The organism is Blautia sp. RTP21359st1_E11_RTP21359_211015 (assembly GCF_040910705.1).
Taxonomy (GTDB): Bacteria; Bacillota; Clostridia; order Lachnospirales; family Lachnospiraceae; genus Blautia_A; species Blautia_A fusiformis.
Genome location: NZ_JBDGAB010000019.1, coordinates 1 through 57,671 on the forward strand (window position 1 = coordinate 1; position 57,671 = coordinate 57,671).

The window sequence follows — 57,671 nt, forward strand, 5'->3', positions numbered from 1 at the left end:
AACTATAAGCAGACTACTGTTACTTGGACAAAATCCATCAATGCTACGAACTACCTGGTTTATTACCGCTCCGCTGATACCACAAAGTGGACCAGAATTGCAAACGTCAGTTCAAAGACCCTGAAATACGTTCACAAGTCCAGCCGTAAGTACCCGGTTGAAGCCGGAAGAACTTACTACTATATGGTAAGGGGATATAATAAGACGTTTAAGACTTACGGCAGTTACAACAAAGCAGGACTGCGGGTTGTCATCCAAGAGAAACCGGCTGCAACGCCTACTGCCACTCCGACAGTTGCACCGACAGCAACGCCGAAGCCGACACAGAAACCGAAGCCTACGGCAACACCAAAGCCGACACAGAAGCCAAAGCCAACCGCTACACCAAAGCCAACAGAAACCCCGCTCAATACAGAGAAATTCATTAAGGAAGTCATACGATTGACGAACATTGAAAGACAAAAAGCCGGGAAAAATCCGGTGCAGGAGAACGCAGCGCTTGATAAAGGAGCGGCGGTAAGAGCGAAAGAATGTGCACTTGTTAAATATAGCCACACCAGGCCAGATGGAACGAATGCAAACACAGCTTATCATGAAGCTGGTGCTGGAAATATTCGTGGGGAAAATATCGCTGTAGGCTTTAGAACTCCAAAAGAATTTGTCAATGGCGTCGTAAATAGCCCTGGACATTATGTTACTATGGCAGACAGCGGTGCTACTCATATTGGAGTAGGCTGCTACAAAAAAGATGGAGTCATTTACTGGGTGCAGATTTTCGCCAAAGACCCGGACCAGAAGTTTACGTTGACTGTTGACGCAAACGGCGGTACATTCCCAGATAAAGGTGGAGTTGAAAAATATACGATGCAGATTCCGGCGGGGATGACGCTATCAATTGATAATATCTCAAAGCCAGAGAATGACGGCAGCAGATTCGATAAGTGGACAACTGTTTACGATGATGGCTATGAAACGAAACAAACAACGGAAATTCATATGTCAGAAACAAAAACTCTAAAAGCCAATTGGATAGAAAATCCATCTTAACTAGTTTATATCGCACAAACGCACCACCGCGAGGTGGTGCGTTATTTTTTTTGCAAACCATATATATTTGTTGTAAAATATATATAAAAAAACAAGTAGGGAGAATTATTTGTGACATCGCGAACTACGCTCGCGTGTAGCAGACACGGATGGAAATTTCTCTACCCATCGGTGATAAAAAAAGTAAATTTATATTAAAAACTCTTCAAAATTGACCATTTCTTTGCGTTTTCTTGATTTTTTATTTCTATCCTGATATACTATGTTGCATAGGGAGCCGAGAATAACGGCAGGCGGTTTATCTCCTCGTAACTGTTAATATAGTTTACTGGGGAGGTGCAGATAAATGCCCCTTCTCTAGTTTTTACAAGGAGGGGATGCGACATGTATAAGTTTGTAGTCGCGATAAGTGGTCTCACTTTCGTGCTAGAATGCTGGAAATTTATCTGGCAAGTAGAACTCGACAAACGGAACAAAAGCAAGAAGCCGCCGACTACTGGAACTAGACGACGGCTTAAGTTAAACTTGAAAATTAATTTCTGGAGATAAACCGTTTGCAACGGCTCCCTGTGTTTCTTATATTATAACATTCTTGTTCCAACAAAGCAAGCATTCATTTGTCAGAGTAACAGCTGCTCCAACGATTATTACACATACTTTTGAAGGATATTCTACATGTGAACTACCCGCATCTAAAGAAACAGGCTTCCGAAGAAGACAGTCTAGACACAGGCTTCGAACCCGCAGGTTCTCTTTTTCCTGTCTATCCGGGTGACATATTACGCCACGTCTGTAAGCGTGACCCCGTAGCTCGGCAGGCTACTCCGGTGTTCCACCGGTAAGGTTATCGGGTTACCAAAAGACTGCATGTCTGATATGGCACTTTTAGCAATCGTATTCAATTTGTTATATGTAATACAAGATTTTGCAAAATCAACCCGTATGGATTTTTTCTTTGCCATATCAAAACCTCCTGTCTTTTTTCTTACATAGTTAATATGCCGAAAAAATCTCAAACGGGACGATTTTTTTGCGAAAAATTTTTGCAGAAAATAAAAATTTCTCTACGCCGAAGCGTAGAGAAATCAATAAATCGCAAGCGATATTTTTGTTTATTTGTATATCTAGGCGTTTCCATCTCGGCAATTAAATCTCCGAGAATTCCCACTTATTTCTTAAATCCCGCCATTCTCGGAGATTACACATACTACTGAGTAATATTCTACGTTTAAGTCCCGTTACTCCCAGAGACTATACGTACATAAGAGAATTCGTCCTCTCTATATATAGTAGATACAAATTCGTAAAAGAAGTCAATAATTTAATAAAATAGTGTAGTTATTTCACTGTCCGCCAGTTATCTTGACTAAATCAAGAAGGATGATTTAGCACCTGTCCTGTCAGGTCGTTCCAGCCCCTACGTCTGTATGATGTTCCACGGATTATTTTACTTCGGCTACACACGAATGCATCCACTACATCAGTCATGACATTCTCCGAAGGCGAACGCTCCTTATTCGCATAACAGAATCTTTCCCATTCTGGGCAAATGAATAAGTGATTGACCGACGGACGACCATAGGTTGATAACTCCCCGGCTTTGCCGGAGTCGTTACCAGATTCCGTTTCACTCCAATGACCGCGGCTTCTTTGCGAGGCCGAAAAGCGCCTCGCAGGACTAACACTATCCCTCTATCCCCTGTTACGGGGATTACCTTTAAAAAATATACTATGCAACAATTTTTTGCTGTTGCTGACACCTCCCCGCCTTTTCTATCGGGTACACGGCCTTAAACATTTTACACATACAAGGTCTTTTGTATACAACGGCATATGTTTTTAAGTTTTATTCTGGCAAATGCCAAGTACAAGATTGTTCTTATCTTGTTACATATATAGTATGCCGAAAAAATATAGTTTTTGACGAAAAAAAGAAAAAAATATTTTTTAATTCTTTACGCTTACATCCGACGGACAACTAAATATGTAAATCTAAGCGATGCATATTTAGGTTGGCCGCGGTTTTACGCGTAATTATGATAATATGCCAAAAACTCTATTTTGTCAACTAATATTTTGAGAAATATTTTAATTTAGTCTTTGTGTGTGATTGACCGTCGACTGCTCGCAAAAGCCAACAAAAAATAATATTACAGCAAAAATGTTATAATGTCGTTTGCTGGGTTTATTGTAAAACCATTTTTTGAATAGAATGAAATAAGCTTATCCATTTCATTCTTATTAATAACATTTGTTACTTGTGCTTTACCTTGAATTTTTTCACAATTTAATTGAACTGCTAGATTCTTTATGCAGCTCATTCCGGCTGAACCGATGCCTTTATTTTTCATATTCGGACTTGTAATGTAATTATCCTGTATCCACAATATATTCGTGTCGTTGTAGTGTGTTAAATCAGCATAATAAATTTTAGGTTTCCTGATATTTGAAGTATAACTCAAATAGCCGCATATTTCATATCGTGTTCTAATTGCGTTTAATTGTATACTATTAGTTAGGAAAAATGCAACATAATCATTACCTTGCTCTACTTGTGCTATCTTACAGAATCTCGCATCTCCTGTTAAGCATTTGTTATTAATCCAGTCAAAAAATTTTATTAATATCTGCTTATCCCAATCATTTTTTATCGACTTTAATATTTTATGTGTTTCAGTATCGTCTATATTTTTATAAAAAAATTCGTTATGAATCATCTTGCATTGTTATCAGAAATACCCCTCGTCCGCACACATTAGAAATAGACTTCGCAAATCTCGTATTCTGTCTTCTGTCCTATATTCAGGATATTCAGAGGATAAATCCGAACCTTTCTCTTTATATTTTTTACATACTATTATATCACCCATCAACTGTTCTGCAAGTAATCTTTTTTCTTTTTTTCTGCATTCCCCTTTTAAATCTCCCAGTCGTATTGCCTTCCGAGCAAGAACATATGCTAATCCATCACGATATTCAAATGGTACTTCGTATATTCTTATCTTTCCTTCTTCCAAGTCGCATTGACATTTTGTGTTTTGACTGTATTTATCGTACGATTTTGTATAATAATCTTTGTCTTTCATTTTTTTTACTCCTTTTCTTACCTTTTGTATTTAGTATGCGAAAAAAATGCAACAAAATGCTTTTATACCACATCTCCTCCTCATACTTACACAAGAAGCGCACGTTTCCGTGCGCTTCTCTTCTTATCTTTTATTTCTTTTCCTCACCACTTCATATTTTTTGTGGTTATCCATTTTCAGTTACTTCCTGCGTTTCTTCTGTTTCCGAGGATTCATCATCAGGATTAATCCAGTTCCAAGAACCGCAAGTGTGCCAAAGCCGATAATACCATACTTCCAATTTCCTGTTCCTCCAGTCATCGGCATCTTAAATGTTGCTGAGTTGGTTACTTCAAAAGTACAGTCGTAGAACTGCCACTTGTTCGTATAGGCATCCCACGTCGCCTTTGATGTATCAGCCTTATTCTTGATAGCCTCCTCTTTCGTCATTGTGATTGGAAGGGTAACAGTAATCGGGTCTTTTAAAAGCGTATGTCCTTCAGTCGTTTTTGTTTCTGTTATCTGGTATTGTCCCCTGTCAAGGTTATCAAATACAAGATTTCCATTTGCATCAGTTTCTCCTTTTGTGCTCTCACCAACTTTCAAAAGTCTATTTGGAGCAGACTGTACCGAAGCAGACTGGAGGAACTTCAGCTCAAACTGAACTCCTTTTAAAGGTGTTTTTCCATCTGTATCAAATTTCCTGATACTTATTTTGCATGGCTTTGAAGTATTGATAACATCCAGTTTCATTTTTTCATCTTTACCTGTCGTCAGATATTTAGGTGTACTGTCAATTGTATATTCAGCAGGTGCTTTTACTTCCGTAATTTTTAGCGTTCCCCCAATAGGAATAACTACTTTATTATTATGTTTATAAAAACCATCACTCTTATAACCAGCCTCTTTTGAGGTGTATGACGTATCCATTTTTACGAGTCCTTTTTCATCGGAAACGAGATACCATGTTTTCTTTGTTATGTCATTGTCCATGAACTCAACTTTGAAGACTACACCCTTGATTGGATTCTTATTTTCATCGGTTTTTGTAATCTGGAATCCGTCTGAAACAAATATCGGCTCATCAGTGAACTCAAGTGCAACCTTCTTACCGTTGTCTTGGGGCATATTGATTTTTATCGTCTGCGTTCTGCTGTCTAATGTATGACCAAGCGGCGCCTTGACCTCTGTGACCTGGTACTCCCCGGATGTGGTTGGAAGCGACAGCTCTTCTGTTGTTCCATCCTCCGCTGTTATCAGCCTTCCAGTGAATCCATTTCCTGTTATCTCAAACTCAGCACCTTTCAGTGAATATCCGCTTAATTCCAATATTTCATTTGACACAGTAGACTTTTTCTGTATCTTTACAGTCGGTGGGGTTATCTCATCATCTATGAATCCTTCGCCTGCAAATGTCTTCAATGGCCCTTCTGTGCTACCCTGTGCCAGAAGTGTCTTGTACTCTGATTTATCAAATGTAAGCGATGCGATTTCTTTTGATATCAGATATCCCTTAGGGGCTTTTGTCTCCTTGCACCATAACGTGATAGACGTTGTTGCTGAATCAACAGCGAATGAGATAGTATTGCTCATACCATCCTGTCCCGTTGTCAATGTGCCAATGAACTCTGAAGAACTACAATTTTTATCACCATAAACCTCAAACTGTGCTCCAGCCAAAGGTTCTTTTTTCTTATTTATCTTTTTAACGTTCATCCTTACACGCCATGAAAGATGGTTCACGATACCATCAACCGGGCCAAACATTTTAAGTTTTCCATTTTCCTGTTCCTCTGCACTTAATGCTTTATATTCATCATGAGTCCATGTCTGACTATAGACTTTGTCATCAATATCATATCCATCTGGAGCATCCGTTTCTTTACAGTATAACGTGATTGAGTCATTCGCTGCGTCAGCTTCATATGTAAATTCATCCGTAAGGCCGTCTTCACCTGACGTGAGCTCTGCTACCTGTGAATCTTCGTCGCATGTCTCGTTTGTATATATTCCAAACACAGCATCAGCAAGAGGTTTATTGTCGTCGTCAACTTTCTTAATTTGTGCCCTCAGGTTCCATCCCGAAGGATTGGATTCGTGTTCATTTACAATTCCATTTTCTGAGCCAAACCACTGAAGTTTTCCATTCTTCTTATCCGTATCAGACAGTTTATCGTAATCCGCCTTTTTCCATGTCAGGGTAAACACTTCGTCATTAAGTATATATCCATCAGGAGCGGCTGTCTCACGACAATACAGCGTTATCTCTGATACATCGTTCGTGAGCCTCATTGTTTCCAAAGGCGTCAGACCGTCTTCGTCAGTTACGTATGAATCCAGCTCATTTTCGCCAGCCTCTGCATCATCCTGGCTCTTATAGATACTAAATTCAGCCCCTTTTAAAGGTTTATTTTTTTCATCTATTTTTTTTATCCTGAACGAATAAGCCCAGCCTTCAGGGGTATTTATCACTCCTTTACCACCAAACGGTTTCCGCTCGCCGGTGGAATCCTGCTCTTTCTTTGTGAGTTTTTTATAATCACTAAGACTGAAAGTAAGTGACAACGGTTCGTTGTTTGCGGGAAGGGCAAATCCATCAGGAGCCTTTAGTTCTTTACAGTATAGTGTACATGTTTTTTCTGTAGACTGGTCTAAATCAGGATACGTATAATCCGGGGTCAGCCCGTCCGAGCCGGTGGTAAGACGAGCTAAAGCATCGTCTTCCTTTTCGGCTTTTTCCTTAGTGTTATAAATTCCAAACATAGCCCCGGCCAGCGGATTTCCGTTTTGGTCGATTTTTTTAGCATAGACCGTAAGTCTCCATCTTTCATCAATATGCGGGTCTATCTGCTCATACTTCTCAGAAGTTACCGCATTGTAATCAACCCATGTGTCCAGTTTTGAGTCTTTCGGCTTTGTTACGATACTAATTGTCTTAGTAGTCTTCACAACCTGATATCCTTCCGGCGCCTTGACCTCTGTTATCTTTAATGAGCATACAGGCAGGAAATAGGTTTTTGTATTGTCTGCATTCGTCACATAGAACAGTGCACTGCTCTTATACCCTGAAGCAAGATGGCTTCCATCTACTTTAACCTGTCCATTGCTGTCAGATTTCAAGTACCATGTCCTCTTTGCTTTAAAAGCTGTGCCACCCTGCTCACTGTACTGCACTTTGTATATCGCTCCTGCCAGTGGCTTTTTCGTGTCCCCGGCCTTTTTGGTAAGTATCGCGCCTTTGAACCTGAACGGATAGTTTACAACATATCCTGTCGACGTCATGCTCTTTTTGCTTCTGTCTGCCGTTTTGACAAAATCTCTGAGTTTATAGCTCTTTCCCGCTGCTATCTTACACGGACCATACACATTTGTATTCTGAATCGTACCGGATATTCGGCCTGTTTCCTTCACGTAATATGTTCCTGGTTTTAATACAACAGTAGCGTACGCTTTTGATTTTACGGTTTTTTTGGTCTTTGAATCTGTCATGTATGACAGTGGAACGTTTCCGCCCTTACCAATGACAGCCTTTTTGCCATTTGACATCGTAGCGATATGTGAAGCAGCGCAGTCCTTGTTTGTATAGATAGTGAACGTTGTATCAACAACCTCTCCTACACGGCTTGTGTTCTTTGCCAGCTGGTCATACAGGCTCATACATTTATAAACCGAAAACTTTGAAGTCGTTGGTGGCGGAGTCGTAATAGATGCACAGAAAAAGCCAACCATTGTCTGCGCGGTCTGTCCACTTGGTCCCGAACATTTTGCACGGAAGAAGAAGGTTCTTGCTGTTGCAGAATCATTTTTGATACACTCAATGTAAAAATCCGTTACAACAGGGTCTCCGTCAAAGTTATTGCTCACATCACTGACACATCCACCAAACAGCCAGTTGAGTCCATCAGCACCTTTTCCGCCAATGTTATTAAAGATACTATCGCTGCAACCGTGAATATTAAAAATCTGTCCGGCCCCGAAGCCATTATGGTATACGTCCATTCCAGATACCCAGTTAAACGAAACACCACCATTTCCAACATTATGTGTTGTTGCGCTGGCCTGCCAGCTCTTTCCTACGGTGTATTTACTGATATCTCCTTTCAGATATACCATATTACATCCTTTTGCTATAAAGTATGCGGGATATGTTCCATCTGGAAAATAGCTTGAAAAAGTTGCCACTGAAACTTTTCCAGTCTGGTCTTCTTCAGGTTTTATCTCATCTGGCATAAGGTTTTTATAGAATGCTGACTCCGTGTCTTGCCATACAGTGACAGTTACATCTTTGTCTGCATATTCTGCCGGGATGTCGATATAGCCGGTCTGCTCATCATATGTACATTCATCAGTGATAGGCTGCTGCCGTCCGCCATGTGCTCCACGGTCTACATCAACCGCCAGTGATGTTCCGTCAGCACCGTTAAGATTATAGTTGTATTTTGAAGCATCTGGATTTATTAAACAATGAAGGCTTCCATCTGACATCTTTTCATATGGATACTTCAAAATGATATTTGTTACAACATTTTTTGTATGCTCATCAATATCTGGCTTACTTGCATCGTAAAACAGGTAATATACTTTCAATCCGTCACCCTGCGATACTTCATCACTCCTGTAAGATGCGTCAAAAAAATCTTTTTTGTCTGCTTTTACATTTTTGATTCCACACTTAGAAGCATAACCACTGAACATGGCCGCAGCCTCCGATGTTGAATTGGCTACCGCGTTATAATCAACAGTATCTCCATAATTTGATGTTGTAAGTCTCACGCCTTCTTTATTGCATGCGCCAATAATGTACGCAGAATCAACAGATGCAGGCATGTATCCGGAAGCATCATCGCCATTATTTCCTGCAGCACCAACAACGGTGATTCCGTCTCCTACGGCTTTATCAATTTCTGTTTCCAGTATTTTGTTTATGGAGTCTTTTCTTGTTGATATTGAAAGATTGATGATACCTACATTTTGCTTTATAGCATATTCCATTGCAGCAATAACATCAGAAATGCTACCCTGGCCGTTGTCTCCAAGCGCCCTGATAGACAAGATTTTTGCTTCATTGTTCTGATTTACGATATTTTTTACCATGGTATCACCATGGCTGTTTTTACCGGTCAGGTCATCATCAATCAGCGAAATTCTGTCTACGATATTTTCAGACTCAGACACGCCTGTGTCAATCAGTGCGATTACATTATCTTCACTCTTTGCTGCCACAGAATCCTCGGCGGTATTCAGTGCTGCAATAGCGTTACTTTCTGTTTCTGACGGGATGCTGTCGCATGCATTTTCTGAAGCATTTTCAGTAGCAGCTTCAACGATTGCATCCGGTTCTACTGCCTCTGCATTCTCTTTGTAATACATATAAGCGTTCATTGCCTGTGTTGCGTCTTTGTATTGCAGAAGATAAATATTACCGTAAGAGCCAATCAGATGTTCTTCGTCAACGATTCCAGATTCAGCATCAGTCATAACAATCAGTCTTGCAGAAGCAAATTCATCAGCGTTCAGTTCATCCACGCCGTCTGCTTTTTCCAAAAAATGTTCTTCCACTGTTTCATCCGCACTCTCTCCTGTATCCGTTGTCTCGCTGTCATCCGCAGCTTCCGCGTCTGTAGTCAACTCTTCATCGCCAGCCTCAGTAACGTCATCAGTGTCATTTTCATCTACTGCTGTTTCGACCTCGCTTTCATCCTTGTCCTCTTCAGGGTCTACAACTGATAAGTCATCATCCATACCTGCAGCATCCGCTTTGGATTCAACATCTTCTGTCTCTGCATCAGCTCCTTTGTGCACCGAATCATCAACGCTGATATCCTCGTCTTTCTCTTTGTTATCATTTACATCCGTATCTTCATTTGTACTATTGTCCGCAGTCGCATCATCAGCACAATCATCGCTGACATCTTCATCTGCTGTTTGCGTTGTCTCATCAGTAACACCAGTATCGCCTTCGCTGGACTTCTCAAACTCCACGTCTACAGTTTTGTTTTCATCCATAAAAATTGCCTGCTCATAACTGTCTGAAACATCATCAGCGTTAAGGTCAGCCTTTTTATTTGCATCTCCAGCCTTCACCTCATACTTTTTCAGTACATATCCTTCATCAGCCTCTGCTTTCACATTAGCCACGCTGTCAGATTTTACTTCGTAAGCGTATGTATAATTATTTTTAGCGGCATCCTCACTTGAGACCAGTACGTCATCCTTATCGTAAACATCAATCTTTTCTTCATCCGTCTTTCCGTCTTCGGATTTATGTTTTACGAGTCTGACCGTATGTTCTTCATCCTCGCCTTTGTCTATGACGATTTTTCCGCCAGTGTTTTTCAGCTTCAGAAACAAAAACCTTGTTTCTTCTGCTTCATCTTCACTTGAAACTTCCGTACTATCAGCAGTCTCGTTCCCCTCGCTTGTATTCAGGATAGTCTGAATGCCGTCATCATTCGTAATAGTCTGCGTCTGTGCTGAAGAGTCTGTTTCTGTCAGGTCTGCAGCATAACTTAAAATAGGCGCAGCCACGGTTGTTGCAGCTGTTACTGCTGCCATCACGCTTGACATAATACCTGCTTTAACCGTTTTTATTGTTATTTTTTTTCTTTTTCTCCGGTCTGGCGGGTTAAAATATTGTTTTTTCATATCTTTCTTCCTCCTTGCTTAAGATTTTTTATCTTTTTAAGCTTTATCATTTTAATCTCCTTTCTTCTTTGTCAACTATACGCTACGGTTTGTATTCTCTCATTTTTCATCCTCCCGTTATTTTCTTTATATTTCCTGCCTTTTTTTGTCTCTATGAAAAACCGTTACTGGCATTTTTTTCTTTCTTTTTTAATATGACAAATCAAAAAAAAATTAGAACATTTTTTTCAGCATACTAATTGTTTTACTCGCTGTATCATCGACGGACGGGAGACCGCGGTCATTGAGCGAAGCGAATCTGGTAACGAAGCCGAAGACTGAGTTATCAAACTTGTTTGCCAGTCTGTCTGAAGGTAATCAAGCGGTTTTTGCCGCTGACAAGCGAGCGTAGTTCTCGGTATCATGACGTAAAACAGGAGACTAGAAGTAATTACAAAACGCTTATATTAAACAAACAGCCTGGCTTCGCCAGGCTGTTTTATTTTTGCTTTTATCTTCTTTTATCTTTGTAATCTTATCTTCAGCATCATTTATATTTATATTTAGCAGGCGATATTCCGCCCTAAATTCTACTCTGAGCCAATCCTGCCATTCTTCTCCCAGTCCTTCAGTTCATGTTTTGCTCTTCTCCTGAACCGGTAGATGATGTCCATTGTCCTTGATTCGGAAATATTCTTTTGCCGGCATGCTTTCATGGTCAATTCTCTCCAATTATCTTCCGGCGCATATTTCAGGTAGTTGTCAATAACGAACCTGGCCTCTTCGTTCATGGAGACCAGCATTTTTTCAACAATCTCATGTACCTCGCCCGGCTCTTCTTTCAAAACCTCGTCGACACTGTCGCGTCTTAAGATATCTTGCTTCTTTTCACCAATCCTGTCGGCAAGGGTGTCTCCTTCATTAAAACTGTCAACTGCTGCTAGCGCAACCGGTTCATCCATACTGAGTGTATGGCACTTCAACCGTACATAGCTCTGTACTGTGCTTTTTTTCATATGCATACTTTTCGCGACTTCGTCTTCTGATAGATGCTCGCTATGCATCTTTTCGACTGTCTTTGATGCCTCGCGCATTACATGCGCAGATGCACCCATTGCTCCGGTCTCTTTCCGGTATGCTTCTTTCGCCGCTGACCGGATGCAGACATTGATATATGCCCAAAACGGGACTGCTTTGTCAGTGAGGATGTAATCACTGATGCTTCCCATAATACTTACAGCAGTATTCTGGACCATGTCTTTCAGGCTATCTTCGTTGAGGAAACTTTTTCCGTAGTGGCTGTTGATATATTTCTGTACTTTATATGTGCAGACATTCAGTATTCGGCTACAGTCCTCTTTCACCCCTTCCTTTGTGATTTCTTTATCTGCCAATTCCGAATAATAGACTGGCTCTTCATATAAATTAATGCTCGCCATTTTTGCATTTTCCTTTCTTTGATTTATTTGAGATATTGTTTCTCTTTTACGGTTTCAATATGCAAAAATGTTGAGGATACAAAAAAACGGCTGTATCGTCCAAGATACAGCCGCCGTATATATCAGATAAATCTCAGCACCAGGTTGACGATTGCCATTCCCAGCTGGTCACCTGCTGCAATCAGCATAGCCAGTACAGCGGATGCCACTACAACTGACATAAGCTCTTTCATAACCGTTACGTTGCCTGGCCATTTGATATACTTCATATCCGGAGTCATTTTTTTAGACTCGTCAAGTTCTTCTTTCTTAAATTCGATATCGCCTGGCTCACCGATATTCTCTCCTTTTCTTATCTCCATTTTTAACTCCTTCTTTTTTTATTTTTCTGTATCCTGGCAAAGGATTCCGCAATAATTCCTTCCTGCCATTTCAAGCTGAATCTGCTGCATCGTTTCTGCCACAACACCGATGACGATGATTAATGAGGTTCCGCTGATGGTTGTTGTGATTCCGAGGGAACCGCAAATAGCCATTGGGATTACCGTTACGCAAATCAGCATCACCACACCGATAGAAGTAAGGCGGCGGGAAATACTCTGAATGTAGTTCTCCGTATCCTCTCCTGCTCTTACTCCCGGAATGAAGCCCCCGGCCTTCCTGATATTGTCAGAGATTTCTGCTGCATTAAATGTCACCGGCAGGTAGAAGAACGCGAAAAATACAATCAGTGCCAGATAAATCAGCAGGCCAACCGCATAAATCGGATGGTCGTTATCAAACCAGTTCTTCTGTGTCATCATGTTCAGGAAGATTTTGCTGTATCCGCTGCCATATCCTTTTCCGGCAATCGTTGCAATCAGCTGAGGGATAGCCATGAGTGATGAAGCAAAGATGATTGGCATAACGCCAGAAATTCCTACCTTTACCGGAATCTGTCCTGTTTCGGCATCCTCTCCTGACTGGCTCATCTTCTGGCTATACTGTACATGCAGCGGATGATATCCTTCTGTCATATAAATGATTACGATAATCATCAGCAGCAGTAAAGCGATAAACCCGGTGATAGAGAGCGCAGCCACCATTTTACTCTTTCCGTCAACCACGCTTTTCGCCATAGATGCGAACTGGCCTGGCATCCTGGATACGATGTTCGCCATCAATAGTACAGATACACCGTTTCCGATTGCTTTTTCTGTAATGATGTGCGCAAGATACATCATGATTCCTGTGCCTGCCGTCATAAATACCGTGATAGCAATAGCAGAAAAGACAGCGTTTCCGGTAATCATACCGCTCTTATTGAACCCGATTGCCATACAAAGGCTCTGGATTGCTGCAAGTACGATACCAACGATGTTAGTGATGAACTTTGTGACTTTCTGTCCATGTTCACCCTTTTTCTGTAGTTTTGCCAGTGACGGGATTACGCCTGCCATCAGCTGGATGACAATCTGTGCTGTAATAAGCGGGGTGATGCCTAAAGCAAACATGGAGAAGTTTTCAAATGACCCTCCTGTGAATGCTGAGAAAAGATTGAGCGCATCGTTGGAATTGGACGCCATCCACTGCTTAAAAACAGAAGCGTCCACTCCGGGAACCGGAATCATGGAAATCACACGTGTCAGAAAGATTATTCCGACAATGATTTCCAGTTTCCGTCTGATGTCTCGTGTTGTCAGGGCCTGTTTGATAGAGTTAATCATTTTTTTAAGTCTCCTTTTCTGTATTTAATTTTTGATTTGGTCTTCAATTTTTTTTAATGTTTTTTTATACTCCTTTTCGTCTTTTACCGGAAGGCCTAATATCGTTTCCAGATTCTTTGAAATCTTTCGGCTGATATCCTGGCTTCCGTTTATCTGGACCAGCAGTTCATAATCTGTTTCTTTCTGGTTTAACATTTCATATTCTTTTGCTGCTTCCAGTAGTGGAACCATGTATTTTTCTCTTTCCAGGCAATTAATCGGAAGTCCGTATTGTGAGCATATCTTGTCCACATTCATCGTCTTCTCATCAATCTCATTAGAAAGCGAATCCAGACAGTTTGAAATTTCTTTTAAGTCTTTTCTTGCCTTTCTCTTTTTTGTTACTTCTCTGATAAATGCCGGGACGTACATCGCGGCACCGGCTACGATGATACCGATTCCCGCAGTCATAAATGTTTCCATAAGTGAAACCCCTACTAAAATGACCGGCGTCCCGGTGGCCAAAAGCAATCCTCCCACTCCATCTTTATCTGCATTTTCTTTAATCTCCTGCCTTTCTCTTTTTATCTTTGATGCTGTCAGGTATTCTTTCCGGATTTCTTTTAAGGCCCTTTCGTCCTCAAGTGCATTCTCAATCGGCTCGGCTGGGCGCTGGCATTTAAAAATCTCTTTCAGCTGCATATACCGTCCAGCCTCATACGGTGTGAGCTGAAACTTCTCCTCCTCTTCTCTCCTCACATCCAGTTCGTCAATCAAAAGGCTGGTCCTTTTTAATAATAAGTTTGTTCTTTTTGGATAATGCGCCGTTTTAGCCGGCACGTTTTGTTTGTTTGACATTTTTCTGCATTTCCTTTGCTATATTGATTCTGGCCATAACGTATTGTGCATGATATTTTGAGTAATCAGCATAATAGCCTTCTGCACTTGAATAGCCTGTTGCCTGATTTAAAATTTCCTTGCTTAATGTTTTATCATCAAGCCAAAGACCATATGTTTTTGCAAGGGCAAGGACTTTCATTTCTTTTTCCAGTGCCTCTGTAACTGATTCTTGCATCTTCTTTGTGAAATCATCAATGCTGTCATATCCTATGCTCTTTACATAAGACTTAAAAGCATCACTGTTAATATCTGAAAGCCCAGATTCCTGATATACACGGATAAAAGCCTGCTGTATGTCATAACTGAGCACATCATCCGGATAGCCTGTGATTTTTGCGTTTTTACACAGGGAGTCTACACCGTTTTCGCTTAATTCCTGCGTTTTTTTATACTCTAAAAGTGACTTTATGTACTCACGGTATTCCTTAATCGTCGTCTGCGCCCCGCTAGACAGGCTTACCGCTGTTTCATCTGTCAGTGTCATTCCTTTCACTTTTTTAATTGTGATGTGATAATCAAAAGTCTTTCCTCTATAATTTTTGTCCTTGTAGTCCTTCGGGAATGAATACTCTACATTAATCACATCACCAGCCTTAACCCCAACGAGTTTTTCATCAACTTCGTCAGGGAACAGATTGTCTCCGACGATTCGGTCCTCATCTTTCACATCAACAAAAGCCTTTTGTTGCCCTTCTTCTGTTGCGGTATAGTCAATCGTAACAATATCACCGGATTCCGATTTTTCTTTTTTACTGAAGATATTCTGATTCATCATCTCTTCTTTTACAGCATTATCGATATCCTTTTCGGCAATATCCATATCCTGCGTTTTTGCTGTTTCGGCGATATCGCAGCCGCTTACATCCACATATTTCAATGGGTCGTATTCTGGCCTTTCGCCTGTTTCTGTACCTTCATCTTCAGAAGTACTATCCGCATCCGTTTTGTTGACAGCCGCAGTCAGACGCTTTATGATGTATTCCGCGTTTGATGATTCCACATCCAGTTCATCCTGCACTTTATCGGAAATACTTTCTCCTACTGTCGTGGAATCGGCAATCTTGTCAAGCACATCATATTGTTTGCCACATCCGGTCAAAGCCAGTATGCTGGAAAAACCGACAATGCTTACCGTAAATCCAGGTGGAAACCAATATTTTTTTCTTTTCGTTATCTTTTCCCTCCTTTGTTTTTCTTCCTGTATACATACAATATGCTGAAAAAACTCTGTATCGTTCGTTTTTTGAGGATTTCTTTTTGCGTTTTTTTAGCTGTAAAATTTCACTGCATTTTCACAATTTTTTTTACTCTTTTTTGCATATTGTAAATATAAAGAAAAATAGGAGGTGTTAACTTTGAAAAGATTAAAAAACATTACGGAAAAATCCAAACATAAAGATGCATTGTTTATCGCAAAAACTCTTTTGTTCCTATCCATTCCGCTTATCAGTTCCGCATTGGGGCTGACATATCTGGCTGTACATCATGCACTTTTCGTTTCTTCGGAATCAGCAATCTGTTGCGGAATTGGCACTTTCATCGTGTCTCTTTGGGCTATTGCTGAGTTTTGGTTCGGGCTCTCCTTTTGCAATAAGTAAGGAGGGCTGATGACAAATGATAATCAACCCAAAAGAAGTTAAGAAAGAAGAACTGAAAGGCTTCCATAAACCTACATATGACGAACAGCGCTTCCTTGAGAACAAAAACAAGACCTCCAGGACGTTTACAGTCAGGATACTATGGAATGCATTGCTTCCTATCATATGGGCAACCATTGCTATGGCGATGCTGGCCGTTTACCAGTGGTATCATGGTTATATGCGCGCTGCTTCTTTATGTTGTTTCTTTACCCTTATTTTTGCAGCCTGGGTTTTATCTTATTTTTTCGTAGATTTTTTCTTCCGGGAACGAAGACGTAAGAAAGAGATAATATTTGAAACAATGACATGCCGGGTGTCAAAAATGGATTTGTACAAAAAAGATACTTATGCAGCATATGCAGCAACAGACACAGAAATCTGCACGGAGCCAATCATGGTCGATAGCATAACATTTCAGAAATGGCACAAAGACAATAGCTGTCCATTCCTTCTTGTCAGATACAATACGAAAAAAGACCCGCAGGCAAAATTTTTTCAATTATTCTTGCAGCAGGAAGTCACTGATGCATTTGCTATCGAATGTTTTTAAGCAGTCACACATATGCGGCTGCTTATTTTTTTTGCGTATTATTTCTTCTCTGTTTTCAGTTTCCTTCTTTCCTTTGCCTTCTCGGAGAGAATCAGGCATACTATATATATTAAATCAGAACGGAGGCTATTTATATGTCAGAAAAAGACATTTTATATATCATCATCCCTGCCTATAACGAGGCAGACAACATCTTAAACGTTATCAATGACTGGTATCCAGTTGTTGAAAAGCACAACGGAAACCAGAAATCCCGGCTTGTTATCATTGATGATGGAAGCAAGGACGATACATACAACATTATTTCCGCCGCAGCGGAGACAAGACCGCTGCTTCACCCGGTTAAAAAAACGAACTCCGGGCACGGTGGAACTGTATTATATGGATATCAGCATGCAATCGCAAACAATGCCGATTATGTTTTTCAGACAGATTCTGATGGTCAAACGCTGGCTTCAGAATTTGAAGGATTTTGGCAGAACCGCAGCGACTATGACATGGTCATTGGATGGAGAACAGGAAGGCAGGACGGATTTTCAAGGGTGCTTGTTACAAAGACCTTGAAGTTAGTCTTACGCTTATGCTTCGGTGTTTCACTAAAGGACGCGAACACACCATTCCGCTTAATGAACACTGACACGTTAAAATGCTATATTCAGTTAATCCCAAATGGGTTCAACCTTTCCAATGTTTTGCTGTCAGTTATTTATGCGAAAAAAGGATGCAGCGTTAAATATATTCCTATCACATTTCGGCCACGCCAGGGAGGCGTAAACTCAATCAACATTCCGAAAATCATTAAAATCGGAAAACAGGCCATAAAAGATTTCCGAAAAATAAACAAAACAATTTCCAAAAAATAGCAAAAAAAATAGAGGAGAAAGACCTATCCTCAGGCCTTCTCCTCTATTTTCAATTTCCAAGCAATGCAATTACTTCTTTCCAGTTGTCTTTAAAGAAAATATGTTTTTCCTGGTCCCCGGAAACGTTGACCCAAAAACTCCCGTCGTCCTTCTGTCCGATACATAAACTTTTATTCCTGTATTCAAGCTGCAGATTACCTCCGGAAGTAATCATTGCAGCGCACCTCATATTTCTGGCGATATCTATAGTCTCTTCTGCCGGTCGCTGCCACCATTTATCCTCTGCTGTCATATATCTGGTGATACCGAGCAAATCATCTTTATAATTATGGTTTTTCGTGTTTGCGGACTCATCTACGTACAGACCCTTATCCCCTTCTCCTATAACGAAATTTCGGCTTTGTCCTCTTATATAAAGGATTCCGTTTTCCATATCCGGTTTCATCCGGAACACCGGTCCTGGCAGGTAATTCCATAACCGCTCTTCTTCACATCTTTTTATAAAACCATTCAGCTCTGACAGATTTTTTACTGGAACGCTCCATTCCTGCCCAAAGTCAACAAGGTATTCCTCCCCATCCGCATCAATCTCATTTACGCATGAATCCTGCTGAACGGAAACCAGAAAGCCCCCGCTTCCATCGTCTGCCGCTTCATATGTACCAAACAGTCCACAGATTCGTAATGCATCATCTTTAATATCCAATTTATAGCTCATATTTTTTCCTCCTGCTGCATATATTTTTTTGCATACAGACAATATGAAAAATTTTCCAAAAAGAAAAAATTAAAGCGTTTCATATTTTTTGTTATTCTGCATATTAATTCTGAGAAATTTTGGTTTTATAAAGAAAGGGAGCAATAAAAAATGAAAACAAACGAAAAAGAAAAATTTTATGGAGCACACTTAACCCATATGGAAACTGTCAAAGACAAAGCGGTCATCATTGCGAAATTTGCAGCCGAATTCTCCGGAGCAAAAACATCCAGAATTGTATCCAGGATAAAGTCTCCGGAAAGTATGGAGAAGAAGATTCTGGCAGACAGTTTGCCAGTTAATTATCACTCTATGCTGGTTGAGGAATCTGATGCCATTGGAATCCGTATTATCACAGATTCTATCTCTGATGTGTATAAGATTTCAGATAACCTTGATAAAATCCACGATTTCGGTGATACGAAATGTCAGGTTTTACATATCAAGGATTACATCAAAAACCCAAAGCCCAGTGGATATCGCAGCCTGCACGTCATTTTAGGAATCACATCTGACGACGAAGTCTTTCCAGAAATGAAGGTAGAAGTTCAGATTCGTACTTCAGTTATGGACTGTTGGGCAAGCCTCGAACACTTGGCGCAGTACAAGCAGGTTATCAGCCTGACCCCTGAAGTATTAGATACACTGGATACATACCGCCAGGCAGCAGACAGAGAAATCCAGGCGATGTATGCTTAAACGACTAATTTTATCGAAGAATGCCACAAAATAATGTGGTATTCTTTTTTTTTGCATAAAAAAAGACGGCTTCGCGTTATACGAAGCCCTCCTTCGCCATCCTTCGACCTTCTCTCCGTTTCTGTTTATTGGTCTTCCCGTAAAACACAGTTGGCCTTCCAACCGGCGGACGGTCATGCTGAATCTTTGAGATACCCATCTGCAGTTCCAGTTTCTGAAGTTCTTTCTTGCTTAATTTTTTAGACATATCTTTTTCTCCCTTCTTTGCGCGTCTCTATGTTATATTTACGAGACGAATATTATTTTTTACATATTTAATATGCAAAAAAAAACATGTTAAGAGAAATACTCTGAATCCTTATCAGCGGATTAAAAAACCGTGACCAGGCTTTCCCGCCCGTCGATAAGAAATGCTGGTACAAAAATGGTACAGGAAAATCCTTATTTGGCATATTAAACAATATAAATACACAAAAGGAGAAAATCACCAATGCCAAAAGAAAAAACCGTAAAAGGAGAAATGTACAGAAACGAAGACAAAATCAAAAGAAAAACGCGCGTGGACAATTTAGAAGATTTTTACAATTTTCGTATGCCATACAAGGATGAGGCTATACATGCCAAAAAATCAATGAAAATCTTAAGGGCTGTAACTATTTCTTCCTTTCTTCCATTTTTAGCCGTCGTTTTATTTTTTCTTGTCTGGAATACTATCCATGTTGTCATGGATGGACACTTAGAAAAGGAAACGATGCAGACGTATATCTTTATCTGTATATTTTTTGTATTTTTACTTGTATACAAAAAGAATAACAAACTTCAATTTAGCGCGTTAGACGATTACGACATCCATGTTTTAGATTGTCAGGTTTGGAGCATGCGGAGAGAGCCAATCGAAAACTTCTATTCTTATTACGCTGCCATCTGCACCGATACACAGTTTTGCAATGAATATGTAGCCATCCAAAGTTATACATACAACTGCCTTGTTGATAATCCAGATGAGCAAATGCTTTTAGTTAAAGTTGAGCACACCACTAATGACGACATCAACAACTCAAAACCATTATTTTACTTACAAACAAAGAAAAACCTATCCAAACAAAAAAGACAACTGGAATAATGCCAGTTGCCTTTTTTTTGTTCTGACTGCATATTTATTGCATGCTTTTTTTTATTGCTCTTCCTACGGCTTGCAACTTCCACAAGGCTCATAACCTTCTGAAATCAGTTCTTCCCTGCTGCCGGTATATTCTTTTTTGTTTTTTGTTTTCATCTTTTTTACGCTGTTACAACTCGGTTTATGAAATTTTCCAGTATTTGTATTAATTACATATTCCGTCTGTTCTGTCGCGCCACTAGAATTCCCAGACACACCGCTTGCAGAACTCGTGTCAGCGTTTCCGCCCACATCCGGCTCTCCGTCCACGACTGACTCCTGGTCTACCCAGCTGTCGCCTGTTGCATAATCAATTCCAATACCAGGCTGCACATTATAGCAATACACATTGAATTTGACACCTGCTCCGGAATCTTCCACGGACTCTGCTTCCATCTGCACTCCGGAAGCAACCAGATTATCTCCGTCAAAAACCGGAGTTACACGATAGAGTACATGGTTTCCGGTTTCTTTAACATAATCTGCCACTTCATCTTCAAACGGGAGCATTCCCTCCACATTCAGATATCGTGTTCCGGTTATCAGGTTTTTCTCATTTGCATTCTCCCCGGCCAGCTGAAATCCAATAAGGTGACAGCGGTTGTATAGGTACCGGTCTTTGATGATATCCGGATATTTGACGGTATGCCATCCGGAGGGCTTAACCATACCAATCCTTCCGCGTTTTTCCGTCGGCATTAACTCTTTACAGATGTTTGCATAAGCCACACCGCATCGCCCAAGACTATCCAAATCGCTGTAATTTTCAAAGGCATCTGTTGTAAAATCTGACTCTGCAAAATCCGGCTCGTTATCATTCACTACAGTATATGGGTTTCCTGTGTAGCCAGGAACCTGGCTCAAATCTGCCGCTGCCTGAACTTCTGTTTGCTGCATCCATCCGACATTACTTCCACTGATTACCACAACAGCAGCAATAGCTCCAGCCAGCATCATCCTGAACTTTTTTAACATTTATTTTTCCTCCTCTTTTTTGTATGTTTCCTATACTACACAAATATGCAAAACAAATCCAGATGCAAAATTCTTTGCGAAAAAATAGCCCGAGATATCCTTATCTCGGGCCTCTATGTATTTTTCTTCTTTTTTAAGCCGCGCCGTTATTTGCCGCTGAAGATTTCAGTCTTGAAGAAAACAGTGTGTACACGGAGTCTGTCTTAATCTCATCAGACATCTTATTGAACATGTCAAATGCTTTCAGTTTGTATACAATCGCCGGGTCCTTCTGTCCATATCCCACAAGGGCAATGTTCTGGCGCAGGATTTCCAGGTCATTGATATGCTGCATCCATTTGATGTCAATACATCTCAGGATAATCTGTCGCTCGAATTCTCTGAATACATTAATATCCGGCCACTCTCTTTCCCTGTCAACGTATTTGTCTTTTGCGGCGTTGATATAAAGCTCAGAAAGCCTTTTCTTCTTCATATTTGACTCATATCCCGGGCTTTTAATGCCATGGACCAGAACCTCAATTTCTTTCCGGATTTCTTGATACTGTGCATCTGTCACCTTCTTATCCGGTGCGTGTTTATCAATGACCATATTGATAGAATCTTCAATCATTGTCACCATCGTGCTTCTGGTATCTGCTTTTTCAAGGATAGCATCACGTTCTGCGTAAATCAGCTCACGCTGCTCATTGTTTACCTTATCAAATTTCAGGACATTCTTTCTTGCTCCGAAGTTATTATCCTCAATCACAGTCTGTGCCTTCTTCACAAATTTGTTTACAGTTCCATTTTCAAGACTCTCTTCATTTTTCATACCTGCCAGGCTTAACATATTTTTCATACGCTCTGAACCGTAAAGCCTGAGTACCTCATCATCAAGAGAAAGGAAGAAGATAGATTCGCCAGGGTCGCCCTGTCTTCCGGAACGTCCTTTCAACTGGTTGTCAATCCTTCTTGACTCATGACGCTGTGTGCCGATTACCTTAAGGCCGCCGGCTGCTTTCGCATCATCATCAAGTTTGATATCTGTTCCTCTTCCGGCCATGTTTGTTGCAATGGTGATTGAACCTTTCGTTCCAGCCTTTGCAATGATTTCGGCTTCTTTCTCCAGGAACTTGGCGTTCAGTACGGTATGCGGAAGACCTTCTTCTTTCAGCATCTTATCCAGGATTTCAGAATCCTGAATGGTTGATGTACCTACCAGAATCGGCTGCCCGGTTTCATGTGTTTTCTTAATCTCGTCAACAACCGCTTTAAATTTTGACTGTCTCGTCAAGAACATCTTGTCAGAGTCATCAATCCTCTGTACCGGTTTGTTTGTCGGTATCTTTACAACAGACATATGATAAATGTCTTTAAATTCTTTCCTTTCAGTAGACGCTGTTCCCGTCATTCCACATTTCTTATCGTATTTGTTAAAGAAATTCTGATATGTAACGGTTGCATATGTAGAAGTCTCTTCTTTGACTTCAACCCCTTCTTTTGCCTCAAGTGCCTGATGCAGGCCATCGGAATAACGGCGTCCCGGCTGGATACGTCCCGTGAATGAATCTACAATCAGGACCTCGCCATTCTTAACAACATAATCTTTATCTTTCTTCATCAGGTTATGCGCTTTCAGTGCTGCCAGGATGTTATGGTATAACTCTGTATATTCCCTGTCTGCCAGGTTGTCAATTCCGAAGTATTTTTCGCATTTCTTAATTCCCTGCAGCGTGAGGGTAACGATTCGGTGCTCTTCGTCAACCGTATAATCACCGGTTTCTTCCGGTCTCTCCCCTGCCATCAGGTCCACTTTTGATAATTCTGTTACTTCTCCCTTTTCCAGCTGCTTTGCCAGTTCATTACATGCGATATATAGTTTTGTAGACTTACCGCTGTTTCCGGAAACGATAAGCGGAGTTCTCGCTTCATCAATCAGTACAGAGTCCACCTCATCAATAATGCAGAAATGGAATCCACGCTGCATTTTATCTTCCATCCGCTGCGCCATATTGTCCCTCAGATAGTCAAAACCAAGTTCCGTGTTTGTAATGTACGTGATATCTTTTGCATATTCTTTTTTCTTTTCTTCCGGCGATGTCGTCTTTAAGATGCAGCCGACGGTAAGACCCATGAAACGATGGATTCTTCCAATATCTTCCGCATCACGTTCTGCGAGGTAATCGTTAACAGTTACAATATGAACCCCTTTGCCTTCAAGGGCATTGAGATATGCTGGAAGCGCAGCAACAAGAGTATTGTGCGTTACAACATAATTTCCACACAGGAACAGATGCTCTTCATTATCTACAGTAAAACATACCATCTCTGTTTCCTCTTCTTTTTTTACAATGTCTTTGATAGCAATTCTGTCATAGTGTTTTCGTTTATTGCCTGCTTTCTCAGCCATCAGCGCGCGTTCCAGTTTAAATGGATAACGGAAGAATTTCTTCTTCATATCATTATCAACATTAACGTTGATTGTATACTGGTCTGATTTTGCAGTTCTGATGCCGGCCTTTCTTGACAACCACCAGGAACATGACATACCAAGGGAATAAATCACTTCGCAGATATCATCACGAAGTTTTGCTGATGTGGTTGAATATGTAAGGTGAAAACGGTCTTTGTCTTCAATGCAACCATCTGTATCAAATAATCCCTGAAGCAACGCCCAGCGCTGTTCAATGGATGCAGTTTTGTAGATATCCGGGATATATTTATCTCCGCATTTTGTCTGTGTCAATAGTAAATCATATTCATCTGGAAATGTTTTACTTAAAAACCTTGAATTGTCATCTTCTTTATAAAAATACCAAGTATGCGCGCTTTTTCTTTTTCGTGTTTTACATTCAATGATTCTAGCTATTTCATTTGGAACAAATTCGTTTCCACTTGATAAGCCAAGAGTATGTTGAGAATCTTTACAACCATTTCCAAGGAAAGCCCCAAGCATATATGGGTCTACTGGTAGCGTAGCGTCAGCATATTCTACTGCATCATTCATCGGAAGTCTAAACCTATAAGCCTTTCCTTTTCGTAATCCTTCATTGTACATATCTACTGTATTTAAAGTCTTTAGTCCTTTTCTTCCAGCCTGATATACACTCCATAAATGTTCATCAGCCACTTCTACCATACGGCCATCGGAGAGATGCACTTCATAAATCTGTTTCTTTCCCTGTGGATATACTCCAAGTACTTTCGTTGGTTTTCCGTTTCTTCCAAACATTACATCTCCAACCTTAATATCGCCAGCCGTTTTCCAGCCTTCTGGGGTCGGAATTGGCGTATCTAATGAACAGCTCTTTCCTTCTCCAGTCTTCATTTCCGCAATCTTCCCCTCATTCAGCGCAATTGCACCCATAATCTGCACTTTGTACGGTCTTAAACCAATGCTTCGGTAAGCCGCCTCTCCCACTGCTGCATACGCATCAGGCATAATCTGGTCCACGGTTTCGCCGTTTTTCAGCCTCAATTTAAACTCGTCTGTTTTGCCTTTCAGCTCACTGTCTGTCAGGCGCTGCATGTTTTCCATCTTTGCATATATTTTATCTGCCATTTTTCTTAATCTCTTAATTTCTGACATTCTTTTCAAAATCTCCTTTTCGCATTTTTTTAAGTTCGTTTCCAAGTCAGATACAATATGCCGGAATTTGAAAAGTTTTTTCGTTTTTAGCGAAATTTTTTATTTTTCTTTTTTGCACACAAAAAAAAGAACCTGACTTTCGCCAGATTCCTTTTTGCAATCTTTACTTACATAGAAACAACGCAGTTCAGGCCGACTTTTTTGTTAGTCTTTTTTCTGAGCCTGATACATACCTGGCCATAGATTGGCCCGAATCTTAAATTGACACATTCCATTTCGCCGTCAAGTACTGCCGTGACCGGGTCGCCCTTCTGCATGGTCTTTGCCTTATCTAGCACATCTTCTTTTTTTGCGCGTATTACTGCAGAGCCAGACCCCTCACGAGCCTCAACAGTGATTACCGCCTGTCCATCTTCTACCGTGATTTCCGATATCCTGCCACAGACAATCTGTATGCGGGATAAATCGTTACCGGGCATTGTATACCCTTCCAACTCTTCAGAACTAAACGGTTCCAGTTCTTTTGCCGATTTTTTTATCTCTTCTTCCTTGACTGCTTTTGCTTCAAGTGCCGCAGAGATATTAACGCCTTTTGTATTCCTTTCCTCTGAAGCATCAATCATCTCAAAAAGGTCAGACTCTCCATATAAAGTCTTGTCATCTTTCATAAAAAAAACTCCTTTCTATCGTGCAGCCGCCCGAAGGTCTGCATACAGATGCATCATCTGCAGCATGTGTTCCGGATGTACGTTGATGATGTTTTCCGCTTTTTTATATGCATCTGCTTCTGACTTGTCAGAAATTCCATCCTGGAATTCCTGATAAAACGAAAAAGCATCTGTCATGAAAGAGCCCTTGCCATTTGCTGCCCTGCAGAGTGCTTCATAAACAGCACTGCCCATCTTCTCCGCAAATTTTCCGCTGAATTTTGTATTAAAATCACTCAATGCTTTCATGCCGCTTGTCTTAAATGACTCTATATCATCAGCAAACGTCTCAAACATCTTCCACGCAGCCTGAAAAACCGTTCCAGCATTTTTATACTCTTTCTGACGGTCAGACGGATTCAATCTTGCCTCTCTCTCCGCTTCAGCGACAACAGCCAGGACAACCGTTTTATAAAATTCAGATGGATATTCAGCATGAATCCTGTTTGCCTCATCCATGCATGCTTTCCATCCGTCATCGGTATCATTCTTTCTGACTGTATTAAACATCTTCCAGACCTCGCCGAAAACCTTATGTGCTTCTTTTTTATCAATTGTTCCCATATATTTTTCCACCTTTCTTTGTAAAGATAATTTCATTTTTAATATGCCAAAACCTTTTTATGTCAAAAAATCCGCCCGTTTTGCATATTAAACATAAAGAGAAAAAACCAGAAAGAAGGTGACACATGATGCCAGAAAATAAAGATGAACTGCTCAAAAAACAAAATGAAGAGATACAAAAACTAAAAAAAGAACTAAAACAAGCATCAAAACCGTCATCCATGTTCTCAGTTTTGAAAAACACGGTAAAGCGAAACGTACACGACTTTTTTATCCGTGAAGACAGAATGAAGAACATGGATTCAAAAATAAAAAACCTGGAAAAAGAACTGGCTAAGAAAGAGGAAGAACTGAACAAAACGTCAGCCGAACTATTTGCTGCTGTCAACCTCGGCGAGTCAGACACTACGAGAGACCGCAGCGATGAAAATAGCGGTGACAATCCAGAAAGTGAGCCAGACTCCCCAATACAGGACGGACCAGTCTTCCCGCAGACTGCAGAGGATGCAGTCAAAGAGTATTTTGGCCCGATTGACCTAGCGCAGCTGGCTAGATACTATTACCCGGAGGCATCAAAGCCTAAAACGTCAGAAGGCTTAGAGAGCCCGGACGAAGAACCAAACGCGGAGAAAGAAGAACCATCTTCTCAAATCAGCACGGAGCCTGAAAATATGGGCAATTCAGTCCCAGCCGATGCAAAATCAAAAAGCCAGGAGCAGGCACCGCTTGTATTAAATAATAAAGAAGAAGCCGAAAAGGAACTTCCAAAAACAGAGCCCAGACCCGAACCCGTTTTAAAAGAAATAAAGAAACCAGAAAAAATCGAAAAAAAAGAAAAAGATAATCAGGTTTCCGAAAGAAAAACCGCAGCCACAACGACTGTACTTAGTCAAACAAAAGCCGTTGTCGACGCGGAGGATGCGCCTAAAGAAAAGACTCATGAACCTCAGACTTCAACGAAGAACGCTGGTCTGAATTCCCGTTCGAAGTCAGGCAACGAGTCCAGCTTCGCTGGCGAGCTATCGATGAAATCTGGTAACGAGACCGGCAAAGCCGGTGAGTTATCAATATCCGTCAAAAAAGCTGAAAAAAACGACGCAACTTCACCCGGTCGGGCAAAAACAGATACCCCGAAAATCAATAAGAAAAACACATCTACACAAAATAAAGAGGAAAAGGGCTCAAAGCCGACACAACAGGAAAAACAGCCTGAGGTAAAACAGTCAGAAACAGACGAACAGGTCAAGGGTTCCTCCGCTGTTACTACCACCGCCACTGTCGTTGACAAAAACGGAAAGAAAAAATCCAGAAAGGACCGAAGAAAGCAGAAAAAGAATACACAAAATCCAGAAGCACAATCTGCTGCAAAAACGGAAAACAATAATACAGTTGCAAATCCAGGACAGGAGAAACCGCTCTCAGAGCCGGATTTTACAGAATCTGCAGAACCGGATATTGACCTGCCTGATGATTTTGGAATTGTCATGGAGCCCGAAGAGCCGTTGCCTTCCGATTTGCCGGATATCAATAGCGGCAGCGGAAATATTTTTGATGATTTATTTAACAGTGACAGTGATAATTGGGATGATTCGAATATTTAACGAAGAACGTTGAATGTGCTCACGGCACCTCAATATCGATGTTCAAAAAAAGAAGCGGAATTCATTTTTGCTTCTTTTTTTTGTGTTGTTTTTGTACACTTATTCTGCATATTGATATAAACCCTGCCCGTGTTCTACACCCCGACTTCGTCGTCGTTTGTCATCCTTTGCGGGCTTTATACACACGAGCGTAGCTCGCGGTATCATGGTAGCGATATCCATCAGGTCTTTCTGACATAGTTTTGGCGTTGTTATACAAATCTTTATATATGGATTCTTGAATATTGTCAGCGTCTTGGACCGAATAGTACTGTTGTTTGATGCATCGCTATTACTTTTTGCTTCTTCATTTTTATCACCTTCCCTCACCTTACCGTCTTTTCTTATTTCTTTTTCTTACGGCTATCGCTGCCACAACCATGCCAATCAGACCAATTTCAACATACATGAGTTCATTTGTTTCAACACCAGTTTTTACCGTTGGTGCGTCAGAGCTACTACCTTTCTGCGTTGCTAAACCTCCATTTGATGATGAACCACCGCTTGGATTCCCATTTCCTTTTTGTTCTGTCTCTTTTGTGATTTTGTTTATAAATTCACATTCCGCTGACTTCTCGCTGCTTCCGTTTGTAAAAACAACCGTATCTGCGTTTAACTTCCCATCTTCACCTTCCGTGACAAAAACCTCTGCATAATATATATTACTGTCATATTCTGTATTCTTTTCTGTTCCTTTTTCCTGATAGATTTTATATTTATAATCTCCAGGGAGGTTGATGGATATGGTAAAGTCTTTGCTCTCTCCATTTTTTAGTTCTAATCTTTCCGGAGAAGCCTTAAACCCGCTATCTCCTTGAATCGATACGGCAAAACTTTCCGTGCTACCTTCTGCAGTGCATGATACCGGTACGATTGCATCAACTGGCTCTGCTGCATAGACCGGAGTCGTCATCACACACATAGACGCAAAAATCAACGGCAAGATATATTTTCTCATCCTTTTATCTCCTCCTTTAAAAAAGGCGCCCTGGTCTTTCACAGGACGCCTTGCCTTTTGGCTTCTTATTTTCTTTTTTCTGGCACCATAGCGCCAAAAATCAATGTTCTTTCAACTGTATCAGGGTATTTACATGTAGATAATCCAAGAAGTTTTTCATTTTCTTTTGGCAGGTTGCTATCGTCCAGAAATAGCGCATGCTGCTTGATGTAGTCCAAAGTTTCATCATCATTTTCTGTTGGGGCAAATATTGCAGGTTCCGTTGCCTCACATTCGAGCACTGCGAAAAAACGAAGTTTATATTTTTTCTCACCAACCGTGAGGGTTCCGCTGCTGTGTGAATCAAGATAGCCTTCTTTAAGATAATCATCAAGTGCTCCGAACATCATACCCTGTTCCATATGGTGTCCATACACCAACGAATAATAATCATCAAAATCCGGGTTATTTCTACTGTCAAGGAAGATACTTCCTGATAAAGAGTAATCACCGAATGGGTCTTTGTTTAGATATTCATTGTTATCTTTACCCTGCATGACCGGATAATCAATATTTGTGTTATCAACGGTCAGCCAGGCCACCATATTTTCTTTTATTTTTTTATTTGTTGCGTCATCGGTCTCATATCCCGGCTTATACTTCAAGATACTGTCGTCTGTCGCCTGCTGATATACCATATAACTGTCGTAAAGTCCATAAGACCCGAGCAGGAACAAGACCAGGCAAACAAGAAAAACAGTCTTATCAATCATATTGTCAATAAACCGGATTATCTTTCTTACCATCAGAAGCCTCTCCTTCTTATAAGGAATAAGAGTTTTCCGTATATCTTGGATTCCTTAATGCTGCCAATTTGGCGGCTGTCATCCGTATCAGAACGGAAATCGTTCATAACAAAGAACTCATTCTTTCCAACTTCAGTCGGATACTTTACTCCATCAGCACCAAATGTCTGATAAGTGATTTCTTCTGCCGGCTGATAGCCATCAACCGTATATCCGCCATCTTTTGGGAAATTAACCTCCTGACCTCCGACTGCAACAATCCTTCCAATCTTGGTTTTGCCGTTTTTGTTTTTATACGCCACGACATCACCAGTTGTATACTCATCAAGTTTATAGACGATGCATAAATCCCCATCTTTTACAAAAGGAAACATATTATTTCCTGTCATCCGATAAAATCCAAGAACATATGTAAGGACTAAAAAAATAATCACGCCAAGAACTGCTATTTTTATAAGAAGTTTTATTAACGGATGTAACCGCTTCTTCTTCTTTTTTTTAGCTTCGCTTTTTTCGTTTTCCGGGGTTACTTTTTCGTCTTTTTTGGGTTCTTTTTTTGGAATTTTTGACACCGCCTTTCTTAAAACATTCTTAGATTGCCTGCCGACAGTTTCCCGCGGGCAGATGCGTTGGCTGTAGAGGCGAGACGAAGGCTCGCCGGAGCCGTAAAGTTAAAATTAATCAGAAAAGATTATTCCTCTTCTTTCTTATTCTTTTTCATTACCAGCGTCTGACGGAAAATCCGTCAGCGCCCGACGCTTCTTTGGAAGCGCCGTAGTCACAATACCGGCACCACCAAGGAGTGTAACGACTGCGAACGGAGCGACAGCCAAGTCACCGCGAGCAAAACTCGCGTGTGACTGAGCCGGTTGCACCGAGTGGTGCCGCTGAAAAACTCAATCAGAACGGATTACTCATCCTCTTTCTTGTTTTTCTTCATTACCATAGTTACAACGCCGGCACCACCAAGAATAGTTACGACTGCGAACGGAGCGACAGCCATAATAACACCAGTTGGGATAACACCATCACGTGTATTCAGGTAACCAGTTGTAAGGTCTTTGGAAGCAATTGTTCCGTTAACTTCTGCGGAGATTGTATCTGCTTTAACATCTACAACCGGAGCGGCTGCTGTATTTGCTGTGGATTTGTAATCTTCTGTATTCTCTGTTACAGCGTATGTTGTATCTTTTGCAAGACCCTGGACTGTAATCTGCTGGCCATGCTGCAGATAGAATTTCTGTGTTGCTTTACCAGCACCGTCTGTTGTGATAGATGTAACGTTAGCCTGTCCAGCATTTGCATCAATTGTAGCAGCATTTGCTTTAGATGTAGCATCTGCATCATCAATAACAACATCGTATTTTGTATTCGGCTGAGCCTTGTCAATATTCAGAGTAAACTCGAAGTACTTATCACGGGAAGCCTGGTTACCAGTAACCTGTTTTCTCAGTGTCAGGTCAGATGTATCATAGCTGTTTGTGAAGCCCTGGGATTTTGTTGCTACATAAGCACCTGCGGAACCGAAATCTGCACCTGCTGCAACATCTGGCTCGTCGTTCTCATTAGAATGAAGGACATATCCTGCGATTGTCAGTTTCTTTGTAAGTGCGCCATCTGTATCTGTAGAAGCATCGTTTACATACACATCAAGGACTCTTGTAAGGTCAGCGTCATTTGTGATAGCCTGGTTTGTACCGGACTCTGTGATAACATAACGGTAAACACCTGGTTCTGTAAACTGTACTTTAGAAAAGTCAAGTGTAGCAGTTTTCAGTGCATATTTCTTTCCAGCTGCAAGGTCTTTTACATAATTATCTTTTGTTGTGTCGTGTGTATCGGAGCCATCGCCCTGCTTGAACACGATTTTATTTGCTTCTGCGCCTTCACCAACACCTGCCATTGTGATTTTGTCTGCATCAACACCAGCGAGAACCTGGAATTTCTTTCCAGCAACATCGTAAGCTTTTGCATTACCTGCTGTTACTGCATAAGAGAATGTAGCATTCGGCACGTTTGCCTGACTGTCCATAAGCAGGAATTTATCGAATGTAGTTGTCTTTGTTCCTTCAATTGTTGTACCATAGTTTGTACCTGCTGCAGCGAAAACCGGAGTTCCCATGCCTGCGAATGCGGTAGCAGCCATAAGTGCTGTCATACCTACCTTTGGTAAAATGTGTCTAATCTTTCTATTCTTATTCATATGTTTTTCTCTCCTTTTTCTTTATTATATTTTTGGGGCCTTTGACCTTTCCATATGAAATTACATGCCACCAGCTGGACAGCTTTCGCTCTGGCGACTGACGACTGATTTGGTTTTATTTTTTTTGCCGTCTTTTTTTGCGGAGTGCTTTTCTCCTTTTAGGTTTTGATAACTCGCCAGCAAAGCCGGACTCGTAACCTGACTTCGAACGGGGATGCAGACCCGCGTGCGAAGTTAAAACCGGAGCCTTTGACCCGCGGACGACTTTTGGTCGGCCGGGGATTCCCCGTTCTCCGTTGAGCATTTTCTTGTTTGCTTTTAGCTCCTTTTTTTTGCTCTACATGTGAACTACCCGCATCTAAAGAAACAGGCTTCCGAAGAAGACAGTCTAAAGACACAGGCTTTGAGCCCGCATGCTCTCTCCTTTCCTGCCTATTCGGGTGGCATATTATGTCACGTCTGTAAGCGTGACTCCGTAGCTCGGCAGGTTCATCTCGGCAATTAAATATCCGAGAATTCCCACTTATTTCTTAAATGCCTCTTACGTTCTGTTTGTATGCTCTACAATTAATATGCAAAATAATTCCAAGAGTGTGACGTTTTTTTGAAAAATTTTTTATTTTCTTTTGCGAAGCGATGGAGCGTACTTAGGCGCTTGGCAACACAAAAAAAAGACGCAGCCATTACATAGCCACGTCTTCATATTTTTCTTATCTCCTCTTCCTTGCACCATACACCACACCGCAAACTGCAATGCATACAATAAGTAGCATCACAATCGTATTGGTCATGGATGACGTTGGGATTCCAACATTTTTCGTATTTACAAAAGAAACATTCACATCTGCCTTAACCACACCTGAAGCATTTTCGCTGCTGACGGTATATCCGTCATTTTCGGCACCACTTTCTGTTACCTCATAGCCAATACCCGCCGGAAGGTCTTTAAATGTGATTTCTTCTCCGTGTGCAAGTTTGAACTCTGCCTCGCTATTTGTTAAATCTATTTTTCCGTTTTCTTTTCCTTTTTTGTATTCTACCGCTGCCGGAAGGTCAATTCCATCTCCTGCCGTAAGTTTCAGGACAAAATCAAATTCTTTCGTTTTGTCTCCCTGGTTTCCTTTGACTGTTTTAGTAACAGAGATGCTGTACATTTCTTTATGCGTATTTACCACATTGACTTCTGCAGTTCCCTCAGGGATTACTCCGGAATATTTACCTTCATCTGATGCGGTATAGTACTTATATGGGTTCTCTGCGATTTCATATGAAGCACCGATTGGAAGACCTGAGATTACGATTGATTCGTTATGTTTTAATTCAAACGAAGCCTTTCCGTTTTCGTCAAATACGATTGTTCCGGTCTTTGTTCCGGCTTTGCTGTCAAGATTGTAAACACCTGTCACCGGCTGGCCATCTTTCTGGAGGGTGATGTTAAATTTAAATGCCTTGCCTGCCTCAGCCTTATCACCTTCAACTGTTTTTGTGACCTTAATCGCCCCGGTTGACACTGCAGTATTTGTAACAGTGAAAAGTTTTATGCTTTCGCCGTTTTCTTCAGCAGTATTTTCTGCAACTTTTGAAATATAGCCATCAACTTTTTCTTCCTGAACAGAATACGTATATTTTGTCTTTCCGTCTTCTTGGTATACATCAAGATTATCAAACTCCGCATGCCATCCATTATCTCCATTTAAAGTAATATTCTTCATTACATTTTCATTCTGCATCAGATATACCGTAATACTATCTGGGCGTCTTCCTGCAGAATTATCGTTATCATCCCATATCTTTTTTACAGCTATTTTTGTTGTTTCTGCTTCCGGTTCTGACTCTTCTTTTCCAGTATTGGTAAATGTCACTGTAGCATTTTCATCCGCATCAACCGTTTCTTTTCCAGTTGATAAAGGCTGATTAGCCTGAGCGTTGTCCTGTTTCTGCTGCACCACATTTACGGCATCTGAGATTTCATATGATGCATAATAGTCACTTGCGTCTTCTGTTATTTGATAAACGCAATTTACAGGCAGGTTTTCAAAGACCATTTCTTCCTTATCGGAAAGGTCAAATGTTATATCTGCAGTTCCATCTTCACCTGCTTTGAAGCTTTTTTCTTCTTCACCCTTCTTATATTTATATTCCGTTCCGCTATTTAGGTTTTCGAAAGATGCAAAAAACCTAAACGAATCCTGCCTGTTGCTTTTTTTGACCTGTTTTTTTATAACTAAATTTTGTGTTTTTTGTGCTGGTTCTGCAATTTTAATGTTTGTTGCATAAACTAAATAGGTATTATTTGCATAAAAATCATTCTCTCCCTGCGAATCGATGTCTCCGGAATATACACAGCTATATTTATCAGAAACGCTTTCTTCCGATATCTTAAACCTGACCAATGATTTTCCATCTTTATCATTCTTTGTGGGAACACCACTAATGTACACAGATTGGTCTTTCGACATGTAAAACGACCCTTTGCCATCTGTTAAAGTAACATCACCATAAACCTTTGTTCCGCTCAGTGCCTTTTTTATTTCCTCATCTTCAGTTATAAATTCAATATTAAATTTAAACACTTCATCCGTATCAATACTGTTTCCATATTTATCTTCTACTTTTTTTGTCAGCCTTATATTTCCTGTGTCTAATGGAGTTTCTTCTGTAGACGTGTTTGTTGCCCTCAAGCCTTCCGTGTTTGTATTTCCTTTTATTGTAGCATAGTATCCGTAGCCTTTTTTACCGGTTTTTTCTGAATGAAAACCAACTGTTATAGTGTCATTATCAAATGATGTATCAAAAATACTTCCTTTGCCAGACAGTTTTTTTCCTTTTTCACAATCCTTTACAGCCGTATATTCCGGATGATTGCCATGCCATAACACTAAAAAATCGCCATCTGCCAGGTCATATTTTCCTGACGCCATAACATACGACGCGCCAGGAACAGTATACACTTTCGTCTCATCTACGCCACCTTCATAGACTCCATCCTGTACTCCATCTTTGTCAATATTTGATGTATGCGCATACTGGCTACTGATAGCCGGATTCTCCTTCGTTCCATAACCATTTTCAACCTCATATCCGTCTGGAATATCAGTTTCCCATCCATAGTACATCGCCGAGTCATCAGCAACATTGAAGATATACTTCCATTCATCTCCGTCTTTTACAAGTGTCACATCTGTGTTTCCGTCTCCGTCTTTGTCCATGGTCCAAGTTGTATCACTAACCTTTTCCCACGTTCCTCCAACTGTGGAATATACCGCATTATCTGCTGCATAAACACGGCTAACAGACATTATAAATAGAATGATTCCAAATAATAGCATCGGTAAATAAAAAATTTGTTGTTTTTTAAATTTTGCCAGGGAATTTTTCCCTGGCTGTATATTACTTTTCTTTTTTATCATTTTTTCACCTTCCATCATTTTTTGGATTTTCCAAAATTAATTTTGTCTAATCCGTCAATCGTAAAGGTACCATCCTTTTTTATCACTACTTTATATGGTTTTCCATCAAGGTAATGTCCGGATGGTGCTTTTGTTTCCCTTAATGTATAAGTTCCTGGCTCAAGATTGCTAAATACAACCAGTCCACCATCTTCTGCTTTTCCAGATGTTGCTGTTTGATTTACGCTAGTGCCATAATCTGAGATTCCAGTAAGGCTAAACTCTGCTCCTTCAAGATAAATGTTGTCACCATATGTGCTACTTTTTAAGAATCTAATAGTATGATACGGTTCATTTTCAATCTGATAATACCCATTACCATTCACACTCAGTTCTTTGTCTCCATCATAAATCGTTGCTTTGCCTGCTTCATCAACCTTTACCGTAAATGTCTTTTTGCTTTTTATGTAACCATCTGGAGCTTCAACTTCCTTTAATTCGTATGTACCAAGCTCAATGTTTTTAAATGAAACTCGTCCAATCTTATTTGACTTTACATAAAGCGTATATTCACTGTCATACTCAGAAGTCCCCGATAATTTAAAAACCACTCCTTCAACGGCCCCACCCGTTACATTATTGATTTTTTGAAAAGTTACATCAGCATGGTATCTTGGCTCATCCTGAAGAATGTACAAACCTTCATCATTCACATTCAATCCATTGATTTCAACTTCGCCTTTCCCGTTCACTGTAATCACATAGGCTTCTTTATTTAATTGCCAATCATCAGAACATTTTATTTCACTTATCTCGTATTTGCCCTTTTCAATGTTAGAAAACATCATTTGACCATTCTTGTCAGAAACTCTCTCTTCGTTGTAAACTGTTCCATAATCTGACGTACCAGTTAATTTATACGTTATTCCTTTGATTCCAACTGTTGTTTCTGTTGCGTCTACTTTTTTAAATCCTATGTCACTGGATATGCGGTAGTGAGCCTGCGTGTAATCCTGATGGTAAAACTGAGGAATTTCTGTAATTTCATTTCCAATTTCCTTTATTGCAGTTCTTTGCACGAAAATATTGTTATAAGCAATTGGGTCCTGTTTATTACTTTTATCTTCCGATGGGGCCTGCATATAAATAATGGCCGATATTGATTCTTTTTCGTCTAACATAAATTCTGAGCCATCTTCATTTCTTGTCGCATCAATAGCAATCGCAGTTGCTTTTTCTAATCCGTATTCTTTAGAAAATTTTTCGTATTCTAACCATATCGAATTTCCGTTACTATCCTTTTCTTTTAAATCGTTATGGTCCTGAGGATTTAACCCACTCACTTTTGAAAGATAAATCACAGGTGCAGCGCCTTTGTAAGCCATCTGTGACACATCAACTCCCCTCAGTGTACCTTTCCAGTCTGATGATATCGTCGGAGCATTTTGTCCTTGGTTTTGATAAAAATTTTCCAGCGAATCAAAAAACACAATATCTTTTGCTTTCGTTATAGAATCATTTGTGAGCCTTATTTTATAACTATATTTTTCGTTTTTATGTATCACTTCATCATAAGAATACTTTCTAGATACAGAGTTTTTAATCTGTTTTTTTAGGCCAGTAACAGCAGCAACCGGAAAATTAACTTCATACCTGGCTTCTGCATAAGCGAATTTCTTTGCATTTGTATCAGGGTCAATGTCTTTCAAGATATCCTTATCTGTTATATTTCCTCCATTGTCCGGAAGACCTTCTCCTATCTTATCGTTGCCTGATTCATATACGATTGAATTTAGCAGGCTCCTTCCATAATCATTGATAGAGTTATAGTCGTGAGAAGTATTGTATTGTATTGTATATTCATTCTTTGTCGGAATAAATATATCAACTGTCAAGAGAGTTCTTCCGGTGTTTTTGTAATTTTCTTTTAGACTGTATTGGTATTCACCATTTGTCATAGCAATCCCTGATTCTGAAACCACTAAGGATTCTGTGTCAAAATCACATCCCAATGGGAGTAAATCATAAAATTTACCATTATTTTGGTAAATATAGCGAATTCCATTGTCATCTATATATTTCTCTTTGAAATGTGCGTTCCAAGTAACTTCAAACCTCGCCTCTTTTTTTATATTTTGAGTTTTTATAACATCTTTTTTTATCTCTGATTCTCTTGTTACTTTTTGCACATAGTCTGTTCCCCTTGTTGTTCTGTCCAAAATCGTTTTTTTGTTTTGTGAAACTGCAAAATTAATTTCGTTTGAAACCGCAATTTTTTCTGGATTATTCTTTAATATCTCCTGTATATGCTCCGTCCTGAATAAAGATATTTCGGGGTAAATATTTAGTTCCGTGTAGTAATATGACTGTGAACATTTATATTGTAAGGCTTTAACTCCTGCATTGAATTGCAGTATCCTTTTGTTCGCTTTTTTTACATACGCAATATTAATATTTTCATATTTCTTGCTGTTTAAGTTATATACCGCAGCCTCCTTCCAACCTCCCGTTGAAGTTCTTATCATAACAGTAATATTATTTTCTTCCGTAAATCCAGTTGTTTTTTTACGTGATTTGAATGTATACGTGGTTTCATCAAAATCTGCTTCTTTCACTACAGGATTTAGTTCAGCCTGTGCAATGTCATAATCATCATCATTTAATTTGGTTCCTTCTATATAGATACCATCATCTATAAGATTATAATCAACATTTTTCTTCCAATACAACCCGTTTAAGGCATCTTCCACTGTGCCTGTAGCTCCATCTGCCAGAGAGAATGTATACGGCGAGCCATCACCAATGGCATGATACTTCAGATATGATAAAGTATCATTTTCACCCGATTCAAATTCGCCAAGTGTGTAATTTGAAATATCCTCTGAACTTTCAACTCTGTTGTATTCACCATATATTCCATATTTTTCTGCCCAAAACTCTCCTTTTTTTCCTATGTATACAGGTGCTTCATAGTACCAATCATAAGAAGATAATGCGTTAGTATCTTCATCCACATGGTCAGATGGACTTACTACCGCTTCGATATCATTATGTATGTCATACCTTTTATTTGATTTGGTTACTTCATCAGCCTTCTTTTTGCTGTATCTTGTTAAAACATAATCATATCGGTCTCCATAACTTAGGATATTATCTGTATGATTCTTCTTGCTGAATCCAGATTCTCCTGAAAACCTATATCCTACAACCTCACTCCCCATATCTGCAATTGTGTCATTTAAATAAAAATCATACGATGATGTATTCTTGTTTATATATGACCTTATTGGCCACACCAGATAATAATACTCTTTAGAATCAGATGGTTCTTCCCCCCAAGTGCTATCCCAGGTTTTATATAATTTAGGCTTTTTCTTCTGTGTATAAGCAATAGTTGCATGAGTATCTATATATACTTCGTTTGCTTCCGACTCAGCCGTTACCGTTGACGCTGCATTTGTTGCATAAACTTTAGCCTTTACCTTTGTAGAACTACCCATGTCTATATAACTTACTGTATTTTTAGCTGTTTCGTAAGACACTTCAACATATCCGGCTTCTCCCGTTGGATATGGCTTATAATTATATATTGTAACTTTATTACTTTCCTCATCTACTTCATATACAAAGTCCGGGGCATCATCCCCCATATTATCTGTTCTTATTCTGTAAGGGCAATTAAAAGTATCAGCCCAATTTCCGTCTTTATCCTTCAATATATGTAAAGGCAATTCAATCTTGAATGCGCCAATATCCGTAGAAAAAACTCCAGACATCGTATAATCTACACGATAAATGAACGCATGGCCGGAAACAGGGTCTGATGGGTTCCATACATTTTTTCCATCTATGCTATTCGCACCGCTTACAAACGAAACATGAAACTCATCAATACTTACCGGTGTTACAGCCTCATCTTTATCTTCCTTTATTTCCGTATCTGCTTTGGCTGTTGTTTTGCTTTCATCATCGTTTTTATTATCGTTTCCATTATCGCTCTTCTCATCGCTGTTCTCTTCGTTTTCCTCTTTACCTTGGCTTTTGTCAACATTTAAGTCCGGGGTCGTATTTTTGCTTTCACTTATATCATTTTCTTTATTCTCTTCTTCTGCTGCCATATCATTGTTAATTTCCTTATCAGAATCAGTGGGTTCAACCCCGTCTTGACTTTCGCTCGAGGAATGTTTTTCTACATTAACAAAACTAAATACACCTAGTCCACCAGAGGAAACAAACTCTATCTTTTGCTCTCCTTTTTCTGTACTACCAAATGTAAACGTTAGTTCTTCCATGCTGCCATCTTCTATTTGATGATATAAATGCGCTTCTTTTATTTTGCTGACATCATTTGCTAATACTGTTATTCGATAAGATTTGTTGTTCTCTTTCTCTGTATTATTTGCATCCATACGTTTTATATCAAAAGCCGATATTGTAGAAACGCTAGAATCAACTAATTGTTCGTTAATTTTGCTTGCTATTTTTTCCAATTCTTTTTCATTCATATCAGTGACAGATAATATATCGTCTTTTTCCATATCTGTTCCATCCTCGCATGAAATGAAAATTTTTATATTTGAATTATCAAACCCAGTCAAGCATCCAGACCAATCTAACTCCTTTGTTGTATTTTCATCGCTCGGATAAGCAATATCATTACTTTTCTGGTCTCCATCTGAAAAATCTTCAACAGAGAAGTCTCCTTGGTCTTCAGTGCTTTCATTACCAGGCTCCTCATTTTGCGCCTCCTGCTGTATCGTTGAATCCTCTTGCTTTTGCTCAGCCTCAAATTCATTGGATATTTCAGGTTCCTGCAATGCATCACTTATTTCCTGGCTTTCTTCATTTATCGAGCCACCAGAATCGTCCTCCGTCTGTGTTTGAATTTCATTTATATTATCTTCGCTGGCATATATAGAAACAGGCTGCGATATAGCCATGATTCCAGCCATCAGCATTGCTACAACTCTATTTCTCTTCACTTTTTTCACTCCCTTTTGATTATTTCGAATTTGTAAAAAATATCTGTATGATACCGCGAGCTACGCTCGCGTGTGCATCTGACGTGGACAGTGTGTCTGCTCTCCCTGTACACGTTCATAACTATCATTTCCGACGAACAGTTCAGACTGTTCGGGGCCGGACTGCTTGTAGCAAGCCTCCCCTGACGGCAAGCATGGCCGCGTTTTCCCAGTCCATCGATGATGGGCTAATAAAAAAAGCTCCCATTCTTCACTTTTGATAACTCGCGCTTCGCGCTCGTTACCAGCACGAAGTGCGGCAAGCGAAGCCGAAAGGCTGAGCGAAGCGCACGAACGGGGATTCAGACCCACGTGCGAAATTAAAACCAGAACATTTGACCCGCGAACGATTTTTTGTCGGCTGGGGATTTCCCGTTCTCCGTTAATATGCCAAAAAAAACATATTTTGGTACAGAAAAAAGCAGACAAAAAAATACTTGTCTGCTTTTTCTTTTTAAACTATTCTTGTATAAGTATCAGCTACACTATTTGGCATTGCCATGGCATCAAATTCTTCCCCGTTTGAATTTCTCCATGTTCCACTTAAACCATACGCTGTTCCGATGAATGAGAAATTTTCGCCAAGCGATAAAGACTTCAGGTTATTCAGATTCGAAAACATCCAGTTCATGTTTGTTACTTTAGAACTATTTATATTGGATATATCCAATCTAGTCAGTGAGTAGCACATATTAAACATGTTGCATAGATTTGTAACGTTGGGCGTTTCAAATGAGGATAAATCTAACGTTTTTATTCTTTGGCATCCATAGAACATCAGCTCCATGTTTATAGCCTTCTTTGTATCAAAAGATGATACATTTATCTCCGTCAATCCGCTACAACCATTGAACATGTATTGCATATATTTTGCATTTGATGTATTGAAGTTTGAAACATCCAAACTGGAAAGCCTAGAGCATCCACAGAACATATGATTTAATGTTGTTGCTTTAGATGTATCAAAATTGGAAACGTCTAATTTTGTTACTTTTCTACAATTATAGAACATTTGACCTAGGTCTGTTGCCTTTGAAGTGTTAAAACGTGAGACATCTAACTCGGAAACGTTCGAACAACCCGAGTACATACCGACAAATGTTGTAACGTTGCTTGTATCAAAATTAGAAACATCCAATGTAGTTAACGCAGTACAGTTAAAGAACATATATCCCATACCAATTACTTTAGATGTATTAAATCCAGAAACATCTAATGTAACTATTTTTTTGCATCCATTAAACATATCGTTCATATTTGTCATATTTGCAGTAACAAAATTAGATACATCCAGTTTGGTCAGGCTACTGCAATTTTTAAACATTGAATTCGCCAAAACCACATTAGAAGTATCAAAATTTGATATATTCAATACAGTCAAATTATTACATTCATTAAACATTCCGGACATACCGCTAACTTTAGATGTATCAAATGCTTTTAAATCTAGAGAAATCAGATTCTTGCACCCACTGAACATAAAACTCATTGTTGTAGTAGACGACGTGTCGATATTATTAAAACTTATAGCTGAAAGGCTCGTTTTATCAGCAAACATAATTCCAGAATCGCTGTTAAAATTGATATTTACGCCCTCAATTTGTGAAGATACTTTCATGGTAGTTTTTTCCTTCCATGCGACAACACCCTTATCTCCATCAGTATCCACATCGATTATGTTTGACTTGTCTACATTTTTCGGCATCTCCTCGTCAGTAAATATTATTTCCTTCACATCATCAGAAATTAACTTATTGAAATCAGGCCCTGGTTTTAATGTAAAAGTAATGGCTTTTGCATATAAATTTATGTCACCAGTCAATTCTATGTTGGGGACTCCATCCTTTGACATCTTGACTTCATTTTTACAGCTAGGTTCTGCGTACCAAAAAACATAAGTTGAACCTGGAATCTTATATTGACCGCTCACAATTTCCTTACTACTATTAAATACCATTTCATTTGTATCAGTACCATCAGCGAATTTTAATCCATTTCCGTAAAATGTTACGGTATATCCTTTTGTGTTTTTGGAAGGTTTTTTCGTACTTATTTCAATATCCGGAACCGGCCTGTCATTATTTGATTTATTGTCTTTCCACTTTTTTATAAATGTAATGGTTCCATCTTTTTTCGAATTTTTAAAATTATACACTAAGTCTTCATCTGTTTCCGATTCTCTATCACTAGTTGATATTTCGCTGGCTCTGCCGGTCTCGCTACCGGACCTCAAACTAAGGTTCTCGGGGACTTCTCCCTTCTTCTTTGACCCGTGGGCGATATCCTCGACCGTGGACTCCACATTCTCCATTGATTTATTGTTGTTTTTTGCATAAACGTAAGTGTCTGCCTGTAACAGGTAAATCACTAAAAACAAAAATAAAAACACTATGATACCGCGAGCTACGCTCGCGCGTACCAGACGATGCACGCGTCCATTTACCTTAAGACCGACAGACAACTGATTGTTCAGGGTCGGGCTGCCTTCAGCACCCCCTCCCTGACGGCAAGCCTGGTCACGGTTTTTCTGCCCGTCGATAATTATTTTTTGTGCTTTTTTTTTCTTCGTAAGAATCATCTCCTTTGTCATATATGATACATATATGACACATATTGCATACTTGCAATGCATTTCTCACCGTGAGAAATACATTGTGCATCTGCCGGGTTCGTTACCTGACTTCGAACGTGGATTTAGACCCGCGTGCGAAGTTAACGGAACATTTGACCCGCGGACGACTTTTGGTCGACCGTGGGTTTCCCATTCCTCGTTAATATCCTCGGGTCTTACTTCAGGCGCTCCGTTCCCTCTCCTGCATCAGATATCCGGTAATATATTCCATATTGCTGGACAGAATAAATTTTCTATCATCTGCATCTGGAATATTATATTTATCCTTGATTTCCTGCATTTCATCTGCTCTAACGAAGATGATGTCTGCATCCTGAGGGTTCTTTGTAAACTCTCCGTTTGACATTACGTTTGCTTCAACCAGCCTGTTCAAAGACATTGTCTTCGAGCTGGAAACGCGTCCAACCTGGTTAAGTATTCCATATAATCCCCTTGATGCTACATTCTCCTGTGCTTTTTCATTGAGCCACAGAATCTCGCGATTAGAGATATCAATGATGTACATAGACGCTTGTTTTGCTTCTATATCAAGGACAAACCGGTTTACGACTGTTGCCGGTTCATATTTTTTCCCCATGTCCTTATCCGTTCTTTTCATAACACCAAAACAGGTGTGCGGCTGTTCTGAAAATTTCTGGTTTGTATAGCTGTTGACCTGTGGCACAAGATAAACGATTCCGCGTTCTTTCAGCTTATCAATATCCACATCGATGAACTCAGCACGTCCTTCACCGTCAGCGGGTCCTCCATCCTGGACATCACCAGAGTAAACGAATCCATCTCCATGTTTTGAACCGTTCCAGCCACAGAATTCCACAACATTCATGTTTTTATCGCAGAACGCAACTGTCAGGTCAATGTCAACTCGGTTGCCATCATGGTAACCCTCGTTATCATCGCCTTCCATAAGGTTTGTCCAACTGGTGAAGAATCGCATTTTATTCCAATTCTCTGCAATCGGCATCTTGGAGCCGGAGGTCATGCCTCCCACCGCTCCTGAATTATCACGAATATCTGTCGGGATTTTTACGGTAGCGATTGCATCACTCATAAACACTTTACCCATCGGCTTTTTGCCGACAAATTTTTCCGACATTCCTTTCATCGCGATATTAACGGCCTCTTCAATCTGTTCTGCTGTAAAGCCTTTTCGGTTTTTATTAACGCTTCTTACCACTTTTCCGGTCTTTCCCTTAAAGAAGCGTTCTTCTTCGTCATGGTCTCGCATCTCAATATTACCGATTGCTCCGGTTACAGTTGCAATCCCGGCTTTTGCTGAAACTCTTTTCATTGCGTCAAGAACAACCTGCTCCTTACCCTGCTCAATACCCATACGATACAGCTTGTCAAAGCGACGCATGAACTCACCTGGCATTTTCGCAGATTCCTTTACTGCGAGTTCAACATTCCCGGCTTTAACGGCCTCTTCCAGTCTTCTCGCCGGACGGTCAATCTTCATTCCGCTCTGGATGATGATAATTGCCTGCTTTACATTATCGTATTTTGCAGCCTTCCATGCTGGGTCTGAGATATGAAGACGCTTAAACAGTCGGCTCCATTCTTCGTCATGTCCATGCATGAAGTTAGAAAGTTTTTCTCCACTTCCTCTGTCCATTTCCGCCAGGTTATCCATCACAAAACGCCTTCCTGTTCTTCCAAGCGCAAAATCAGGCATATCCTCTTTTGTATCTTTAAGCGCAATTGCTCCATATGGGTCACGTGCTGCACCAATTCTCTGCAGTGATTTAAACGCCGCATACCTCAGCAGGTCTGCCGGCTGTTTCATAAACTTAGCGGTATGCAGTGAATTTTCGGAAAGTTCCTCCACCATCATTGCACAGGCAACAGCATTCTCGCGGTTCTTTGTTGCAGCATTATCAATCAGGGCATTAATTTTTCCCGGATTCTCTTTTACATACTCCATGATAAACTCACGCTGTTCTTTTGAGTATGCGATTACTGATTTCACTGCCATTTCAAAAGTAGCGTCAAGGTCTTCTCGGCTTCCAGTCATAAGAACTCTTCTCATAGGCTGCCCGATGAATGGATAGGACTTCTTTTCTTTCATATATTCTTTTGGCTCCAGCTGCAGTCCGGATAAACCATAAATAACCTGGTCGATAAAGTATTCCGCATGACTTCTTTCCATACATCCTTCAGGAAAATCCGGATAAAACGGCTTCGGCTGTTTACCTGCTCCGATTACTTCTGACAGCATGGCAAAATTGTCTTCATAAAAATCCTTGATATCCTCAGCATCTGCTTTTGCAAGTGCGCGCAGCTGTTCTGTTGTAAGAGGAAATCCAATGGAAATGAAATTTGCAGCAACAGTTGCTGCGAGGCTCAGGTTATCATTATCTTTCTGCTCCGGAAGGATTACTTTACCCTGCATTTCATAATATTTTTTCATAATTGTTTTATTCATATTTTTTTCTCCTTTTTGTTTTAGATGTATGTTTTGAGCCGCAAAAAAAAGCAGCCAGGAACGGCTGCGTCACGGAAACACCAGAAATATCAGAAACATCTGAAATACTTAGGGATTTCAGGAAGATTGACTTTCTTTTCTGCGAGATGTTTTTTCTTCGTATATCGAAGGCCGAGCCGCAACGTCATTTTGTTCTTGACTTGGAATGCCAGACCGGCATTTCAAGTTTCTGTATATTTAATATGTTAAAAAAAATTACAATGGATTGTTTTTTACGTATTTTTTTTATTATTTTTTTCGAATTAGAAAGCCGCCTGCAGTACGCAGACGGCTGAAGTTTTTGTGTGTTAGGTTTTTCTCACCGTGAGAAAAAGTTCTTGTGGCAATGATACCGCGAGCTATGCTCGCGTGCGCAAAGCCTCGTAAAGGCTGACAAGCGACGACGAAGTCGGAGTGTAGTACCTCGTAGAGGCTGACAAGCGAAGCCGTAAGGCTGAGTGCAGAGCGCGGTCGGGATTTCCGGCTCCCCGTACACTTTAGCAACTGATTACTTACAGCAATCCACCCCCGACGGCAAGCATGGGCGTCGGTTTCTCCGTCCATCGATGATTTCTCACCGCAGTGTTTTTCTCACCGCAGCGCTTTTCTCACGGTGAGAAAAGTACTGCGCACTCCGTGTTGAGGAAAAACACCGCACACTCCGTGTTGAGAAAATACTTTCTCAGCATCCGAATTCTTCTCTCAGCATATCCAACTCTGCAAGCAGTTCCTCTTTTGTCTTTCTCCTTTTTTGGGACTCTCTTTTCTTTCCGCTGAACATCGTTATGCCTTTGTTTCTCTTTATCTTTTCGTGATTGACCGACGGGCAACCAGAGGTTGATAACTCCCCGGCTTTGCCGGAGTCGTTACCAGATTCCGTTTCACTCCAATGACCGCGGCTTCTTCGCGAGGCCGGAAAGCGCCTCGCAGGACTAACACTATCCCTCTATCCCCTGTTACGGGGATTACCTTTAAAAAATATACTATGCAACAATTTTTGCTGTTGCTGACACCTCCCCGTCTTTTCTATCGGGTACACGGCCTTAAACATTTTACACATACAAGGTCTTTTGTATACAACGGCATATGTTTTTAAGTTTTATTCTGGCAAATGCCAAGTACAAGATTGTTCTTATCTTGTTACATATATAGTATGCCGAAAAAATATAGTTTTTGACGAAAAAAAGAAAAAAATATTTTTTAATTCTTTACGCTTACATCCGACGGACAACTAAATATGTAAATCTAAGCGATGCATATTTAGATTGGCCGCGGTTTTACGCGCTATTCGATAATTTCTTCTTGCTTTTGCTTCCCACTGATGTCTATAGCGGTTCCCAGAGTTATCTTTCCATCCAGTAGAGTGGTATCCGTTAAATTCTTCATCCGGCCAGATACTTTTAAAAGATTTATCCTTTGCCTTCACAAATCTTCTATATTCTTCTTCAGCCTCCATGGCGTACGCAGCGCGAGCACGCTGAATATATCTTGCGTCATCTCGCCATGGGTAGCATTTGTGCTGGCTCCGGCCCTGTTTTTCTTTGTGTCTTCTTTCTGCTTGCATTTTATAATAATATTGCATGTCTGTTTTTATCTCAGACTGCCTAATATATTCAGCATTGACTTTATCGCGAAGATTTCTAACGTCATAGTTTGGCTGCCCTGATGTATCTAGCCAAAAAAGATAGTTATTGATTTTCCATTCATCATTGATAACTCGCCGTTCCGGCTCGTAACCAGACTTCGAACGGGGATTCTGACCCACGTGCGAAGTTAAAACCGGAATATTTGACCCGCGGACGACTTTTTGTTGGCCGGGGACTTCCCGTTCTCCGTTAATACTTTTGTAATGAAGACGTGAAATAGGATAGTGGTACATGGTATACATTATTTCATCGTACGTCGAATCGTAAAGGTCTTTTCTCATGAGACCATTTAACGCCTGGTTGTCCATATATTTATTATTATATCTGCCTGCTATAGGCTCCCCCTCAAAATTACATACTGGACGATTGTACCTTGCAAGAAAGCATACCAGCTCCCTTTCTGTGTCAAATATCTTTTCGTCCTTGACTATATACCTCTTTCCCTCAACATCGTATCCAAGCACTGTTGACAAATGAATTTTTGGAGGATTTATTTTATACATATTTTTTCTCCTTTCTTTTCTATTTAGATGCAAATAATATGCTGATTTTTTAGAAACAAAAAAACGAGCGACAAAAAAAATCGCCCGTATACATCTTGTTTTGACAAAATGTTTCACGTGAAACATTTTTAGACATTATTTTTTTCTCACGGTGAGAAAATATCACCTTCCAATCTCATCATGCGCAGGCATCGGCATTGAATGTGATAAAGGTTTTGAAAGGTTTTGACCTCCTCCTTTGTCCTTATCCTGTCCAAAATCAAATTGTTTTCTTGTGATGTCATCTGCTGTATTAATCAGTCTCTCTGCTTTATTTAAAATCTCGCCAGGCATTCTAAATGCTTTACTCGTATACCTTTTTGCCAGAAGAGCAAAGTGAATTCCTTTTTCAAGGTCCTGGCCGCCATACATGTTCCTGCCATTTGTTCCAACGATAGACTGTGCAGTCTGTCCCAGTTCATTCACTGACATAGCCATTCCAACAGCAGCGTCTCCGACTCGCGATATTGCTTCCGATGTCTGCCCGTGTACTTTTCTTCTTCCAAGAAAGCCTTTTTTAACGACATCCCAGCTCATCCCATTTTCCTTGAGCTCTTTTTTAGCCTCCTGCCTGAGCGCGTACCTGTATTTTGAGGCTTGTCGGTCTTTTTTTATTGCAGGCCCTATTGCTCCAATATTTTTTGCTAGTGTTGCGGCCCTTCTAAAAAAATTTCCGGGGCTGTTTCCTACACTTTCCATATGCATATAAGAGCGCCTGAACTCTTCTAAATCCATATATTTTTTCCTCCTTTCTTTTCTTTCTATTTTTACACGCCATATTTTCTCACGGTGAGAAAACATGCGATATGACTCCGCGAGTTGTGCTCGCGTGTACCCATCACATAGAGGCTGGGCACAGTACAACTTTTTGTCGCTGACAAACGAAGCCGTAAAGCTGAATGCAGGTCGCGGACGGGGATGCAAATCTGCATTCGAAGTTAAAGACGGAACATTTGACCTACGGACGACTTCTTCTTGTCTGCCGCATCCACTTTTTGTCAGTTTGTACCAATCTTAACTTTCTCACGGTGAGAAAATTACTATATGTATCTTTTTTCGATACACTTTTTTTCGCCAAACTGTTTTTCTCACGGTGAGAAAAATTCCCCGTTTACTATACAAGAGCAGCTTTCACTGAAAATATATGTATTTCAGGTAGCAGAAGAATCCGATTAGCACGCCTGTTTTTCTTTCCTTCTAACCAAATCAACTTTTCCACCTTTTGAAACAATACATTTTTCGATGTTGTCTTCTGATGGGATATTGAACATTGCTTCTTTCAGAATCCTTTCCAGGATACCCCTTAAACCTCTTGCACCTGTTTTCTTTTTGATTGTCTCTTTGGCAATTTCTTTTAATGCTTCTGGTGTGAACTCTAATTCTACACCATCATACTTAAAGATTTCCTTATACTGGTTAACGATACAATCTTTTGGTTCAGTAAGGATTTTCATCATTGCCTCTTCATCCAGTTCATCAAGTGAGACGACAACCGGAACCCTTCCGATAAATTCTGGAATGAAGCCATACTGCACAAGGTCTTCCGTTGTAACAAGCTTTAACGCTTCCCCGATTTCTTTTTCTTTTTCTTTCTCTACGTTTGAACCGAACCCGATAGCAGTATTTTTTGTCGCTGTCCTTTTATTGACGATTTCTTCCATGCCTGGGAAGGCTCCTCCGCAAATAAATAAAATATTCTCTGTATTTACCGGAATGCATCTTTCATTCGGATTCTTTCTTCCGCCTGACTGTGCAACGTTTGCAGTAGTGCCTTCAATCAGCTTCAGCAGTGCCTGCTGGACACCTTCCCCAGACGGGTCTTTCGTAAGACTTGCCCCGACATTGGATTTTGCAATCTTATCAACCTCGTCAAGAAAGATGATTCCATGCTCGGCCTTATCAACATCTCCATCTGCAGCCTGAATCAATTTGAGAATTACATTCTCAACGTCATCACCCACGTAACCTGCCTCGGTGAGAGAGGTGCAGTCAGCGATTGCAAATGGCACATCAAGCATTTTGGCGATGGTCTGGGCTAATAATGTTTTTCCACTTCCAGTTGGACCCATAAGAAGAATGTTGCTCTTGTTAATCTTTACATCAGAATCAATATCCATTCGTTTATAATGATTATACACAGCAATTGACATCGCAATTTTTGCGTCATCCTGACCAATGATGTATTTATCAAGTTCATGTTTCATCTCTCTTGGTGTCATCCTTCTGCCTTTCTTATTTGCAGAAATGTTTTCAATGTTTTTATATGTTTTACCGTATAAAATCTTAACGCATTCTTCACAGATAAGGCATCCATTAAGAGAAGAGCGATAAGCACGTTTTGGTTTTATAATTTCTTCTCCGCAAAAGTTACATACCGGTTTATTATTTGACTGCATAGTTTTTACCTCCATTGTTTTCTACTTTTACTATGCAGATTTTTTGATTTACTAAAAAAATTTGCGGAAATATTTTTTCTCACCGATTTTCTCACGGTGAGAAACTTGGTAAAAGAAAATCTTTGTTTTTGATAGCTCAGCCTTACGGCTTCGCTACCAAGTCTTGCAGAGGCTGAGTACAGAGAATAAAATTAAGTTTTCTCACGGTGAGAAAAACAATCTCATAAGCATTACCTTCCTCGGTCTACTTCCTCAATCACACTTTTTACCTTCACAATCTTTGGTTTTGATTTTTCTGGATAAAGCCTCGGTGACTCCCCGCTCTGGTTAGAAGTAGTTTCTGCTCCGGAATTCTCATCCATGCCGGAAACATCTTCTGCTTCTTTTTCTTCATCCTCTTCCAGCTCCAGACCAAAATCTTCCTCCTCATATTCTTTATCCGGCTCAACGCCTGAAGCAGTAGCAGTGTCCCCTGCCTTCTTCTGACGGTACGCGGCAAGCCTTTCTGCTGCCTGTCGTCTCTGTTCTTCAGTCATAACTCTTTTTTTCTTCTTCATAGAAAGCAATTCTCTTGGTGCTTCATATATTTTTGATACTACTTTTCCATTTACTTTTCCTACCTCGATTACTTTCCATGCTTCAGATTCTGCTACATATTTATCAAGCCTTCGCATAATATGATATTCAGTTGTAAATATCTGCATTTTTTTTGAATTTCCTGACATACAGATATGAGTTTCTCTTTCATCTTTATTTCTTTCTATAGCCATATTTTTTTCTCCTTTAAAAAAAATAAGTATTCAGTCATCTACAATATGCTGAATACTCACCTTTTTTTGTTGTTTTTTTTCTTTTTCTCACGGTGAGAAATTTATCGACGGGTGAAAAAACTGCGGTCGCCTTCGATAACTCCCCGACTTTGCCGGAGTCGTTACCAAGCCTCGTAGAGGCTGACAAGCGAAGCCGTAAGGCTGAGTACAGAGAATAAATATGATACCTCCCCGGCTTTGCCGGCGTCGGTACCAGAGCACGCTTGATAACTCGCCTGCCTCGCAGGACTCGTTGCCTAACTTCGAACAGGGATTCAAACCCGCGTGCGAAGTTAAAGTTAAAACCGGAACCTTTGACCAGCGGACGACTTTTCGTCGGCCGGGGGCTTCCCGTTCTCCGTTAATCTCAATCCGGCAAAGGCTTCAGCTTTATCGTGAATCTGAATAAAATTGATATTTTTTAATGCTTTTTTATTGATTTTCTTTATTTTTTATCATATAATTTATTTAATCAAAATATTAAACTATAAAATACATTTTACAGAATAGGAGAATAGTTGTGAGAAAAGGAATAGTCTTATCATCTATTTTTGAAAAGGGTGGAACAGGGAAATCAACTATCACATACAATCTCGCTTATTATTTAAGCCAAAAATATAAAGTACTTGTCATTGACCTCGACGGACAGTCTGCTGACATTACATACTTCATGCTCGGAGAAGATAAGCTGAAATCCAGAGACAGTATGAAAACAATAAAATCCGTTTTTGAAAATTCAATGACTCTTGACAATGTAATTCTCACAGTCAAAGATAATCTTGATTTAATTCCAGCCAACACATATGTAACAGACTTATCACCGGCATACAAGACATCTGTTTTTAAAAATATCATACGGCGGCTTAAAGAAGAATATGATTTTATATTTATAGATGTCTCACCGAGCCCGAATCATGGTCACGTATTATGCCTGAGTGTAACAGACTACCTTATTCCAATTACCGTACTTGATGCTGCTTGTATAACTGCATTAATGTCTCTCGATGAGAGCGTATATGAGGTACAGGATGCATCAAATCCGAAACTGAAATATTTGGGCATCGTAGTCAATAAATATGATAATAGAACAAACATCTCAAAAACTGTACTAAACCAATTAAATAGGCTCACCAAGGAACTTGGGACTTCTATTTTTAAAACAAAAATTCATCAGAATGTAAGCCTTAGCGAGCAAACTCTTTTTCATCAAAGTATTTTTGAATACTTAACACGCAACAAGGCTGCCGCAAAAGCAGCAAAAGAATATGCCTCTCTTGCGGAAGAAATTTTATCACGTATATCCCAAATAGAAGGAGATGAGCTTAATGTCTAAAGATTTATTCGCCAATATGGATGAACCATCATTCACAAGGAGAAAGTTTCCTCAGCTGGAAGAGGAGAAGAGGGAAGCAGAACTCATTGAGCAGGCAAAGGAAAATAATAACTTAATCACTCTGCCTATTACACAGCTTGTCATGGACCCCGACAATGAATCTATTTTTGGTAAAATAGAGCTTGGTTCAATCGTCAACTTTTCTTCTGAAATTGAGCATAATGGGTTCAAAGGTGCTATCATGGCTTATCCAATAGATACAGATGATGGAAAAAAATATCAGATTGAATCCGGACATCGTCGTTTTCTTGCTGCGAAAGAGGCCGGGTTGGAAGAATTACCTGTTATTGTAACAGAACCTCCGCTATCTGACACCGAAAGAAAAATCCGCTTAATTGATATGAATATGCAGAACCGTGACTTAAAGCCCTCAGTTTTAGCAAATGTTGCTTCTGTGCTGCTGGATAATATTACAGCAGAAGAAGAGAAGGATGGCATGCCTGCAAAAAAAGATTTAGTTTATGGACTTGTTGCCAGAAAAATGAATACTTCTCCGAAGACGATATACAGATATCAATCTTTGAACAAATTGATTCCCAAGCTCAAAGAATTTGCAGACGAAGGGGTGTCCTGGACAGCTTTAACCCAGGCAGCGAAATTGCCGGAAGATAAGCAAGAATTAATAGCACTGGCCATATCAAACGAATTAGTAGAAAATCAAGCCGAAAATATAACAAGACCTTGGATTATTTCTTTAATCGCAAGGACATCTGGACAAACCGACGAGCCAAAGTCAAAGACTATAGTAAGAAGCAGGAGCGGTGCAAAGATTATTTCCAAATGTGCAAAGGATTTTGACTATATCTTCAGCGGAAATGCTACATTCAAGGATTCTGAAAAGAAGCAGGCGTTCGACGATTTAGTGGAATTGCGTGATAAACTCAATAAAAAGATATCAGAACTTGGTAACGAGATATTCTAATTTTTTTCATATTTTCTCACGGTGAGAAAACGAAAAAAGAAGAGAAGAGGAGTATGCATCCTTTTCTCTTCTTTCTTTTACGCTTGGTCCCTATTTAATAAAGCCCTTTCATACTCATCAAAATTATAATCTCGCTGATGAAAATTATTAAATTTATTTTGTTTTTTACCATTTTCTTTTTTAACCGGCAAATCGTAATTTTCTTTGATAGCCTTAATCATAAATCCGACTAAATTATCAATAGCATTAGTAGAAGAGGAGGCTACCATATATGCCTTTTCAATTTTTTGAATATCATATTCCGCAGCTTTGCATATAACACCTATGTCATCATACGACAATTCTTCTTTTATAAGTGTTTTAACTTTAAAGAAAAGTTCAAATTGTTCCTCCTGGCTTAACTGCGATTTGCTCTTCTTAGTTGCTTCTGTTTTTTTCTCTTCTTCATTTTCTTTATTTCCGAGTTCCACAAAAAAAGTAATCGCGTAAACTTTTCCACCATGACCAGCCTTTTTAGGTTCATACGAAACAAATGTTCCGTTGTCCACTCTATTGATTTCTTTCACGGCAACCTCTATGACTTTCCTTCGGAACTCATACCAATCAGAAAAGCTTTTTTCCGTTGCCTTTTCTACAGCTTTATCATAATCAGGAGTAGGAGAGCCAGCCAGCACTTTCTGCACCGCGCTAGTCTCTGCATTTACGACGCCTAACGACAGCTTTAATTCAGACAATCCAATTTCTATTTTATAATGTCCTTTTGTCGCCTCTTTTTTAGTATATTTTGCTACACCAGGTTTTTTCTTATTATAGCATTCTGATAACAATATTTCATGCAAACGAAGTGCATAAACACTATTATATGAAAGTATGACAGGGAGGTCTAGCATTGTAAACGGGGCCTCTTGTGTTAAATATTTTTTCAATTCATAATTAAACTTTACGGTAAAAGTACCTTTTTTATATTCAGACATTGAAATTAATGATATGTATTTGAATGTTTTTATATCATCATTTACAAAACCAATCGTCCTAGATGTCATAGCCGCTGCTGCTTTATTTAATTGTGTATAAAAACTTCCTCCAGATACTCTCAATAACTCTCTGAGTTCTGCAGCCTTCATCGAACAAACTAATCCCCCAGTTTCGCCTTCATCGTTATATTGCCGCTTCTGTAGTTTTGAGAGAACAATGTTTAACAATTTTTGCTCCATTAATGAAGCCTTGTATTTACTATCTATTAATGTATTTGACTTTGAAAACAGGTCTCCATGACATTCATATAATACATCTGTGTTTTCTTCTTTTTTTCTCAATTTGTCACACTCCAATTTAGACTGGATTTTCTCCAAAATGAACGGTAAACTAATAGATATTATATCAGCGCATGCCAAAAAAAGCAACCAAAACTCCAAAATGAACGGTAAAGGCTCTTACCGTCCAAATATGGAGCGTACATTTTATTCTTTGGGCGACTCCACATTTAGACGTAAAAAAAACTCCATATTCAAACGGAAGTAATTTACTATCCCGTTCAAATATGGAGTAAATTTTGTATTTGATATTTTTTTTGACCGTCCAAATATGGAGTTTATAGATTAGATTTCTCTGAAAATTAACATATAACCATATACACTCCATATTTAGACGGGATAGACAAGCTTAATCATGTCGACATATTTATTTTACTTCTTCAAAATATTAAATTACCGCTTTGTAAACGTAATCCATGGGATTTTTCATGGATAAACGATACGTAATGTGTACTATTTTTTGTTTCTTTATTCTTGATATAAAAAGCTCCATATTTGAACGGCTTTAGATTTTTACTTCCGTACAAAAAAGGAGCCCATCTATTATTTGTTATAAAAAATGCTCCATATTTGGACGGAATATTTTTTCAACTCCATTTTTAGACGGTTAAGCAATTGAATTTTTCTCCACATATGGCCGGGATACAATAACGAAAAGCTCTTATTCTGGACGGAAGTTACAAAATATCTATAAAAATACGGTTTTTGCGCCAGATTTATCCGCTAATTCCTCCAAAAAACTACCTTTTCATATCAGAAAAACAACTCCATTTTTAGACGGTTGTCGCTCCTTTATCATTTCGTAAGTTTATCCACATAAATACGTAAGTTCATCCGTAAATCTACGCTAAAAAGTCCTAGAAACCTTGCAAATAGCGGCATTTGTAGCATATAATAAATAAATGAAACTTATGTTGTTATTATATATAATAAAACAACCTCCATTTTTCAAAGTTCAAAAGAGTAGAAGAGTAGTGTCATACAAAAAACATATGACAAAAAGAGGGTATGCCTTTGTTGATAACTCGGGCTTACGCCTTCGTTACCAGAATAAATATAACCAAGCGGCTTTTGCCGCTGACAAACGAAGCCGTAAGGCTGAGTGTAGTGCACGAACGGGGATTCAGACCCACATGCGAAGTTAAGACCGGAACATTTGGCCCGCGGACGACTCTTTGTTGACCGGGAACTTCCCGTTCTCCGTTAAAACCATCGAGTTAAGTAATTATACTCGATACTTATCAAAAATACCACCTATGATTTTTTTAACTCAATAATCAGTGGCAGTATTTTTTACGAGAAATGGACGCTCTGGGACTCGAACCCAGGACCGACCGGTTATGAGCCGGTTGCTCTAACCAACTGAGCTAAGCGTCCATATAATTAATACTATATTTAATTTAACTTTAAATCCACTAATCCGGCTCATACCTTCCGGTTACTCGCCAAATCTGTGACTCTGTCACATCTTTTTCTTCGCACGCCTTCGGCGTTGAGCCGGTTGCTCTAACCAACTGAGAAAGCATGGTAACGGTGATTTTATGCAATGCCATAGGCTTTAAGTCATGTGCAAGATTGTTTTTATCTTGTTACATATATAGTATGCTGAATAAATATTGTTTTTGACGAAAAAAGAAAAAATATTTTATTTTTTTTGGTAACTCAGGCTTAGCGGGGCCCGTTACAGAACTCCGAACGTGGATTCTGGCTCACGTGCAAAGCTGAACACGAAAACTTTGATTCATGAAAGATACTACCATGTTACCAAAGGACGGAATACCGCGGCCAGGCTGGCCGTCGTGGAAGGATTGCTATAAGCGGTCCGACCCCGAACAGTCTGGTTGTCCATCGGTTCGGAGGTTGCTTGACGTGTGCGGGGAGTCAGAAACTCCGTCAACGCCTGGTGGCGGTGAACTTATGTTCAACGAATCATTACCGTCATTTTTCGGTTCCTCATTCAGCCACTGTATACAATCATCAAGAGCATCGTCGTAATTATTGAAGACACCTCAAGAAGGGGAATTATAAACGGCATCATATGTTTCTATAGGATTTTCCCAATCATAGTCTACGTCGAACTCGTAGGACTCATGCACCAACAACGGGGCCAGTTCCTCAACAGACATTTGCCGGATGCGGTCAAGATTTCGAATATGTTTCTTCCGTTCCAATTTTATTTTTCCTCCTTTTTTTTGCTTTTCGTTACGCTGCTTGACATGGTAATAGTAGTAAACAGTTGCAGATATATACTTTCCAAAGAAAAAATCATTTTTTATATTGTTTTTAAGCAAAAAAACATAACTTTGTCATAGCGTTATCAATAACATCATCATTTATTTATGGAAACTATATTTAGAAGCAGTGGTTTCTACATCTATACGACAAACCCAGATTTTTCAAATAGATGTATAGAAAAGGCCTGAAAATCACATATTTTTGTAATTTTTTAGCCTTTTCTTACAACCAAGCAGTCGCCGCATCTTGCGACAAGAAATTACCATTTTAGTTCTGAGAAATCTTTAATATATTTTTCTTCCCTGCCAAAGTCTTGTCTCATTTGGTCCACATACGCATTGTATTGCACAACCATTTGTGACTTTATTGTCTGTACTTTATCCAATAATTCCTGATTATCTGGATTATTTGTTTCAATCCCTTTTAATACATTGATGATATCATTTCCGAACACATATTCGTCGCATGCTTCAAGCAATTCTGACCAACAGCCTTGTTTTGCCTCAGGCAATCTTTCTTTATATGCAATATACAAAAAATCATCTTTGAATGTGTGGTTATGGAATGGGCCCGGTTCATATATCATATCCACGACACCTGCTGTCTCCATATATCCGTTCTTTTTGTAGTTAGAAATGCGTACATAACTTTTAGGCAAGTCTTCCGGTTTTATTTTTGTCTTCCGCCCGCTTTTCCATCCGGAGTATAAATAGCCTCCAGGAATCTCAAAGTGCATATACACAGATTTATCATGCCGTAGCCGCATTTCCTTTTCTTTTAAAAATTCCTTTGCAATTTTAAGATTTCCATTCGGCATTGTTCCTTTCACAGAAAACCTTATCCCGGGAAAATCTCCATTTTTATCTTTTGCGGATTCGGAAAACATTTGAAAAGCAAATCTGTCTTTTAATTCAGCGACAGTTTCTTTTGTGATTTCCCCGTATACTGTACATGGGATAAGCCTGTTTGCAGGGGCTTTTCCAACAGGCACTAGTGAATCGTAACTACAATTATAGAATTTGCTTGCAAATCTTCTTTTTGCCATGTTGAGCCCTCCTCCTACATTCTGCGTTATTTT

39 protein-coding genes, 1 tRNA gene and 2 pseudogenes (1 of these 42 running past the window's edge) are annotated in these 57,671 nt (G+C 39.7%); 9 read left to right on the forward strand and 33 right to left on the reverse strand.

Annotated elements, in window-relative coordinates:
• Positions 1-1,047 (forward strand): CAP domain-containing protein (locus AB5026_RS08590; RefSeq protein ID WP_368213115.1); only part of this gene is annotated, 1,047 nt, incomplete at its 5' end.
• A 779-nt stretch (positions 1,048-1,826) separates the two neighbouring features.
• On the opposite strand, the gene AB5026_RS08595 is transcribed toward AB5026_RS08590, so the two are convergent.
• From AB5026_RS08595 to AB5026_RS08635, 9 genes are all read right to left on the reverse strand, one after another.
• Complete coding sequence (locus AB5026_RS08595) at positions 1,827-2,009, reverse strand: hypothetical protein (protein WP_368213117.1); 183 nt, start codon at positions 2,007-2,009, stop codon at positions 1,827-1,829.
• Between the two features lie 1,188 nt (positions 2,010-3,197).
• Entirely contained in the window at positions 3,198-3,764 is a 567-nt protein-coding gene (locus AB5026_RS08600) for a hypothetical protein (RefSeq protein WP_368213118.1), read from the reverse strand.
• Between the two features lie 12 nt (positions 3,765-3,776).
• Positions 3,777-4,133 (reverse strand): hypothetical protein, encoded by a 357-nt coding sequence (locus tag AB5026_RS08605; protein ID WP_368213119.1) that lies wholly within the window; start codon positions 4,131-4,133, stop codon positions 3,777-3,779.
• Positions 4,134-4,313: 180 nt separating this feature from the next.
• Complete coding sequence (locus AB5026_RS08610) at positions 4,314-10,757, reverse strand: SpaA isopeptide-forming pilin-related protein (RefSeq protein WP_368213120.1); 6,444 nt, start codon at positions 10,755-10,757, stop codon at positions 4,314-4,316.
• Between the two features lie 569 nt (positions 10,758-11,326).
• Positions 11,327-12,175, reverse strand: a complete 849-nt coding sequence (locus AB5026_RS08615) for a hypothetical protein (RefSeq protein WP_173733828.1) — start codon at positions 12,173-12,175, stop codon at positions 11,327-11,329.
• A 122-nt stretch (positions 12,176-12,297) separates the two neighbouring features.
• A complete protein-coding gene (locus tag AB5026_RS08620; protein WP_195656987.1) occupies positions 12,298-12,537 on the reverse strand; it encodes a hypothetical protein in 240 nt (79 codons plus the stop codon).
• 18 nt (positions 12,538-12,555) lie between these two features.
• Positions 12,556-13,881: a preprotein translocase subunit SecY gene (gene secY / locus AB5026_RS08625; protein ID WP_368213121.1), complete on the reverse strand. Its 1,326-nt coding sequence runs from the start codon at positions 13,879-13,881 to the stop codon at positions 12,556-12,558.
• Between the two features lie 24 nt (positions 13,882-13,905).
• Entirely contained in the window at positions 13,906-14,718 is an 813-nt protein-coding gene (locus AB5026_RS08630) for a hypothetical protein (RefSeq protein ID WP_173733830.1), read from the reverse strand.
• A complete protein-coding gene (locus AB5026_RS08635; protein ID WP_368213122.1) occupies positions 14,690-15,832 on the reverse strand; it encodes an FKBP-type peptidyl-prolyl cis-trans isomerase in 1,143 nt (380 codons plus the stop codon). The genes AB5026_RS08630 and AB5026_RS08635 overlap by 29 nt, the downstream gene beginning before the upstream one ends.
• A gap of 283 nt (positions 15,833-16,115) precedes the next feature.
• Between AB5026_RS08635 and AB5026_RS08640 the strand changes: the two genes are divergently transcribed.
• From AB5026_RS08640 to AB5026_RS08650, 3 genes are all read left to right on the forward strand, one after another.
• Positions 16,116-16,358, forward strand: a complete 243-nt coding sequence (locus AB5026_RS08640) for a hypothetical protein (RefSeq protein ID WP_368213123.1) — start codon at positions 16,116-16,118, stop codon at positions 16,356-16,358.
• Between the two features lie 16 nt (positions 16,359-16,374).
• Entirely contained in the window at positions 16,375-16,950 is a 576-nt protein-coding gene (locus tag AB5026_RS08645) for a hypothetical protein (protein ID WP_368213125.1), read from the forward strand.
• 134 nt (positions 16,951-17,084) lie between these two features.
• Positions 17,085-17,813, forward strand: coding sequence for a glycosyltransferase family 2 protein (locus AB5026_RS08650; protein ID WP_368213126.1), 729 nt, complete (start codon positions 17,085-17,087; stop codon positions 17,811-17,813).
• 49 nt (positions 17,814-17,862) lie between these two features.
• Here the strand turns inward: AB5026_RS08650 and AB5026_RS08655 are convergent, their stop codons facing one another.
• Positions 17,863-18,531 carry a hypothetical protein gene (locus AB5026_RS08655; protein WP_195656983.1) on the reverse strand — a complete coding sequence of 223 codons (669 nt, stop codon included), beginning with the start codon at positions 18,529-18,531 and terminating at the stop codon, positions 17,863-17,865.
• A gap of 150 nt (positions 18,532-18,681) precedes the next feature.
• Between AB5026_RS08655 and AB5026_RS08660 the strand changes: the two genes are divergently transcribed.
• A complete protein-coding gene (locus AB5026_RS08660; protein ID WP_110103358.1) occupies positions 18,682-19,269 on the forward strand; it encodes a GTP pyrophosphokinase family protein in 588 nt (195 codons plus the stop codon).
• A gap of 76 nt (positions 19,270-19,345) precedes the next feature.
• Here the strand turns inward: AB5026_RS08660 and AB5026_RS08665 are convergent, their stop codons facing one another.
• The gene (locus AB5026_RS08665) at positions 19,346-19,516 is read right to left on the reverse strand and encodes a hypothetical protein (protein ID WP_195567675.1); all 171 of its coding nucleotides are present in this window, start codon (positions 19,514-19,516) and stop codon (positions 19,346-19,348) included.
• 243 nt (positions 19,517-19,759) lie between these two features.
• Here AB5026_RS08665 and AB5026_RS08670 point away from each other — a divergent pair, with 243 nt between their 5' ends.
• Positions 19,760-20,392 (forward strand): hypothetical protein, encoded by a 633-nt coding sequence (locus AB5026_RS08670; RefSeq protein ID WP_368213128.1) that lies wholly within the window; start codon positions 19,760-19,762, stop codon positions 20,390-20,392.
• Positions 20,393-20,455: 63 nt separating this feature from the next.
• Here the strand turns inward: AB5026_RS08670 and AB5026_RS08675 are convergent, their stop codons facing one another.
• The 5 genes and pseudogenes from AB5026_RS08675 to AB5026_RS08695 form a co-directional block, all read right to left on the reverse strand.
• Complete coding sequence (locus AB5026_RS08675) at positions 20,456-21,403, reverse strand: DNA/RNA non-specific endonuclease (RefSeq protein ID WP_368213129.1); 948 nt, start codon at positions 21,401-21,403, stop codon at positions 20,456-20,458.
• Positions 21,404-21,536: 133 nt separating this feature from the next.
• Positions 21,537-23,642: pseudogene (locus tag AB5026_RS08680) on the reverse strand (preprotein translocase subunit SecA); the annotation flags it as partial.
• Positions 23,643-23,867: 225 nt separating this feature from the next.
• Positions 23,868-24,974 (reverse strand): annotated as a pseudogene (locus tag AB5026_RS08685) (LAGLIDADG family homing endonuclease); the annotation flags it as partial.
• Positions 24,975-25,141: 167 nt separating this feature from the next.
• The gene (locus tag AB5026_RS08690; protein WP_368213130.1) at positions 25,142-25,642 is read right to left on the reverse strand and encodes a hypothetical protein; all 501 of its coding nucleotides are present in this window, start codon (positions 25,640-25,642) and stop codon (positions 25,142-25,144) included.
• Positions 25,643-25,657: 15 nt separating this feature from the next.
• Positions 25,658-26,245 (reverse strand): hypothetical protein, encoded by a 588-nt coding sequence (locus tag AB5026_RS08695; RefSeq protein ID WP_368213132.1) that lies wholly within the window; start codon positions 26,243-26,245, stop codon positions 25,658-25,660.
• Positions 26,246-26,370: 125 nt separating this feature from the next.
• Here AB5026_RS08695 and AB5026_RS08700 point away from each other — a divergent pair, with 125 nt between their 5' ends.
• Positions 26,371-27,846 (forward strand): hypothetical protein, encoded by a 1,476-nt coding sequence (locus AB5026_RS08700; protein ID WP_368213133.1) that lies wholly within the window; start codon positions 26,371-26,373, stop codon positions 27,844-27,846.
• Positions 27,847-28,216: 370 nt separating this feature from the next.
• Here the strand turns inward: AB5026_RS08700 and AB5026_RS08705 are convergent, their stop codons facing one another.
• The 12 genes from AB5026_RS08705 to AB5026_RS08760 form a co-directional block, all read right to left on the reverse strand.
• Complete coding sequence (locus tag AB5026_RS08705; RefSeq protein WP_368213134.1) at positions 28,217-28,843, reverse strand: FctA domain-containing protein; 627 nt, start codon at positions 28,841-28,843, stop codon at positions 28,217-28,219.
• 65 nt (positions 28,844-28,908) lie between these two features.
• Positions 28,909-29,628: a class B sortase gene (gene srtB / locus AB5026_RS08710; RefSeq protein WP_368213135.1), complete on the reverse strand. Its 720-nt coding sequence runs from the start codon at positions 29,626-29,628 to the stop codon at positions 28,909-28,911.
• On the reverse strand, positions 29,628-30,200 hold the full coding sequence (gene lepB / locus AB5026_RS08715) for a signal peptidase I (RefSeq protein ID WP_368213137.1): 573 nt from the start codon (positions 30,198-30,200) through the stop codon (positions 29,628-29,630). The genes srtB and lepB overlap by 1 nt, the downstream gene beginning before the upstream one ends.
• Before the next feature lie 338 nt (positions 30,201-30,538).
• Positions 30,539-31,831, reverse strand: coding sequence for a hypothetical protein (locus AB5026_RS08720; RefSeq protein ID WP_368213138.1), 1,293 nt, complete (start codon positions 31,829-31,831; stop codon positions 30,539-30,541).
• 710 nt (positions 31,832-32,541) lie between these two features.
• Positions 32,542-34,752, reverse strand: coding sequence for a DUF5979 domain-containing protein (locus AB5026_RS08725; protein ID WP_368213139.1), 2,211 nt, complete (start codon positions 34,750-34,752; stop codon positions 32,542-32,544).
• Between the two features lie 503 nt (positions 34,753-35,255).
• Positions 35,256-40,202, reverse strand: coding sequence for a collagen binding domain-containing protein (locus AB5026_RS08730; protein ID WP_368213140.1), 4,947 nt, complete (start codon positions 40,200-40,202; stop codon positions 35,256-35,258).
• A 493-nt stretch (positions 40,203-40,695) separates the two neighbouring features.
• Complete coding sequence (locus tag AB5026_RS08735) at positions 40,696-42,831, reverse strand: BspA family leucine-rich repeat surface protein (RefSeq protein ID WP_368213141.1); 2,136 nt, start codon at positions 42,829-42,831, stop codon at positions 40,696-40,698.
• Between the two features lie 202 nt (positions 42,832-43,033).
• Positions 43,034-45,298 (reverse strand): hypothetical protein, encoded by a 2,265-nt coding sequence (locus tag AB5026_RS08740; protein WP_368213142.1) that lies wholly within the window; start codon positions 45,296-45,298, stop codon positions 43,034-43,036.
• A gap of 1,270 nt (positions 45,299-46,568) precedes the next feature.
• On the reverse strand, positions 46,569-47,486 hold the full coding sequence (locus AB5026_RS08745; protein WP_368213144.1) for a hypothetical protein: 918 nt from the start codon (positions 47,484-47,486) through the stop codon (positions 46,569-46,571).
• A gap of 162 nt (positions 47,487-47,648) precedes the next feature.
• The gene (locus AB5026_RS08750) at positions 47,649-48,260 is read right to left on the reverse strand and encodes a hypothetical protein (RefSeq protein ID WP_368213145.1); all 612 of its coding nucleotides are present in this window, start codon (positions 48,258-48,260) and stop codon (positions 47,649-47,651) included.
• Positions 48,261-48,697: 437 nt separating this feature from the next.
• Positions 48,698-49,936 (reverse strand): ATP-dependent Clp protease ATP-binding subunit ClpX, encoded by a 1,239-nt coding sequence (clpX, locus tag AB5026_RS08755; RefSeq protein WP_368213147.1) that lies wholly within the window; start codon positions 49,934-49,936, stop codon positions 48,698-48,700.
• Between the two features lie 215 nt (positions 49,937-50,151).
• Positions 50,152-50,691 (reverse strand): hypothetical protein, encoded by a 540-nt coding sequence (locus AB5026_RS08760; RefSeq protein ID WP_110103384.1) that lies wholly within the window; start codon positions 50,689-50,691, stop codon positions 50,152-50,154.
• 559 nt (positions 50,692-51,250) lie between these two features.
• Here AB5026_RS08760 and AB5026_RS08765 point away from each other — a divergent pair.
• Together AB5026_RS08765 and AB5026_RS08770 are read left to right on the forward strand one after the other, a co-directional pair.
• Positions 51,251-52,063, forward strand: a complete 813-nt coding sequence (locus AB5026_RS08765) for a ParA family protein (RefSeq protein WP_158526457.1) — start codon at positions 51,251-51,253, stop codon at positions 52,061-52,063.
• Positions 52,056-53,045, forward strand: a complete 990-nt coding sequence (locus AB5026_RS08770) for a ParB/RepB/Spo0J family partition protein (protein WP_195656963.1) — start codon at positions 52,056-52,058, stop codon at positions 53,043-53,045. The genes AB5026_RS08765 and AB5026_RS08770 overlap by 8 nt, the downstream gene beginning before the upstream one ends.
• A gap of 77 nt (positions 53,046-53,122) precedes the next feature.
• Here AB5026_RS08770 and AB5026_RS08775 read toward each other — a convergent pair whose 3' ends face one another.
• The 5 genes from AB5026_RS08775 to AB5026_RS08795 form a co-directional block, all read right to left on the reverse strand.
• Positions 53,123-54,361: a replication initiation protein gene (locus AB5026_RS08775; RefSeq protein ID WP_368213148.1), complete on the reverse strand. Its 1,239-nt coding sequence runs from the start codon at positions 54,359-54,361 to the stop codon at positions 53,123-53,125.
• 1,300 nt (positions 54,362-55,661) lie between these two features.
• A tRNA-Ile gene (locus AB5026_RS08780) sits at positions 55,662-55,735 on the reverse strand.
• Between the two features lie 632 nt (positions 55,736-56,367).
• The gene (locus tag AB5026_RS08785; protein WP_368213149.1) at positions 56,368-56,529 is read right to left on the reverse strand and encodes a hypothetical protein; all 162 of its coding nucleotides are present in this window, start codon (positions 56,527-56,529) and stop codon (positions 56,368-56,370) included.
• Positions 56,530-56,852: 323 nt separating this feature from the next.
• Positions 56,853-57,638, reverse strand: coding sequence for a hypothetical protein (locus tag AB5026_RS08790; protein ID WP_368213151.1), 786 nt, complete (start codon positions 57,636-57,638; stop codon positions 56,853-56,855).
• Between the two features lie 26 nt (positions 57,639-57,664).
• Positions 57,665-57,671: the end of a hypothetical protein gene (locus tag AB5026_RS08795; protein WP_158526460.1), read on the reverse strand. Its footprint extends 146 nt past the window's final position; 7 of the gene's 153 nt are visible here — the last part of the coding sequence; its start codon lies beyond the right edge, outside the window; it ends in the stop codon at positions 57,665-57,667.

Excerpts from the sequence above, each read along its gene's own strand:
- srtB (WP_368213135.1), bottom strand. The coding sequence starts at position 29,628 with ATGGTAAGAAAGATAATCCGGTTTATTGACAATATGATTGATAAGACT.
- AB5026_RS08630 (WP_173733830.1), bottom strand. The coding sequence starts at position 14,718 with ATGTCAAACAAACAAAACGTGCCGGCTAAAACGGCGCATTATCCAAAA.
- AB5026_RS08735 (WP_368213141.1), bottom strand. The coding sequence starts at position 42,831 with ATGACAAAGGAGATGATTCTTACGAAGAAAAAAAAAGCACAAAAAATA.
- AB5026_RS08660 (WP_110103358.1), top strand. The coding sequence starts at position 18,682 with ATGAAAACAAACGAAAAAGAAAAATTTTATGGAGCACACTTAACCCAT.
- AB5026_RS08610 (WP_368213120.1), bottom strand. The coding sequence starts at position 10,757 with ATGAAAAAACAATATTTTAACCCGCCAGACCGGAGAAAAAGAAAAAAA.
- AB5026_RS08770 (WP_195656963.1), top strand. The coding sequence starts at position 52,056 with ATGTCTAAAGATTTATTCGCCAATATGGATGAACCATCATTCACAAGG.
- AB5026_RS08705 (WP_368213134.1), bottom strand. The coding sequence starts at position 28,843 with ATGAGAAAATATATCTTGCCGTTGATTTTTGCGTCTATGTGTGTGATG.
- AB5026_RS08655 (WP_195656983.1), bottom strand. The coding sequence starts at position 18,531 with ATGAGCTATAAATTGGATATTAAAGATGATGCATTACGAATCTGTGGA.
- AB5026_RS08615 (WP_173733828.1), bottom strand. The coding sequence starts at position 12,175 with ATGGCGAGCATTAATTTATATGAAGAGCCAGTCTATTATTCGGAATTG.
- AB5026_RS08600 (WP_368213118.1), bottom strand. The coding sequence starts at position 3,764 with ATGATTCATAACGAATTTTTTTATAAAAATATAGACGATACTGAAACA.
- AB5026_RS08665 (WP_195567675.1), bottom strand. The coding sequence starts at position 19,516 with ATGTCTAAAAAATTAAGCAAGAAAGAACTTCAGAAACTGGAACTGCAG.
- AB5026_RS08645 (WP_368213125.1), top strand. The coding sequence starts at position 16,375 with ATGATAATCAACCCAAAAGAAGTTAAGAAAGAAGAACTGAAAGGCTTC.
- AB5026_RS08750 (WP_368213145.1), bottom strand. The coding sequence starts at position 48,260 with ATGGATTTAGAAGAGTTCAGGCGCTCTTATATGCATATGGAAAGTGTA.
- AB5026_RS08695 (WP_368213132.1), bottom strand. The coding sequence starts at position 26,245 with ATGGGAACAATTGATAAAAAAGAAGCACATAAGGTTTTCGGCGAGGTC.
- AB5026_RS08670 (WP_368213128.1), top strand. The coding sequence starts at position 19,760 with ATGCCAAAAGAAAAAACCGTAAAAGGAGAAATGTACAGAAACGAAGAC.
- AB5026_RS08745 (WP_368213144.1), bottom strand. The coding sequence starts at position 47,486 with ATGTATAAAATAAATCCTCCAAAAATTCATTTGTCAACAGTGCTTGGA.
- AB5026_RS08700 (WP_368213133.1), top strand. The coding sequence starts at position 26,371 with ATGATGCCAGAAAATAAAGATGAACTGCTCAAAAAACAAAATGAAGAG.
- AB5026_RS08760 (WP_110103384.1), bottom strand. The coding sequence starts at position 50,691 with ATGGCTATAGAAAGAAATAAAGATGAAAGAGAAACTCATATCTGTATG.
- secY (WP_368213121.1), bottom strand. The coding sequence starts at position 13,881 with ATGATTAACTCTATCAAACAGGCCCTGACAACACGAGACATCAGACGG.
- AB5026_RS08740 (WP_368213142.1), bottom strand. The coding sequence starts at position 45,298 with ATGAATAAAACAATTATGAAAAAATATTATGAAATGCAGGGTAAAGTA.
- clpX (WP_368213147.1), bottom strand. The coding sequence starts at position 49,936 with ATGGAGGTAAAAACTATGCAGTCAAATAATAAACCGGTATGTAACTTT.
- AB5026_RS08690 (WP_368213130.1), bottom strand. The coding sequence starts at position 25,642 with ATGAAAGATGACAAGACTTTATATGGAGAGTCTGACCTTTTTGAGATG.
- AB5026_RS08605 (WP_368213119.1), bottom strand. The coding sequence starts at position 4,133 with ATGAAAGACAAAGATTATTATACAAAATCGTACGATAAATACAGTCAA.
- AB5026_RS08595 (WP_368213117.1), bottom strand. The coding sequence starts at position 2,009 with ATGGCAAAGAAAAAATCCATACGGGTTGATTTTGCAAAATCTTGTATT.
- AB5026_RS08620 (WP_195656987.1), bottom strand. The coding sequence starts at position 12,537 with ATGGAGATAAGAAAAGGAGAGAATATCGGTGAGCCAGGCGATATCGAA.
- AB5026_RS08720 (WP_368213138.1), bottom strand. The coding sequence starts at position 31,831 with ATGAATAAGAATAGAAAGATTAGACACATTTTACCAAAGGTAGGTATG.
- AB5026_RS08725 (WP_368213139.1), bottom strand. The coding sequence starts at position 34,752 with ATGGCGTCAGGAAAATATGACCTGGCAGATGGCGATTTTTTAGTGTTA.
- AB5026_RS08790 (WP_368213151.1), bottom strand. The coding sequence starts at position 57,638 with ATGGCAAAAAGAAGATTTGCAAGCAAATTCTATAATTGTAGTTACGAT.
- AB5026_RS08675 (WP_368213129.1), bottom strand. The coding sequence starts at position 21,403 with ATGTTAAAAAAGTTCAGGATGATGCTGGCTGGAGCTATTGCTGCTGTT.
- AB5026_RS08650 (WP_368213126.1), top strand. The coding sequence starts at position 17,085 with ATGTCAGAAAAAGACATTTTATATATCATCATCCCTGCCTATAACGAG.